Annotated in this window: 49 protein-coding genes and 1 tRNA gene (2 of these 50 cut by a window edge); 30 read left to right on the top strand and 20 right to left on the bottom strand. The window is 31.8% G+C overall.

All coding sequences use genetic code 11. From position 1 onward, the window contains the following. Positions 1–910: the end of an endonuclease MutS2 gene (locus ABD941_RS12045; protein ID WP_345274390.1), read on the top strand. 1259 nt of this gene lie to the left of the window's left edge; the window shows 910 of its 2169 coding nt (coding positions 1260–2169); the start codon falls outside the window, past its left edge; the stop codon is at positions 908–910. A gap of 609 nt (positions 911–1519) precedes the next feature. Here ABD941_RS12045 and ABD941_RS12040 read toward each other — a convergent pair. Continuing rightward, complete coding sequence (locus tag ABD941_RS12040) at positions 1520–3163, bottom strand: thiol-activated cytolysin family protein (RefSeq protein WP_345274389.1); 1644 nt, start codon at positions 3161–3163, stop codon at positions 1520–1522. A gap of 309 nt (positions 3164–3472) precedes the next feature. On the opposite strand from ABD941_RS12040, the gene ABD941_RS12035 reads away from it, so the two are divergent. The 6 genes from ABD941_RS12035 to ABD941_RS12010 all read left to right on the top strand — a co-directional run bounded on the left by ABD941_RS12035 (position 3473) and on the right by ABD941_RS12010 (position 9417). After that, entirely contained in the window at positions 3473–5353 is a 1881-nt protein-coding gene (locus ABD941_RS12035) for a tetratricopeptide repeat protein (protein ID WP_345274388.1), read from the top strand. A gap of 17 nt (positions 5354–5370) precedes the next feature. After that, positions 5371–5790 carry a thiol-disulfide oxidoreductase DCC family protein gene (locus ABD941_RS12030; RefSeq protein WP_345274387.1) on the top strand — a complete coding sequence of 140 codons (420 nt, stop codon included), beginning with the start codon at positions 5371–5373 and terminating at the stop codon, positions 5788–5790. 422 nt (positions 5791–6212) lie between these two features. Next, positions 6213–6779 carry a Crp/Fnr family transcriptional regulator gene (locus ABD941_RS12025; protein ID WP_345274386.1) on the top strand — a complete coding sequence of 189 codons (567 nt, stop codon included), beginning with the start codon at positions 6213–6215 and terminating at the stop codon, positions 6777–6779. 77 nt (positions 6780–6856) lie between these two features. Beyond that, a complete protein-coding gene (locus tag ABD941_RS12020; RefSeq protein ID WP_345274385.1) occupies positions 6857–7495 on the top strand; it encodes a hypothetical protein in 639 nt (212 codons plus the stop codon). 53 nt (positions 7496–7548) lie between these two features. Beyond that, positions 7549–8097: a GrpB family protein gene (locus tag ABD941_RS12015; RefSeq protein WP_345274384.1), complete on the top strand. Its 549-nt coding sequence runs from the start codon at positions 7549–7551 to the stop codon at positions 8095–8097. A 204-nt stretch (positions 8098–8301) separates the two neighbouring features. Continuing rightward, positions 8302–9417, top strand: coding sequence for an adenylate/guanylate cyclase domain-containing protein (locus ABD941_RS12010; RefSeq protein ID WP_345274383.1), 1116 nt, complete (start codon positions 8302–8304; stop codon positions 9415–9417). A gap of 13 nt (positions 9418–9430) precedes the next feature. On the opposite strand, the gene ABD941_RS12005 is transcribed toward ABD941_RS12010, so the two are convergent. Next, positions 9431–10102 (bottom strand): IS110 family transposase, encoded by a 672-nt coding sequence (locus ABD941_RS12005; RefSeq protein WP_345274382.1) that lies wholly within the window; start codon positions 10100–10102, stop codon positions 9431–9433. A 422-nt stretch (positions 10103–10524) separates the two neighbouring features. Here ABD941_RS12005 and ABD941_RS12000 point away from each other — a divergent pair, with 422 nt between their 5' ends. The 7 genes from ABD941_RS12000 (at position 10525) to ABD941_RS11970 (ending at position 17122) form a co-directional block, all read left to right on the top strand. Continuing rightward, positions 10525–11844 (top strand): serine hydrolase domain-containing protein, encoded by a 1320-nt coding sequence (locus ABD941_RS12000; protein WP_345274381.1) that lies wholly within the window; start codon positions 10525–10527, stop codon positions 11842–11844. 164 nt (positions 11845–12008) lie between these two features. After that, positions 12009–12587: a sigma-70 family RNA polymerase sigma factor gene (locus ABD941_RS11995; protein WP_345274380.1), complete on the top strand. Its 579-nt coding sequence runs from the start codon at positions 12009–12011 to the stop codon at positions 12585–12587. A 67-nt stretch (positions 12588–12654) separates the two neighbouring features. Continuing rightward, a complete protein-coding gene (locus ABD941_RS11990; protein ID WP_345274379.1) occupies positions 12655–13974 on the top strand; it encodes an NAD(P)-binding domain-containing protein in 1320 nt (439 codons plus the stop codon). Between the two features lie 233 nt (positions 13975–14207). Further along, positions 14208–14783, top strand: coding sequence for a Crp/Fnr family transcriptional regulator (locus ABD941_RS11985; protein WP_345274378.1), 576 nt, complete (start codon positions 14208–14210; stop codon positions 14781–14783). A 70-nt stretch (positions 14784–14853) separates the two neighbouring features. Then, on the top strand, positions 14854–15483 hold the full coding sequence (locus tag ABD941_RS11980; RefSeq protein WP_345274377.1) for a nitroreductase family protein: 630 nt from the start codon (positions 14854–14856) through the stop codon (positions 15481–15483). 8 nt (positions 15484–15491) lie between these two features. Next, on the top strand, positions 15492–16403 hold the full coding sequence (hchA, locus tag ABD941_RS11975; RefSeq protein ID WP_345274376.1) for a glyoxalase III HchA: 912 nt from the start codon (positions 15492–15494) through the stop codon (positions 16401–16403). Positions 16404–16825: 422 nt separating this feature from the next. After that, a complete protein-coding gene (locus ABD941_RS11970) occupies positions 16826–17122 on the top strand; it encodes a Bor family protein (protein WP_345274375.1) in 297 nt (98 codons plus the stop codon). A gap of 432 nt (positions 17123–17554) precedes the next feature. Here ABD941_RS11970 and ABD941_RS11965 read toward each other — a convergent pair whose 3' ends face one another. After that, positions 17555–17977, bottom strand: a complete 423-nt coding sequence (locus ABD941_RS11965) for a hypothetical protein (RefSeq protein ID WP_345274374.1) — start codon at positions 17975–17977, stop codon at positions 17555–17557. Between the two features lie 290 nt (positions 17978–18267). On the opposite strand from ABD941_RS11965, the gene ABD941_RS11960 reads away from it, so the two are divergent. Further along, positions 18268–20658 (top strand): heavy metal translocating P-type ATPase, encoded by a 2391-nt coding sequence (locus ABD941_RS11960; protein ID WP_345274373.1) that lies wholly within the window; start codon positions 18268–18270, stop codon positions 20656–20658. 169 nt (positions 20659–20827) lie between these two features. On the opposite strand, the gene ABD941_RS11955 is transcribed toward ABD941_RS11960, so the two are convergent. From ABD941_RS11955 to ychF, 6 genes are all read right to left on the bottom strand, one after another. Continuing rightward, positions 20828–21988 (bottom strand): peptidase MATCAP family protein, encoded by a 1161-nt coding sequence (locus tag ABD941_RS11955; protein WP_345274372.1) that lies wholly within the window; start codon positions 21986–21988, stop codon positions 20828–20830. Between the two features lie 4 nt (positions 21989–21992). After that, the gene (locus ABD941_RS11950; protein WP_345274371.1) at positions 21993–22823 is read right to left on the bottom strand and encodes an N-formylglutamate amidohydrolase; all 831 of its coding nucleotides are present in this window, start codon (positions 22821–22823) and stop codon (positions 21993–21995) included. Further along, on the bottom strand, positions 22816–23976 hold the full coding sequence (locus tag ABD941_RS11945; protein WP_345274370.1) for a sulfurtransferase: 1161 nt from the start codon (positions 23974–23976) through the stop codon (positions 22816–22818). The genes ABD941_RS11950 and ABD941_RS11945 overlap by 8 nt, the downstream gene beginning before the upstream one ends. Before the next feature lie 97 nt (positions 23977–24073). Beyond that, positions 24074–25111, bottom strand: a complete 1038-nt coding sequence (gene gshB, locus ABD941_RS11940) for a glutathione synthase (RefSeq protein ID WP_345274369.1) — start codon at positions 25109–25111, stop codon at positions 24074–24076. 170 nt (positions 25112–25281) lie between these two features. Further along, positions 25282–26607, bottom strand: a complete 1326-nt coding sequence (locus ABD941_RS11935; RefSeq protein WP_345274368.1) for a dicarboxylate/amino acid:cation symporter — start codon at positions 26605–26607, stop codon at positions 25282–25284. Between the two features lie 304 nt (positions 26608–26911). Further along, positions 26912–28006 carry a redox-regulated ATPase YchF gene (gene ychF, locus ABD941_RS11930; protein WP_345274367.1) on the bottom strand — a complete coding sequence of 365 codons (1095 nt, stop codon included), beginning with the start codon at positions 28004–28006 and terminating at the stop codon, positions 26912–26914. Between the two features lie 259 nt (positions 28007–28265). On the opposite strand from ychF, the gene ABD941_RS11925 reads away from it, so the two are divergent. After that, positions 28266–29738 carry a carboxypeptidase-like regulatory domain-containing protein gene (locus ABD941_RS11925; RefSeq protein ID WP_345274366.1) on the top strand — a complete coding sequence of 491 codons (1473 nt, stop codon included), beginning with the start codon at positions 28266–28268 and terminating at the stop codon, positions 29736–29738. A 158-nt stretch (positions 29739–29896) separates the two neighbouring features. Here the strand turns inward: ABD941_RS11925 and ABD941_RS11920 are convergent, their stop codons facing one another. From ABD941_RS11920 to ABD941_RS11910, 3 genes are all read right to left on the bottom strand, one after another. Beyond that, positions 29897–32437, bottom strand: a complete 2541-nt coding sequence (locus ABD941_RS11920) for an AAA-like domain-containing protein (protein ID WP_345274365.1) — start codon at positions 32435–32437, stop codon at positions 29897–29899. Position 32438: 1 nt separating this feature from the next. Next, positions 32439–33689 carry a P-loop NTPase family protein gene (locus tag ABD941_RS11915; RefSeq protein ID WP_345274364.1) on the bottom strand — a complete coding sequence of 417 codons (1251 nt, stop codon included), beginning with the start codon at positions 33687–33689 and terminating at the stop codon, positions 32439–32441. A 248-nt stretch (positions 33690–33937) separates the two neighbouring features. Further along, entirely contained in the window at positions 33938–34291 is a 354-nt protein-coding gene (locus ABD941_RS11910) for a 4Fe-4S dicluster domain-containing protein (protein WP_189362346.1), read from the bottom strand. A gap of 97 nt (positions 34292–34388) precedes the next feature. Between ABD941_RS11910 and ABD941_RS11905 the strand changes: the two genes are divergently transcribed. The 10 genes from ABD941_RS11905 (at position 34389) to ABD941_RS11860 (ending at position 45037) form a co-directional block, all read left to right on the top strand. Further along, positions 34389–35447 (top strand): acyl-CoA reductase, encoded by a 1059-nt coding sequence (locus tag ABD941_RS11905; protein WP_345274363.1) that lies wholly within the window; start codon positions 34389–34391, stop codon positions 35445–35447. Positions 35448–35524: 77 nt separating this feature from the next. Then, on the top strand, positions 35525–36589 hold the full coding sequence (gene serC, locus ABD941_RS11900) for a 3-phosphoserine/phosphohydroxythreonine transaminase (RefSeq protein WP_345274362.1): 1065 nt from the start codon (positions 35525–35527) through the stop codon (positions 36587–36589). A gap of 129 nt (positions 36590–36718) precedes the next feature. Further along, positions 36719–37669, top strand: coding sequence for a D-2-hydroxyacid dehydrogenase (locus ABD941_RS11895; protein WP_345274361.1), 951 nt, complete (start codon positions 36719–36721; stop codon positions 37667–37669). Positions 37670–37791: 122 nt separating this feature from the next. Then, positions 37792–38430 (top strand): DUF937 domain-containing protein, encoded by a 639-nt coding sequence (locus tag ABD941_RS11890; RefSeq protein ID WP_345274360.1) that lies wholly within the window; start codon positions 37792–37794, stop codon positions 38428–38430. A gap of 195 nt (positions 38431–38625) precedes the next feature. Beyond that, positions 38626–39063 (top strand): DUF6146 family protein, encoded by a 438-nt coding sequence (locus ABD941_RS11885; RefSeq protein ID WP_345274359.1) that lies wholly within the window; start codon positions 38626–38628, stop codon positions 39061–39063. 36 nt (positions 39064–39099) lie between these two features. After that, positions 39100–39402, top strand: coding sequence for a DUF6787 family protein (locus tag ABD941_RS11880; protein ID WP_345274358.1), 303 nt, complete (start codon positions 39100–39102; stop codon positions 39400–39402). Then, positions 39402–39734 (top strand): hypothetical protein, encoded by a 333-nt coding sequence (locus ABD941_RS11875; RefSeq protein WP_345274357.1) that lies wholly within the window; start codon positions 39402–39404, stop codon positions 39732–39734. Before ABD941_RS11880 ends, ABD941_RS11875 begins: the two co-directional genes overlap by 1 nt. Before the next feature lie 34 nt (positions 39735–39768). Further along, positions 39769–42168 (top strand): TonB-dependent receptor, encoded by a 2400-nt coding sequence (locus ABD941_RS11870; RefSeq protein WP_345274356.1) that lies wholly within the window; start codon positions 39769–39771, stop codon positions 42166–42168. A gap of 19 nt (positions 42169–42187) precedes the next feature. Beyond that, positions 42188–42760 carry a type 1 periplasmic binding fold superfamily protein gene (locus ABD941_RS11865; protein WP_345274355.1) on the top strand — a complete coding sequence of 191 codons (573 nt, stop codon included), beginning with the start codon at positions 42188–42190 and terminating at the stop codon, positions 42758–42760. A gap of 654 nt (positions 42761–43414) precedes the next feature. Beyond that, positions 43415–45037 (top strand): right-handed parallel beta-helix repeat-containing protein, encoded by a 1623-nt coding sequence (locus ABD941_RS11860; RefSeq protein WP_345274354.1) that lies wholly within the window; start codon positions 43415–43417, stop codon positions 45035–45037. A gap of 90 nt (positions 45038–45127) precedes the next feature. Here the strand turns inward: ABD941_RS11860 and guaB are convergent, their stop codons facing one another. The 5 genes from guaB to ABD941_RS11835 all read right to left on the bottom strand — a co-directional run bounded on the left by guaB (position 45128) and on the right by ABD941_RS11835 (position 50163). Next, positions 45128–46600, bottom strand: a complete 1473-nt coding sequence (gene guaB, locus ABD941_RS11855) for an IMP dehydrogenase (protein WP_345274353.1) — start codon at positions 46598–46600, stop codon at positions 45128–45130. A gap of 214 nt (positions 46601–46814) precedes the next feature. Continuing rightward, a complete protein-coding gene (locus tag ABD941_RS11850; protein WP_345274352.1) occupies positions 46815–47303 on the bottom strand; it encodes a hypothetical protein in 489 nt (162 codons plus the stop codon). Between the two features lies 1 nt (position 47304). Beyond that, on the bottom strand, positions 47305–47787 hold the full coding sequence (locus tag ABD941_RS11845) for an FMN-binding protein (protein WP_345274351.1): 483 nt from the start codon (positions 47785–47787) through the stop codon (positions 47305–47307). Between the two features lie 130 nt (positions 47788–47917). Further along, positions 47918–49096, bottom strand: a complete 1179-nt coding sequence (locus ABD941_RS11840) for a hypothetical protein (protein WP_345274350.1) — start codon at positions 49094–49096, stop codon at positions 47918–47920. 203 nt (positions 49097–49299) lie between these two features. Beyond that, entirely contained in the window at positions 49300–50163 is an 864-nt protein-coding gene (locus ABD941_RS11835; protein WP_345274349.1) for a hydroxymethylglutaryl-CoA lyase, read from the bottom strand. Positions 50164–50338: 175 nt separating this feature from the next. On the opposite strand from ABD941_RS11835, the gene ABD941_RS11830 reads away from it, so the two are divergent. Together ABD941_RS11830 and ABD941_RS11825 are read left to right on the top strand one after the other, a co-directional pair. Beyond that, positions 50339–51250, top strand: a complete 912-nt coding sequence (locus tag ABD941_RS11830; RefSeq protein WP_345274348.1) for a T9SS type A sorting domain-containing protein — start codon at positions 50339–50341, stop codon at positions 51248–51250. A 164-nt stretch (positions 51251–51414) separates the two neighbouring features. Further along, positions 51415–53343, top strand: a complete 1929-nt coding sequence (locus tag ABD941_RS11825; RefSeq protein WP_345274347.1) for a T9SS-dependent choice-of-anchor J family protein — start codon at positions 51415–51417, stop codon at positions 53341–53343. Between the two features lie 6 nt (positions 53344–53349). Here the strand turns inward: ABD941_RS11825 and ABD941_RS11820 are convergent, their stop codons facing one another. After that, positions 53350–54381 (bottom strand): quinone-dependent dihydroorotate dehydrogenase, encoded by a 1032-nt coding sequence (locus ABD941_RS11820; RefSeq protein WP_345274346.1) that lies wholly within the window; start codon positions 54379–54381, stop codon positions 53350–53352. Positions 54382–54538: 157 nt separating this feature from the next. On the opposite strand from ABD941_RS11820, the gene pepT reads away from it, so the two are divergent. Then, positions 54539–55777 (top strand): peptidase T, encoded by a 1239-nt coding sequence (gene pepT, locus ABD941_RS11815; protein ID WP_345274345.1) that lies wholly within the window; start codon positions 54539–54541, stop codon positions 55775–55777. Positions 55778–55850: 73 nt separating this feature from the next. On the opposite strand, the gene ABD941_RS11810 is transcribed toward pepT, so the two are convergent. Both ABD941_RS11810 and bshB1 read right to left on the bottom strand, forming a co-directional pair. Continuing rightward, a tRNA-His gene (locus ABD941_RS11810) sits at positions 55851–55926 on the bottom strand. A 114-nt stretch (positions 55927–56040) separates the two neighbouring features. Then, on the bottom strand, positions 56041–56757 hold the full coding sequence (gene bshB1, locus ABD941_RS11805; protein WP_345274344.1) for a bacillithiol biosynthesis deacetylase BshB1: 717 nt from the start codon (positions 56755–56757) through the stop codon (positions 56041–56043). Positions 56758–57044: 287 nt separating this feature from the next. Here bshB1 and ABD941_RS11800 point away from each other — a divergent pair, with 287 nt between their 5' ends. Next, positions 57045–57671 carry the beginning of an SLC13 family permease gene (locus tag ABD941_RS11800; RefSeq protein ID WP_345274343.1) on the top strand. 1203 nt of this gene lie beyond the right edge of the window, so 627 of the gene's 1830 nt are visible here — the first part of the coding sequence; its start codon is at positions 57045–57047; its stop codon lies off the right edge, out of view.

The following is a 57671-nucleotide window of genomic DNA, read 5'->3' as shown; positions in this document are numbered from 1 at the left end:
AATTGATGAATTTGGCACAGGAAGTGACCCCGAGCTTGGAGGTGCTTTGGCTGAAACTTTTTTAGAAGAGTTTTATCATCGAGAAGCTTTTGGGATTATTACAACCCATTATTCCAATCTAAAGATTCTGGCTAACGAGTTACCCAATATGCTCAATGCCAATATGTTGTTTGATGAGCGCACGCTAGAACCACTTTTTAAATTGGTTATCGGTCAAGCCGGAAGCAGCTTCACCTTTGAAGTCGCACAAAAAAATGGCATTCCGTATAGTTTAATCAACCGTGCAAAAAAGAAGATTGAACGTAGTAAAGTCCGTTTTGATGCCACCATTGCAAAACTCCAAAAAGAGCGCTCCAGGTTAGAAAAAACAGGACAGTCCTTAAAACTCAACGAAAAGAAAAAGATTGAAGAAGCTGATAAACTAGAAGGAATTAATGCAAAAATCCAAAAAAAACTAGAAAGCTATCAAGAATTGTATGACAGCAATCAGCGTTTAATTTATTTGGGGCAAAAAGTAAATGATATTGCCGAAAAGTATTTTGAAAATAAGCAAAAACGCGAATTAATGGCTGAGCTTTTTAAGGTTGTTCAAATAGAAAATTCTAAACGCAAAAAAGTTACAGCAAAACAAAAAAAGGCCATAAAAGCAAAAGAGACCCAAGTCAAACAAGAAGCTGAAAAGAAAGTAGCCGTAATTCGTAAAAAGAAAAAAGTCGAAAAACAAAAAGCCATTAAGGCTCCCAAACCAAAACCCATTTTAAAAATTGGTGACCGTGTACGCTTAGAAGACGGCCGTGCTATTGGAAGCATTGATAAAATCGAAAAAAACAAAGCCGTTGTAAATTACGGCATGTTTACGACCAATGTAAGTTTAGAGCAATTAGAATTGGTTGAAGCCGTTAAAAAATAAACCGTTTTCAGTCGCAGTCTCCTTTCAGTATCAAAAATATATTATTAAAACAGTTTAGAAAATAATTTTTGTTAATTACCTCATGTTAGCGATTTTAACTTACTTGGACGGATAAGTGCGTTAGACCTGCTTAGCTACGGTGTACTCACAAATATTGAGTGGTTTTTTTTCTCATGCAAAGGCGCAGAGGTGTAAAGCTATATCTACTACTGTGTAACATTGCCATCTTATAAATATAACTCATAAGACTGAATAATATTTATGTAAAAACTGGTATTGTAAATCAATAATAGGACTAAGAATGAGTTGTAAATCTATTTTAGGATTAAATATAAATATGTAAACTTTTTTAGGACGAGACATTATTCATATCTCTTCGCGCCTCTGCGCCTTTGTGCCTTTGCGCGAGAAAACAAAAAAAGATATGGGTACACTGTAGATTCTGTCGACAGACAGGGAATCTCATCATAATAAGATAATAGCTGCAGAATAAATTAATAAAACGAAAAGCCCGACCCTTTTGGGGAACGCCAAAAAATAACAATCGACACCAAGTTGTTGAATCTACAACTTTAGGTGCCGACTGTCTTACTAATTACTTAAAAAATATCATGGACACTTAAGAGCCCTTACAGTTACAGGTTTTAACCACTCCTTTTCAGCGATATAACATTTGTCATATAAACCACTACCACCGTTATGAATATAATTTCCTAATTCTTTTTTAAAATAACGTTGTTTATAATTTGTATCGACATTCCAATGTTTAATTTGATTACCTTCATCATCAGTTTCCTCTTCATCATCAATTTGCAATTCAATATAAATACGAATATCATAAGCACCAGGCGGTAATTGCATGCCTATGGTATTATCATAACTTTCATTTCGCTGCCATTTTTGGTTTCTTGTTACATCTGCATAGCTTTGAGAACTTTCTCCTGGGAGGTTATTTTTGTAGGTAAGACCAACTCTAAACCCATCATTTTTTGTATGATTATTAAACTCCATTCCAGGGTGTACTCTACCCGTTGTACTGCAAGTAACAGCTGAGTATTTTGTTGTGAAACCCATTTTAGCCAATGTATTATCTTTTAAATACCTGACTGTATATGAAATAGGAACCCCAGGGTTTTGTCTACTATACAATGCATTTTCTCCTTTAATTATTGGTTCTAAATCACCAAAATTTTCTGCCGACACCAATTCTGCTGCTACTGCAGCATTACCACCAATGGCAAAGGTTTTAATACTTGAATTTTTTAATATTTTATCTACTTTTATTTTAAGATCACCAGTAACATTGTTTTTACCTGCGGCATATTCAAAAGCCGATTTTAGTTCTGAATCTGATGCTTCTACAGTAGATTCCATTCTAAACATTATAATACGCCCGTAACTTACATTGTGTATATAAGCAGCTGGCTTATCATCGTTAAAAAAACCTTTTACTTCTTCTGTAGACACATTTTCACTAAACACATCGGATGGTTTAATTGGCTGATCCATAGAAATAGTATAAAACACTTGTTTATAAACCATCATAGCAACTCTTTTTTCAACGGTACTTTCGTAATCAAACTCTGCAGACACATCGCTCTTAGCCCATTGTGCATTTAAGCCTAACTCTAAACTCATCTGTTGTCTAGAATACATTGTAGTTGCTTCTGACGTAGAAAATGCAGCATTTCTATACCCAGCCTGATAAGCATTGGCATTCCACCACTCTAAAGCATCATCTATACCAGAATTAGTAGTAGTATTATTGGGTTTTTCAACATAAATATTACCGGCTTCACTAATTCCTGGTAAATCTAGACGTAATGTCATTGGCGCTCGGTTAATATTAATATTGGTTGGTGTGCCATTTTTTAATGATGCATCGCCATATACCAATGCTCCTGGCCAAATAACGCCTTTATTTGGATCTAAAATTGGGATATTACTAAAGTTGGTTTTTAAATCATAATTAGTGGTCGTACAAATAGTATTTGTATTTTCTCCATGTATATTTGTATCAGAATCAGATTCAGATTCCTTTTCTTTTTTTATAGGTTCAGAACCAGTATCTTCTACTCCCAACAATTCATCAGGATTGTAATTTAAAGATTTAAGATAAGCTTCTATATCTTCTGAAGTAGCAGCGCTACTTTCACCGACTTCATCTTTACTACATCCATTACTGGAAAGTAATATGATAATAAAAATTATACTGTAAAAAATACTTTTAATTGTTAATAGCTTTGTTTTCATGATTTCTATTTTTTTGTGATTCAACACTTCAAAACTAGATAGGAATACAACTTAAAACTAATTTTTAGCATAGACAAAGCATGGACAACCACATCAATAAAGATGATTAAACAACATGGACTACTCAAAAAGAAGACAAAAACAAATTAAATACAAGAAATTGATTTTCAATTTATTAACTAAAAAATAGAATTCAAATTTAGTAAAACAAGCATAGATTATTATGGACAAATCAATTTTCAAGTAATTAATAAAATATTCATCTGATTAATAAAAAATCTATCTTAGTAAAACCAAAACGACCTTTTCATGAAAAATGTATTAAAAATTATTTTTGTTCTATTTCTAGTTAGCAATTTCACAACTGCTCAAAATCAAAAATATATTGACAGTTTAAAAAATGAATACAATACAATGCCTGATACTTATAAAAAAGTACAAACATCAGCTAGATTATTTTACGCAGAAATCTATACTAATCCTAAAAAAGGGGCAATTCATGCAAAAAACTGTATTGACTTATCAAAGAAGATTAAATATGAATCTGGAGAAACAGTTGGTCATTTCCACTTAGGAGTATACTACGATTTAATTCATGATATTGACTCATCCGAATACCATTATAACAAAACCTCTGAGTTAGCAAAAAAGTATAATGATAGTGTAATGCTTCCAAAAGCGTTATCTGTTTTAGCAGGAATAGCTTTAGAAAAAGGAGATTTTAATAAAGCCATAGACTTACGTAATAAATCCTCCAAAAAATTTATTAAAAATAAAGACTATTTAAGCTATGGCGTTAATATTGGCAATAAAGCAATAATATACACTGAAAAAGGAGACTATAAAACTGCAATAAATGAGAGTTTATTAGCTTTAAGGGTTTTAGACACTATTCCAAGAGAAACATATAGAAAAGCAGATATAAATTCGCAGATAGGAGATATTGAAATACGAAGACAAAATTATAATGAAGCTTTAAAATATTATAATGAAGCATTAAAAGTTTATTTAGAATTAAATGACAATATATACGTGAGTAACTCATATATGAACATTGGGGATACTTACATTAAACTTAACAATAAAATTAAGGGTAAAGAATTTTTAGAAAAAGGACTAAAAATATCAAGAACTTATAATATAAAAGACAATATATATAAATCACTGACCGCTTTGTCTATACTATATAGTGATGAAAAGAAATTTGATAAAGCATTATCTTATTTAAAAGAGAGTGAGGAGCTTAGTAAAACTGAAAGTAATTCAACAGATTACTTATATGTTATTACAGAGACAGGAATAGTTTTAAGCAAAAAAGGAAATCATAATAAGGCATTAGAATACCTAAACCTTGCAGTAAAAAAAGCAGATTCATTAGATTCTAAATATCAATTAAAAACGGCATATTCAGCTAGAGCTGATGCTCAAGAAAGAGCTGGCTTCTTAAAAAATGCCCTAAAAGATATCAAAAGTTTTATTTCTGTTTCAGATGAAATAGACCATACTACAATATCAAAAGAAATAGAAGAACTAAAAACTATTTACAAAACCGAAAAAAAAGAAACTGAAATAGCTTTACAGGAAGCTGAAATAAAAACACTAAACACAAAAGCCAAAAATGATAAGTTAACTAAAACACTTTACGGTATTGGTATGTTTTCATTTATAGTTATAGCTGGGTTAATATATTTTGGTTTCAAACAACGTATCAAGAAAAACCAAATAGAACGCGAAAAACAAGAAGCTATATACAAACAAGAAATTGAATTTAAAAAGAAGGAACTTGCCACCCAAACACTGCATTTAGTCCAAAAAAACACATTTATACAAGAGTTAAAGGACAACTTGGTAAAAATTAAACAATCGCCTGAACTGTTTAAGGTTCAATTTAGACGCTTAGTTATGCTTCTTAAAAAAGAAAGTGCTGAGGATAAAGATTGGGAAGTTTTTAAATCTTACTTCTCCGAAGTGCATAATAACTTTGACCACAAACTAAAAGCTATTTATAAAGACATTAGCGAAAAAGAAATGCGCCTGGCTTCTTTTTTACGTATGAACCTATCTACTAAAGAAATAGCATCGATGCTTAACGTTTTGCCAGAGAGTGTTTTAAAATCGAAATACCGTCTTAAAAAGAAGCTTAAACTTGAAAAAAAGGTCGACTTAAACCAGTTCCTTAGTACATTGTAAAGTGGTATCTTTGCAATGTGCCTATAAATATCCCAAAACATAAAAAACTCATTCTTTTTGATGGTGTTTGCAACCTTTGCAACAGTTCTGTGCTGTATGTAATAAAGCGGGATAAAAAGAACCTATTTATGTTTGCAGCTTTACAAAGTGAAACAGGGAAACATATCATAGAAAAACACAATATAAACACCACTAAAGTCGATTCTATTATACTTTACAATCCAGAAAAAGGGATTGATTACAAATCTACAGCAGCTTTAAAAATAGCTTCAAAGCTAGGGTTTCCAACAAATATATTAGCTGTTTTTCTAATCGTTCCAAACTTTATAAGAAATTGGGTTTATGATTTTATTGCAAAAAATCGTTACAAATGGTATGGCAAAAAAGAGGCTTGTATGATTCCTACACCAGAATTAAGGAATAGGTTTTTAGAGTAATTGCTTCTGTTTTATAGTTCCAAAAATATTAGGATTCATTCCGTTTATTTTTATGATATTAATAACATTGTGTTTACCAAACACAAAATATAATAAAGTCACTTTTCTTTACTATGCATTTTGTATATAAACTAGTAAGCATATGTAATTTTAAGATAAAAAATACTCAAAAACCTACACAAAAATAAGATAAAACATAATATATTATATTATAATTCGGTCTTTTTTATATATTCGCATTAATTGCAATAGCTGGCACCATAGAAATCAACAATAAAACGATTATAAGTTCCTAAGATTATTTGTTGAAAAGTAATACATTGCATATATAAGCGATATAACAGCAACTTTATAGATAAAAAGTGCTGTTATACAATTGTTGCCATTAATTTTGAAGAAACATTTTGCTTAACATTAAACTTATGGATAAATCAATTTTGGAACTGCTTAAAAAGGCTGGGGAATTTTCCGAAAAAAATTCATTATTATTAACGAAAGAACTTCAATTCAAAAAGCTAAAGAAGGGTGAAATTTTATTAGAGAAAGGAAATGTTTGTTCATCTTTGTGTTTTGTTGTGTCTGGTAGCTTTTATCAATATAACATTGATTCAGAATTCAATAAAAATATCATCGACTTAAATATTGTCTATGATTGGGTAATAAATCATAAAAGCTTTACTACAAGAAAACCATCAGAATATTCGATTCAAGCTTTTGAGAACAGCACATTCTATGAAATTTCAATGGATGCTATTCATAAACTAATTGCTCAATCACAATCCTTTCTACAAATGGGCAAAATCTTAGAAGAATCTACCTCACGAATTGATTTTTTTGACAACAACAGTACACCTGACGAGAAGTATGACCACATATTAAAAAACAAACCCAATCTTATTCAATATTTCCCACAAACAATAATTGCTTCTTATCTCAAAATAACCCCAGAAACATTAAGTAGAGTCAGAAAAAGACTTTCCAAAGAGTAATTTATTTCTTGATTTCAATCAAGTGCTAGTTTTTCACAATCCTACGATATTTGTTCTTTAACCTAAAGAACAAAAAAATGGAAAACAATTTTTACAAAATCACAGGACTATCTCTAACAATAGGCTCATTTTTAGCCATTACTACAATGATAATACATCCTGCAGGAGGTAATATCGAGCATATTATTGAATTATCTAAGCCATTACAATTTACGCACTCATTAGCTATTTTTTGTTTACCATTTATTCTTTTTGGTTTTTATGGTTTGACTCATAAACTTTCAGATAAATGGAAAATATCAACTTTAGCTTTTATAATAATAGGATTTGGACTTGTAGCAGCTATGCTTGCAGCTTTATTTAATGGTTTAGCATTAACATTTTTTCTAAATCAATATTCTGATAATTTAGAACAAAATATTACTATTGTTAAACCTATTGTTAGTTATGGCTTTGCTATAAACAAAGGATTAGATTATATTTTTATTGTGTCTTTTTGTTTAGCAATTGCTATTTATTCTTTGATTATAATTTTTTCAAAAAAGCTTCCTAAATTAATTGGATACCTAGGGATTACAATTTTGATTTTTGCGGTAATTGGTGCGGCTACAAACTTTGTGTTTACAAGTCATACAGGCTTCAGAATATTTGTTTTTAGTATTGCAGGTTGGATTCTATATTCAGGAATATCGTTAATAAAACCTAAAAGGCAATAAAAAACAAAAGTAGGAATGTATGTTTTTAGATAAATATGTATATTAAAAAAACTATGTTAATTGAAAAATATACTACTGATTGGATTAAAGATTTTACAGATCTAAAAAGCGAATTAGATAAAGGTTTGTTCGGTCTTAAATATAATATTGAACACGTTGGTAGTACTTCTGTACAAAATCTTGATTCAAAACCGATTATTGATATTGATATTATTTATCAAAGCAAATCAGACTTTAAAAAAATAAAATCTAGATTAATGCAAATTGATTATTTTCATAATGGAAACCAAGGAATTGATAATAGAGATGTTTTCAAACGAAATAAAGGTTCTGTAAATAAAATTTTAGATAGTATTAATCATCATCTATATGTTTGCTTAAGTAATAGTCAAGCATTAGAAAGACATCTCTTATCAAGAGATTTTTTAAGAAAAAATGATTGGGCTAGATTAAAATATCAAAAAATGAAATATGAATTAGCAGAAAAGGCTAATCAGGACAAAAAAAAGTATGCTGAATTAAAAGAATTAAATGTCAATAAATTCATCGATAAAATAATAGATGCGGAAAAAACTAATGGCAACAACGTATATAGCTCATAGCTGGTCAGTTGCTTTGCCCAAAGTTTCTGGCGTATTTGGAAAGTCGCCAAATTTTTAAATTTGACGATTTCCAAGAAAAAAATAAATAGTAAAATTTAAAAATCTGGCTTGTTCTTAAACCGAAAATTATAGTTTAATTTACACGCTACGACCCATATACAAAACCGTTAGCAACAAGTTGAATCAAAATCTGTTAGAATTTAATTGATTATTCCAAAACTTAAAAGAAATATTAAACGAATTATTCCATTTGGATTCATCTGGTTGATGTTTGGTCTAATCTTTTTATTTATTGAGCATTCTGCAACAAAAGACTTCGATTACACAGTGAATGGAGTAATAAAATTGGACTATCGAGTTGTTTTATTTGCTTTACCTGTTGTAACTATCGTTGGACTAATAATTGGAATTATTGAACTTCTTTTTATAAATCGATTATTTTCAAAAAATAGTTTCTTATTTAAAATAATTGGAAAACTAATAATATACTCTTTGTTTCTGTTCATTATAATTTGCTTTACTTATCCAGTAGCAGCTAGCATTGAATTAAAAACAAATATCTTCGACAAAAAAGTTTGGAGTAAGTTTACAGAATTCTTAAATAGTATTAGCTTTTTAAGTACTAGCTTTCAAATGACTGTATCATTAATTTTTGCACTTTTTTATAATGAAATTAGTGAAAAAGTTGGAAGCAATGCATTTTTGAATTTTATTGTTGGAAAATATCATAAACCAAAATTAGAAAGTAGAATTTTCATGTTTCTTGATATGAAATCCTCAACAACAATAGCAGAAAAAATTGGACATCTCGAATATTTCAATCTTCTTAAAGACTATTACAATATAATATCAGACGCAGTAATAAATTATTCAGGAGAAATATATCAATATGTCGGAGATGAAATGGTAGTTTCTTGGAAAACTTCTAATAGTAAAACAGACAACAACTGTATTCATTGTTTTTTTAAAATGAAACATGATTTACAAAAGCAAAAAAAGAAATTTATTGATAAGTTTAATGAACATCCAACTTTCAAAGCTGGAATTCACTTTGGAGAGGTCACAACTGGTGAAATTGGAAAAATAAAAAAAGATATTGTTTTTACAGGAGATACCTTAAACACAACTGCAAGAATTCAAAGCTTATGTAATGAATTTTCTGCGGATCTTTTAATCTCTGAGAATTTATTAAACATATTAGATTTGGATACTGATTTTTCAGCTATATTTCTAGTTAACCAAAAATTAAGAGGCAAAGAAAAATCTATAGATTTATATACTATTGAAAAAAAACCAGTTGCTAACAAAGAACTGAGTTAAAAAACAAGCAATATTAAGCTAATCTAGAAACAAAGTTTTCATCATAAGGTCTTCCAGATTTTGCAATAGCAAATGCCTGCTTTAATAACTTATTTGCCACTGCAATTAACGCTAATTGATGTTGCTGGTCTTGTTTCACTAAATCTAATAGACGCCCCTCTATGGCTGCAATCTCTTTTTGTAAATGCTTGACATTACGCTTTAACGAACGATACACAAACTTTGAAGGTATTCCTAAGGTTTCTTCGCCATGTAGTTTATTCTTTGATGCCGTACGCTGTTTTAGGTAACTGTCCAGTAATCTAAAGAGTTGCAAGCATTCACTCTGCACTTCATTTAAGGCTGTGTAAAGTGGAACATCATTCATTTGTCCATACTCACAAATAGCTTTAGCATCACTCTTATCTGTCTTTACTTTGGCCAACTTCATCTGGATAAAGCGTTTTACTGATAACGGATTTACTACCGATACTAAAACACTTGATTTAAATAAAAACTGAGCCAAACGATAATGATAATATCCTGTGGCTTCCATGACTACTAAAGCTTCTTTTGGTAAGCTTTTTAAGAAAACATTAAAGCCTTTTTCATCATTTTTAAATTGATTATGTCCAGACTCTGAACCATAAACATCAAAGACATCTTTACTTATGTCTAATCCATAAATTTCACTATATTTATTCATAAGAATTGAATTTTGGAAAGAACGAGCTACTGACGTTTCAACAACTTGAAATCGAGATCTAAAGTCTCACAGAACTGAACGAAATCTTAGTAGTAAAAGAGAGAGGGTTATCAATGTTGTCGAAGTCTAAAGCTTCACCGTATATACTAATCTTATTTCTCTCTTTTGTTCTTTCTATTAGTTATATAATTTAATGAAAGACAAACTTAAGCCGTATATAACTCATAGCTAGTTAGTTGCTTAAGCGAAGTTAAGACATGTTTGGGAAGTCGCCAATTTTTTAAATTTAACGATTTCCAATAAAAAAGATAAATAATAAAATTTAAAAATCTGGCTTGTGCTCAACCGAATAAATATCGCTAATTTGCACGCTACAAGCCATATACAAGACCGTGAGTCATTAAACTAAAAGAAGACATGGAATGAAATTATCTTTGATTTTACCTGTAATAATTATCACGTTTATATTTCAATCATGTAAGAATGAGAAAAGAGAAATTAGCTTTGAAAAATTTAAATTCTCGTTACCCGAGGTAGTAGGAATGAATTCGGATTCACTAGCCAAAATTGAATCTATGGTTTTGGAATTTACTAAAGCAGATAAATTTCCTGGAGCTGTCACATTAATTGCTAAAAACGGAAGGATAATTTACGAATCAGAGGTTGGTTGGTCTGATTCTGCAAAAACAAAGCCTTACAGAAAAAATAATCTGTTTAGACTAGCCTCAATGACCAAGCCTATAACATGTGTAGCTACTATGCAGCTAATAGAAAAAGGTTTAATTAAATTAAGTGACCCTGTTAGCAAATACATTCCTGCATTTAAAGAAACAGGCGTTTTAGACTCATTTAATAGTATAGATACAACATGGACTATTAAACAACCTAAAAACCCCATAACTATCCACCATCTTCTAACTCATACTTCTGGAATTCCTTATTTCTGGAGTCCTACAAGTTATTCTTTTGGTCCACCAAATTACATGGGTATCTTTAAAAAGTTAGGAAATATTCCAGCATTAACGCCTTCTGACACTGCTCGTAACTTAACTGAATCAATGAATAAACTAGCAAAAGTACCACTTGCATTTGAACCAGGTACGAGATGGGAATATGGATTAAATATGGATGTACTTGGAAAGGTTATTGAGGTTGTTTCAGGAATGGAACTTGATGACTATGTTAGAGAGAATATATCAAATCCTTTAGGAATAGAAAAATTGGAATACTTTTTCCCTGATTCATTAGCTAAAGACTTGGTTCCGCTGTTCTGGGCTGATGCTAATGGCAAGATGCAACCAGCTGTGCCAAATCCAGTGTTTAATTTAAATTATCCTATACAAAACACTCAAAAATACTTCGCTGGCGGTACTGGAATGAGTGGAACTGCTAGGGATTACTATCTTTTTTGTCAGGCAATGCTTAATGATGGTATGCTAGGGGAAGCTAAAATTCTTGAATCTGAAACTGCCAAAATGATACATCAAAACCAAATTGATACTATCAACTACCCTTGGGGGCCATACAAGTTTGGGTATGGTGTTGATATAGCCGATAATCACCCTATTAAGCCCGACGGTGTATATCATTGGGATGGCACATTTGGCACAACCTTCTGGATTGACCCAAACAATGATTTAATAGTTATTCAATTGAGACAAACTGGTGGAAACATCCCTGCTATTGGTGAAATGAATGAGAGTCTGGAAAGGATTGTTTACGGAGCGTTGAAAAAAAATTAAATTTTCACTGGCAAAACGCCTCACAACAAAGGCTATAGGTCATTACTTCTCACTTTCCTCTCAGAAAGTCTTCGCAAATTTGCTATCTTCGGTTTACGGTGGAAAATCCTTGCGGATTTTCACGCAACGAAACCATAGCCAAACCGTTGTAGCTAATTAATATAATGATGAATATTAAAAATTATAAAGAAGTCTCATCTCTTTGGATAGAATATAAAAGTGGATTAAAATATTATATTTTAAAAAAGATTAAAAATGAAGATCTAGCTGATGAATTATCCCATGAGGTATTAATGAAAATTTACAAATCCTGCTGTTCTGGGAATGAAATAAAAAATATTAGATCATGGATGTATCAAATTGCCCACAATACAGTGATCGATCATTTAAAGAAGGAAAATAAATTCGCAGATGAAGTCACAGAAATACTTGGAGTAGATAAAAATAACACCTATGAAGATGTTGAAGAATTCGTAGAGCCACTAATAAAATTATTACCTGAAAAATATTCTGCGCCACTTATATTATCAGATATAAAAGGAATTAATCAGATCGAAGTTTCAAAAAAAATGAATCTGAGTTTAACGGCCACTAAAAGTAGAATTCAACGTGCAAGAAAATTATTGAAAGAGAAAATTATTGAATGCAGTAACTTGGAAATAAATGCCAAGGGAAACCCTATTTCCATTGAGATTAAAGCAGATTGTGAACCCCTGCAAAAAAATTCGAGAAAAAATAATTGATGAATTTTGCGTCTTTTTATATGTGAATTAGTCTTGGTTATGATATTAAATCTAAAACTAAGAAATAATGAATAATCACGATTTACCAGTAGCAATAATTGGAGGAGGTCCAGTAGGTTTGTCCGCAGCCGCACATCTTAAAAAAAGCAATCAACCATTTATTCTTTTTGAAACAGGAAGTCAAATTGGCGCCAATATTTTAAAATGGGGACACGTAAGGTTGTTTTCACCTTGGGAATATAATATTGACAAGGCAGCAGAAACCTTATTACTAGAAGCGCAATTACCAATTCCAAACAAAGCAGATGTCCCTTATGGAAAGGAACTCATTGAAGATTATTTAAAGCCACTTGCAAATTTACCAGAAATTAAAAAAAATATTCATTTGAATTCGAAGGTAATCGCCATTGGAAGAAGCGGTTTAGATAAAATGAAAGATGCCAAGAGAGAAGAACTTCCATTTTCTATTCAAGTTATTGAAAATGGCAAGTATAAGCTGTATGAAGCTAAAGCAGTAATTGATGCTTCGGGTACTTGGCAAAGTCCAAATCCAGTAGGATCTGGTGGAATATTTGCCCTTGGTGAAGTGGATATTAGATCCCAAATATATTATGGTATGCCCGATATCAATGAAGCAGATGAGGATAAATATGCCAATAAAACTACTTTAGTCGTGGGCGGAGGACATTCGGCTATTGGGACTATTTTAGCATTAAATGATCTTATCCATAAATATCCAAATACAAAAATTCATTGGGTATTGCGAAAAAGGCAAGTTAGTGATGTGTATGGTGGTCAAGAGGCTGATAAGTTTAAGGCAAGAGGTGCTTTAGGTATTCAAATTGAAAAATTGGTGAATTCAGGAGCTATTGAGATTCATACGCCTGTGCATATTCATGAAATTGAAAAAAATAAGGACCAATTAGTAATTAAAGGCTTAAAACACAAAGACACTTTTGTTTTGGAGGGTATAGATGAAATAATTAGTAATACAGGCTCTCGTCCCGATTTTAATTTCTTAAGAGAAATTCGCTTTGACTCAGATGCAGCTCTTGAAAGCGTTCCTAAGCTGGCTAATTTAATTGATCCAAATATTCATAGCTGTGGTACTGTAAGACCACATGGAGAAGCAGAATTAAGGCAAAAGGAAAAGGATTTTTATATCGTTGGGATGAAAAGCTATGGACGTGCTCCCACCTTTTTAATGACTACAGGTTATGAGCAAATAAGATCAATAGTCGCTTTCATGAACGGTGATTTTGAAAGTGCAAAACGAGTAGAATTAAATTTACCAGAAACTGGTGTTTGCAGCTCAGGAATCAGTACGGCAATTAAAGAAACTGAGGTCAAAGTAAAAAACAGCTGCGCTGCTACTTGTGGTGTATAAATTAATAGTTATCCTAATATTCTATTTAGTTACCAGCAATTTACTTAATAAAAGATATCAAACGGAGTGGAAGTATTAATGAAAGACAAACTTAAGACGTGTATAATTCATTGCTAGTACAAGCGTACTTACGAAAATCCTTGCGGATTTTCTATTCGGTTTGTATTTACTAAATTAGTTGCTTAAAACGCGCAACAAACCATATACAACAACGTTGGCGGTAATTTGAAAATATGAAAGAACTTTTAGATTATTTTAAAAATACGGTTTCAGTTTCACCTGAAATAGAAAATAAACTAAACGAAATAATAAAAGAGAAAAACTTAGTTAAAGGAGAACAAATCCTAACTGACAACTCATTAAAAAAGGAACATGTTTTTGTTGTAAGTGGTTGTTTACGTTCTTTTTTCAAAACGGAAGACGGAAAAGAACACACAATACAGTTTGCCATTAAGAACTGGTGGATAAGTGATTACATAACACTTTATACAGATAGCAAATCTGTTGTCTCCATCGAAAGCCTAACACATTCTAAGGTTTTAATAATCGATAATTCTAAAGTTGAAAAATTTTATCAAGAATTCCCTCAATTTGAAATCATTCAGCGTAAGAATCTTGAAAAACGGATTTCTGCTCTTCAAAAACGAATTTTAAGTTTATTAGCACTATCTGCTGCTGAAAAATACAATCAGTTTATTGAAGATTATACTGAATTCGAAAAAATAATCCCTAACTATCAAATTGCCTCATATCTAGGTATTACTCCTCAGAGTCTAAGCAGAATTAGAAAAGAAAGAATCAAAAACTAATTTATTACCATAGATTCATATTTACGTTTTAATTATCATTTACTTTTGTACGATAATTAAAAATATGACAATGAGTTTTTTAGACAAATTAAATGAACGATACGCTACTAAAGCTATGAATGGCGAAGTAGTTCCTCAAGAAAAAATAGATAACATTTTAGAGGCCATTAGGTTAGCACCAACATCGAGTGGATTACAACCTTTTGAAGTTTTTGTAGTTACAAATGATGATACTAAATCTAGTATCAAAGAAATTGCTTGGAATCAATCACAAGTTACAGATTGCTCCCATTTATTGGTATTTGCAGCTTGGGATAATTATACGGTATATCGTATTAATTATATGTTCGATTTAACAAACGAAATAAGAGGATTTAAAAATGAAGGTTGGGAAAACTATCGTCAAATGTTGTTAGATGGTTATCCTAAACGTGATCCTGAAACGAACTTTGAACATGCTGCAAGACAAACCTATATTGCATTTATGGCTGCCATTACCCAAGCTGCATACGAAGGTTTAGATAGTACACCAATGGAAGGATTTGATTCTAAAGCATTAGATAAAATTCTAGGATTGCGCGAAAAAGGATTACGAAGTACACTTCTATTACCAATAGGCTATAAAGACGCAGATAAAGATTGGTTAGTCAACCTTGTAAAGGTTAGAAAACCAATGGAGAAATTAGTAACATTTATATAAATCAAACCATGAAGAGAAAAATAATATTAATAATTGTAAGCATCATCATACTAGCTTTTATTGTCTTATACTTTACATCGAGACCAACAGAAACTGAAGACGGATCTTATATTCCATCACCATTAGCATTAAAATTAGCAACATCTCCAACTACGGATTTTGATAATACTGTTTATGAAAATAAGTACACTGGAAATAAAAAGGTGTTAATGATTTGCACAGAGCAGAAAAACATGACCATGGCTAATGGTAAAAAGTTCTCAACTGGAAATCATCCTGTCGAAATACTTTTACCTGTGCTACATTTAAGAAATGCTGGCTTTGAAGTAGATGTTGTAACACCTAATGGCAAACCAGTAGTTATAGAACAATGGGCAATGCCAGAAAATGATGAACATGTAAAAGCAATATATGTTGAATTCAAAAGTAAATTTGAAAATCCAGGAAGCTTATCAGATTTTGTTTCAAACACAATGAGTGAAAGTACAGATTATGCTGCCATATTTATTCCTGGAGGTCATGGAGCAATGCTAGGACTACCAGAAAACAATGATGTGAATAAACTAATAAACTGGTCGTACAATAATGATATGTTTACTCTTGCTATTTGTCATGGTCCAGCAACATTATTAGCAGCTGGCTTAAACAGCAACAAAGATGATTATGTATATAAAGGTTATAAAATTGCTTCATTTCCAGATGCTGTGGATGAGCAAGGACCAATGATTGGTTATACACCTGGTCATATGCCATACAAGTATGGAGAAAAGCTAAACAACTTGGGAGTTACAATCATCAACGAAGAAGCTGACAATACAGTTCATAAAGACCGAAAATTAATTACAGGAGCTAGTCCTTTAGCTGCTAATGATTTTGGGAAATTAGCCGCAACCGAATTACTTAAAGAAGTAAATAAATAAAAACTACCGCCAACAAGTGTATAAGTAATAGCAACTTGAGTTTTAATTCAAGTCGCTATTACTTTTTATTTTGTAAATTACTTTCCGAAAAAGTAGTGTTTTTAATTCGCTACTACTCATACACAAATACGTTAACAATTATGACCATGTACTGAAATAAGGCTCATAATTTCAAATAATTATATATAAAAACTTACTTTTCTCGAGATATTGTGTTTTAATATTGTAACTATGTACTTTTTGTAATCGGCTTGATTTAGCAATTTTACATAATTCAATAAATAATCATATCTATTTAAGTTTAAAATTTATAATCTATCGACATAACATTAGATAATAATTTCTAGGTATAAAAATAGGCATTGTAAAAAATACCCACACGCGACTCAAAGAGAGTATTATATAAATTTAAAATATAAAAAATGATTAAAAAAACAATGAAAATGATGTCAGTTGTATTTGCAGCATCAATGTTATTAACTTCTTGCTATTCGTACACAAGTGTTGTCGGTAGTGGATCTCAAGGAAACAATCAAACAACTAAATGGAATCATTACGTGATTTATGGTTTAGCACCAGTTGGCGTTTCTGATTCAAAACAAATGGCTGATGGAGCGAAAAATTATACTGTCCACACTAGACAATCTTTTGTAAATGGATTAGTTTCCGCAATAACTTTTGGGATTTACACACCAACGGTTACTACCGTTACAAAATAATCACTTTGAAAAGAAGAAGGTCTTGTCTTTAGACCTTCTTCTTAACTAAAGAACACATATGAAAAAGATTTTTTTTTACATCTCAATAATCATTTCTCTAGTCTTACTAATTAATATAATTTCAATTATTGTCACTGATATGCAGAGATTAACTGAATATGGCTTTGGGTATTTAACAGGGAAGATTATATTGTTTTTTATATTTATTTCTGTTGGTTTTTTAACTAGAGAAAACATTTTCAATAAGAAAACTGAATAAATTTAAAAAAGTACTGTTTACAACACCGGCTATAGTTCAGCGTGGCGACGGTGTAAAAAACGAAAGTAAAACCTATATTTAACCTGATTTCTCTGCGGAATAGTCCTGCGGACGATTCCACGCCGAAACCATAGCCAAACCGTTGTTGTAGTACATTTAAAAAAAAGCGAAGTCTAAAATGAAAACACTATAGAAAAGCCTGTATAGTTTACCTTATTATCAAATCCAACTGCCCCATTTTGTAATTGAATTTTTGCCTTTTCTTTGTGTTTACCTTTTGCAATAAATAGAGGAATACTGCTCAGAGTAGTAGCTGCTCCTAAATAAGATAACCAAAGACCTTTGTTATTATTTGTGTTGTCATCACTAAAAATATTATTCAAATCCTCGCTCACATTAATTCCAATTCCTGCAACAATCATAGCTATTCCTCCACTTAAAGTTATCCATGCAGCTGTATTGTTTGCTTTCTTTTTACTAATATGAAAATCATATATTTCTTGAGGAGATTGATCTTTTTCCTCTGTCAAAACTTGTCCTAGGGAAATGTTAAAAAACCATAAACAAAAAATCAAAATAATTAGCCTTGTTTTCATAGTTATATTGTTTTAATATTAAGATTACAACTAAATATAGGTTACAACTAAATATCGTTTAAGGCAATGATATTTATCATTATAGTCAATTCATAGAACGAAACAGAAGCCTTTAATGAAAAATTATTTTAGAAAAAACGTACTACAACAAAGCACTGAGTTAAAAAAACAGCAGTTAAGAGCTAAATCTAAAATTAGTTCTTTTCTGCTATCTTTGTTTTAAACGGATAAATAGCAACAATAATCTGTTACTTTTCATACACAAAACCGCAAGCTAAAATAATACATAAATGAAACACACGTATCACATTCACGGAATGACATGCAGCAGTTGTTGTAGTCACGTAGAAAAAGTGCTTTCTGAAGTGAAAGGTGTTTCAAATGTAACAATTCATTTAAAACAAGCAGTAGCTACAATTGAAATGGAGTCATATATTCCAATCGAAACCTTTCAAGAAGCATTAAAAAATGATGGAGCCAGATACGGTATTGATAGACAAGGTGAACATCATCATTTAGAAACTAAAAAAGAAAAACAACCAAAAGTAAAAGGCACAGGTACGTTTTATTGTCCTATGCATTGCGAAGGGTATAAAACTTATGCCAAAGCAGGAGATTGTCCTGTTTGCGGAATGAACTTAGTGCCAATGCAACCAGATGTTTCAGTAGAGGAAAAAAACTATAAAAAGCTATTAAATAAGTTTTGGATTGCAACTGCATTTACATTGCCTATTTTCTTAATTGCTATGAGCGAAATGCTCACGAACAATCCATTGTATGATATATTAGATCAAAAAAGTTGGAATTGGGTTCAGTTTGGCCTATCCATTCCAGTTCTTTTTTATGCCACTTGGATGTTCTTTGAAAGAACTTTTAAAAGTATCAGAACCTGGAATCTCAATATGTTTACGCTTATTGGAATAGGTTCAGGTGTGGCTTGGCTATTTAGTGTATTTGGAATGTTTTTTCCTGATTTTTTTCCCGCACAATTCAAAACAGAATCGGGAGTAGTACACGTTTATTTTGAAGCTGCAACTGTTATTTTAACATTGGTTTTAATGGGGCAATTGTTAGAAGCACGTGCACATAGTGAGACCAATTCTGCAGTAAAAAAATTATTAAAATTAGCACCTAACAAAGCCATAAAAATAATAGATGGCAAAGAAGTTGAAGTCAGTATTGATAGGATAGTGTTAAATGATATTCTAAAAGTAAAACCAGGCGATAAAATCCCTGTAGATGGTTCAATAATAGAAGGCGTAACAACCATTGACGAATCTATGATTACAGGTGAACCTATTCCAGTAAATAAATCTAAAGATAGTAAGGTAAGTAGTGGTACTATAAATGGAAATAAATCCTTTTTAATGAAAGCTGAAAAGGTAGGAAGTGATACACTATTATCACAAATCATTCATATGGTTAACGATGCAAGTCGTAGTCGTGCACCCATTCAAAATTTAGCAGATAAAGTTTCGAGGTACTTCGTGCCAGTTGTAGTAATCATATCAATAATTACATGCATTGCATGGTCTGTTTGGGGACCAGAACCCGCTTATGTGTATGCGTTTGTAAATGCAATTGCAGTTCTTATCATTGCGTGTCCTTGTGCATTAGGCTTAGCAACACCAATGTCTGTAATGGTTGGTGTGGGCAAAGGTGCTCAAAATGGAGTACTAATCAAAAATGCGGAAGCTCTTGAAAAAATGAACAAGGTAAATACCCTAATAGTTGACAAAACTGGAACCATTACTGAAGGTAAACCAACCGTGGAAACAATAGGTGCTTTTAGTCATACTTTAAATAAAAAAGAGCTACTTCAATACATCGTGTCATTAAATACCAATAGCGAGCATCCATTAGCTGAAGCCACTGTAAAATATGGAAAAAAACACAAGATTGAAATGTTAAAGTCTACAGGTTTTAGTGCAGTTACAGGAAAAGGTGTTGAAGCAACAATAGATGGTAAAAAAGTATCATTAGGTAATCCTGGAATGATGATCTATGCAAATGCAGACATGACATCTACAATGAAAACGGAAGCTAAAACTTACCAAAAGCAAGGCAAAACAGTTTCCTTTTTGTCAATAGAAGAAACCGTTGTTGGTTATGTAGTTATTGGCGATAAGATAAAAGAAACAAGTGCTAAAGCTATTAAAACACTTCAGGATAAAGGGATTGATATTATAATGCTAACAGGCGACAATCACGATACAGCACAAGCAGTAGCATCAGAACTTAATCTGTCAGATTTTAAAGCCAGTATGTTACCAGAAGATAAGCTCAAAGAAGTAGAGCAACTGCAAGAAAAAGGAAAAGTTGTAGCAATGGCGGGTGATGGCATTAATGATGCACCAGCATTGGCAAAAAGTGATGTAGGTATTGCAATGGGCACAGGAACAGATGTAGCGATAGAAAGTTCAATGATAACTTTAGTAAAAGGCGATTTACAGGGTATTGCAAAAGCAAGAAATTTAAGTACTGTAGTGATGAAAAACATTAAGCAGAATCTGTTTTTTGCACTTATCTATAACACATTGGGTGTGCCCATAGCAGCAGGTATTTTGTTTCCATTCTTTGGAATACTACTCTCGCCAATGATAGCAGCGTTAGCAATGAGTTTTAGCTCGGTATCTGTAATAGCAAACGCATTAAGATTAAGAACGATAAAAATAGAGTGATACATAGCTAACAGAGAACAATGTGTATCATTAATTGCCTTGGTGTTAGGACATTTGAAAAATTAATTCGGAATTTTCTCTAACAAGTTTTTGTTTACCAAATTAGTAGCGTGTTGAATCACGCAACCAATCATACTCAAAACCACAAGCTCACCCCACAATATAACAACTACTTCAAACTCCGTAAAATAAAATCCACCTTTTTATTGGTGTTCTTATTTTCAGCATAAGAATCTGTAATGTGTTTTGCAGGAACGGCGAGTCCTTTTTTAATAAGCGATTTGATATCATCCACATATTCAAGAGTCACTTTGCCAGTTAGTAGTAAACTTAAATCTTTCCCATCATGGTAATAATCATAAACCTTTTTAAGTCCTGTTAAGTATAAATAATCTTTAGTAAATCCACCGCCTCGATGTGCTCTAACGGTAATATAAAAAGCTTCTTCGCGCTCTAAATCGTATTGGTTATGCAACAATCTAAAAGTTCTGGAAAAAGAATACCCTTTAGCCAAGCTATCTACAGCTATAACACGATAGGCTAATTCTTTTAAACGCGTTATGGTTAAATTATTACTCATATATTCTGAAAAAACTGCCAAACCTTCTTGGGTTTCTTCGTTATTAGGAAAACCATGCGAAAATATTTTTAACGGATGCAACAAGCCGTTCATAGTCGTTACCATGTGCACACCAATTTCATGATTGGTAAGCACCGCAATTTCGTTATCAGAATAGGTATGGTTGCTGTTTAAAACCAAAGTTTTGATATTATTCAACACCATGGCTATGGCCGAAATTTTATCAGAATGCTTGATGTTATAACTAAAATCGTATTTCTCTGAAAATGTTTTAAAAAACACTTCAGATTCAGTAGCAGTATACTTTGGTTGAAACGCTGAAATATCTTTATTTTCATCTTTAAAATGAAGAATAAATTTAGCATTTTCAACGTCTTTTTCTGTGGGTGTTCCAAAACAATGCAAACAGTTATAATAGAATTTTTTACCGCTCCCAATAGTCTCAATACATTGTATTAATCCTGAATAGGCATAAATAATATCTTCATATAAATTTTTAACTTCAGCATCTTCAATAAGCTCTAATGCTTGTGTAAACAACTCTCTGTGCAACTTGAATCTATCAAAATTTATAGCTGGATATTTAAAAACAGGATCTGTTAAATATTTAGATGAAAAAAAATGCGTTTTCTCTTCTTCAATATTTATAGGATTCACATAACTAAGCAATTCAATTTGCTTAACTAAGGCATCAATATTATTATCTATTTCTAAAAGCACTGTAGTTACAGCCGTATTATCAATCTTCATTAAACTATCTTTTAAAACTTTTATGTAGGCTTAAAGCATGCTCTGGTATACGCTTTGCTAATGCTACCTCAACGGCACTTACAACTTCAGGGTAAATAATTTGCTCATATTCATCGCAATACACCTTAGCAATTTCGGTTGCCAAAACTAATGTGTTTTTAAAATTATTTGTAATAAATTTTAAGAAATACCCATTACCTTGGAATGTATCGTTAATTAAGGACGTCGATTTTATATGATTTGGAAATTCTATTTCTGATAGACTTTGTCGCCACTGTTCTATAACATCACCAAAACGCGCATGGTCCAGGTTACTCGTCCCTAAATTCCAAGTGGGCACTTCCCTATCCCAACGTTTCCAATTATAACTATGCATGTCGTATACGGTACAAAATCCAAATTTAGACTCCAACGTTTCTATTAAAGCATGAACAACTTTATAAAAACAAGCATGTTTTTGAAGACTTTTTGCTTTCATATGTTCAGAAAGTGGTTCACGCCATAATTGTTTTCCCCAAGCGGTTTCAAAAACGGCATCCTCTGGCGCGCGATTTAAATCGTATTCAAACCTTGAATCGCATCCAGCAATGACTATGGGATGCGATTTAACCATATGTTTAGTTTCAGGGTCTTCTTCATACCAACGCTCATATTCTGTGTGGATACAGTTATTCCAAAGCTCTTTTCTAAACTGGTGTCCGTCATGAATGGCGGCACAGGCATAAGGCACATACGCATCAATTTTTATAGTAAATGAATAATCTGATGATACGGCTTCAAAAGTATCTCTAGATTCAATTTTAGAAATGATTTCTGAAACACTTAACCTATCCATTTTTTAAAATTTTTTTAAGTTGCATATAGACCATTTGCTCCATAACATCATATTCGCCATCAGCAAAAGCCATTAATTTAATATCAGCAAACAAATCTGCCAAATCATTTCTGTAGTAATCATGTGTTTTTACAGCTTCAATTATATTTTGAATACTCTGATAATCGCTATCCTTTTCAAATTGATCTGTTACCCGTTTGTATACGTTTTTATCTACACGATTTAAAATGTATTGGGTTTCTGTTCTAGACTGATTTAAATCTGCATTGGAAACATATATTAAAATATAAGCCAGCAATTCGTCTTTTGTCCAAGTACTTGGCATTTTCATATCTCCAGTTGTTAAGGTTCCCCATTCGGTCCATGAACCATCATAAACAGATATGTTTTTATATCCAGAAATTTCGGCACCTAAAGCCAAAACACATGCGGTAAGTCCTGAACCGCACGAAAAAATAATATTGTCGCTTTTATTGGCAACCATATAAAAAGTCTTTGCTAAATCTTTTTTGGATTTTAGAAGCCCATTTTCCAATAAATCTGTATAAGGTAGATTAACAGAATTGGGAATTGTACCCATCCGTAATCCTTCCCTAGGTTCTGGTTCCGTGCAATTAAAACGTCCTGCTGAACGTGCATCGATAATATTATGGGTTTTGTTTTTTGAAGCCTTTTGAATATCATCAAAAAACTGCATATATCCTGGTTGAAGATGCGCCTCAAAATCTCCTACTACACCATCAAAATTCTGCATTAACGCTGTATTGTAATTGGCTTTTTTCCATGCTGGAAAGCCACCATTTAAAACAGCAACATTTTGAAAACCAAAAGCTTTAAATAGCCACCATACTCGAGCACTAGAATAAATACCTTTATCGTCATAAACTACAATAACGCTATCCTTATTTATACCCAAGGCTCTAGCTTCTTTTTGAAATTGTTCTACCGAAGGAAACGCACTCGGAAACGGATTTGAGGTATCGCTAAACTTCTTCTTAATATCAAAAAATCTAGCCTTTGGAATTTGCTCTAATGTAATATCAAAAACCTTGTTAATCGTTCCATCTAATATAACAAGATTATTAGCGTGACTATGCTCATGAAGCCATTCTACTGAAACGATTGGTGATGTTAATGTTATTTTGGAACTCATTATTCTACTAAAAAATTAAACACAAACACTAAATATTATGAGATGTCTCATTCATACCTCATTTCGACATGACACAAAAATTAATTAGCATATTTTATTAAGCGTCTTGAACTGTTTTACGAAGTCTGGTACGTCTATCAAAAGCTTGAAGTTTATCTAAAACCTTCATTTCTAAAAAGTCAATAACCTTTTCTTCAATTTTCACTTTTAGTTTATATACTTTATTGATATAGGTAATACCGCCTGGCGACATAACATTAACTTCTACTAATTTACCACCAATAACATCAATCCCTACAAAAAAGAGCCCATCGTTGACTAGTTTAGGGCCTATCTGCTTACATAATGCCTTTTCTGTTTTTGTTAAAGCATGCCTTTGTACGCTTCCTCCTGCTGATACATTCGATCGGTGGTCATCATTTCCTGGAACACGTTTCATAGCGCCTACAGGTTCGCCATTTAAAATTAAAATACGGACATCGCCTTGATCTGCGCCTTCAATATAATCTTGAAGAATAACATAATTAGAAGATCCATCACCACTGGTAATATAAAAATCAAGTAGGGAATTAATATTGCTCATGGCCGATTTTTCGATAAGAATTACCCCCGAACCTCCAAAACCATTTAATGGTTTCAAAATCATTTTATCAGATTTTGACTCTTTAATCTGTTTAATTAAATAACGTTTACTTTTTGATACGTGCGTTGCAGGTATAATATTACTGTGTGCATCACCAAAGGCCGCTGTATACAATTTATTGTTTGCTTCGCGCATGCCCTCAAGAGAGTTCATAATAAAAACATCATCTTTCACAGAATCTAAGAAATTAAGCATGATAGGGTCTAAAGGTGGATTAGCTCTAAAGAAAATAACATCAAAACCTGCTAGCGGAAGCATTTCTTCTCGCAATTCGGCTTTTTTATAAAATGATTTTAAAGAACCTGGTGTTTTTTCCATTCGCCCAATAACTCTACAATTAGCTGTCGTTACACTATTTCTAATCGTTAAATCGGCAGGAACACACATGGCAACGCCATGTTTACGTTTAACACATTCTTTTATCAAGGCAAGAGTTGTATCGTTATCAGGGTCAATTTCTTCCCAAGGATACATTATAAAACAAACATTCATTTTTTATTTTTTTGGTTGATTATAAAGTTAAAGGATTTTTAGTTTATCCCAAAATTCTATTAAAGGTTCTTTTTTGGCGTTACCACAAGGGTCGGGCTTTCCGTTACAAGTCCTCGTGCCTGTGGGCTTTCCTCTACAATCCCTAACGCACCTGTCCGCCAAGTAACGTTTTATTTTACCTCATCATAATGGTCATCCCACTCTTTGGGTTTTGGCTCATGCAATTTGTTTAGAGACTTAGCTACTATCATAGACACTGTGGCATCACCAGTAACATTTACAACGGTCCTACACATATCCAAAGGTCGGTCTACTGCAAAAATAAGCGCAAGCCCAATAGGCAATAACTCAGCCGGAAAACCAATAGACTCCAATACAATAACAAGCATAACCATACCTGCACTTGGCACGGCAGCACTACCAATAGACGCTAATAATGCTGTAGCCACAATAACAAGTTGGTTGGTAAACGTTAAGCCTTCTGGCCAAATAACTTGCATAATAAATACAGCCGCTATTCCCTGATACAGACTCGTTCCGTCCATATTTACAGTAGCACCAACAGGTAATACAAAACCTGATACTTCTTTATCCACACCTAAATGCTCTTCAACACGTTCCATAGTTACAGGCAAGGTTGCTGCACTACTACTAGTTGAAAACGCCAATAATTGTGCTGGACTTATCTGCTTTAAAAACCACAACGGTGATTTTTTTGTGTAAACGCTTACTAAAATAAGGTAGAAACCAATCATTAAAATAAGACCTCCAATAACACAGAAGGCATAAAAAAGCAGTTTAATTAAAATCTCTACATCATCAAAAGCAATAATAACATTTGCTAATAATGCAAACACCGCATAAGGCGCAAAAAGCATGATTAAATCTACCATTTTCATAACCACTTCATTAAGCGAGTCGAAAAAATCAACCAAAGGCTTTGCTTTCTTTTCACCTATTAATAGCAAGCAGATACCAACAAACAATGCAAAAAAGATAACTTGTAGCATAGAGGCTTCTACAAAAGATTTAAAAATATTACTCGGAAAAATATCAACTAAAGCCTGCAATGGCCCAGCTTCTTTTTGAGCTGAGGCTTTCATTAACTTATCGGTTACACCAGCATCGTTTTCGTATTTTAGTTTAATTTTTTCAATGGTCTCTTGTGGCATACCATCTCCTGGTTTAATAATATTTACAATACTCAAACCAATAACTATAGCAACCAAAGTCGTTGCAATATAAATACCAATAGTTCGTAAACCCATGGATTTAATTTTAGATATATCCTTTAAATCTGAAATCCCTTTAATTAAAGAGGCCAGAATTAAAGGCACAGCAATAAGTTTTAAAAGATTAATAAATATGGTTCCAAAAGGCGCTATCCAATCGGAGACGATGTTTTTTCCACCATCAACAGTATTCATAATAAACCCAAAAATGATTCCGAGAACCATTCCTATAATAATCTTCCAATGTAATGCTAGTTTTTTCATAAAGCCTCTCATAAGCTCTCCAAAGGAGAGAAATTTGTTAGTTTAAATGTTGCAGTATTATTTATTATCAAAAATAATTTGAGACAAGATAAGTATTTTTAATGTGTTTAGAATATAGCTTTAATCTTCATTTTAGATTATAGAAGTTTGATCTAAAAAAAGATATCATCATAGGAATTGCTATGTAATTAGGAATTAGGACTCTACAAATTACACATCCTTAGGCTTCTATAATAATTATATTTACAAACCTTTAAAAGTAAAGCGTTTTAAAAATCTAAGTATCCAAACACTAACAACTAATTTACACATTAAACAAGAAGTGCATTACATCGCCATCTTTAACAATGTAATTTTTCCCTTCAACACGCATTTTACCAGCTTCTTTTACTTTGGCTTCACTGCCATATTGCACATAATCATCATAACCAATAACTTCGGCACGAATAAAGCCTTTTTCAAAATCGGTATGAATTACGCCTGCTGCTTGAGGTCCAGTGGCCCCTATATCAACAGTCCAAGCACGAACTTCTTTTACACCAGCCGTAAAATACGTTTGTTGGTTTAGTAATTTATAGGCAGAACGAATTAATTTTGCCGCTCCAGCTTCTTCCAAACCTATATCTTGAAGAAACATTTGGCGCTCTTCGTAGTCATCTAACTCATTAATATCGGCTTCTGTTCCAACAGCTAGAACTAAAACTTCGGCATTTTCATCTTTAACAGCTTGCTTAACTTGCTCAACATAGGCATTTCCGGAAACTGCAGAACCTTCATCCACATTACAAACATACATAACAGGTTTATCTGTAATAAACTGCGACGGCTTAACATAATCGTTAGCATCATCTTCACTAAATTCTATAGCTCTAACCGATATTCCTGATTCTAGTCCCGCTTTTATTTTTAATAAAACAGCTTCTTCTTTTTGAGCTTCTTTATTTCCTGTTTTAGCAGCACGTTTTACTTTATCCAGCTTTTTTTCAACCGTTTCTAAATCTTTTAACTGCAATTCCATATCGATGGTTTCCTTATCGCGAATAGGGTTTACATTACCATCAACATGCACAATATTGTCATTATCAAAACAGCGTAAAACGTGCAAAATAGCATCGGTTTCACGGATATTAGCTAAAAACTGATTTCCTAAACCCTCACCTTTACTGGCACCTTTTACCAATCCTGCAATATCAACAATTTCTACTGTTGCTGGCATAACACGTTCCGGACTTACCAAAGACTCTAATTTTTCTAAACGTGGGTCTGGCACATTTACGACCCCAATATTGGGTTCTATAGTACAAAACGGAAAGTTAGCACTTTGCGCTTTTGCATTTGACAAACAATTAAATAAAGTCGATTTCCCGACGTTTGGTAATCCTACGATGCCTGCTTTCATTAATTCTGTATTTATTCCATTCCCGCTTTCGCTGGAATCAATATGTTATTAGTTCAAATTTTAAGACTGCAAATGTAGTTAATAAAATAGAATTCCACGATTTAAAAGTCGAGGTTACGACTGAAATTGGCTTTCTTGTAAAGACGAGAATGGTATTGGCACATGCTAACGATTTAAAACAAACCCTGAATAGAATTATATACAGAAAACTTGTAACATTACCCTGCTTTAATCGTTTAGTTGTTATACTATATCTTACATGAAACCTATTATTACATCTATTGCTTTTATTCTCTGTACTAGTTTTTTGTTTTCGCAGAATATAACGGCTAAACTAATTTCAAAAGAAAGTAAAAAACCCGTTCAGTATGCCAATATAAAAACAGGGCAATACAGTGGCGCTATTTCAAACGAAGAAGGTTTTTTTACCATCCGATCAAGAGATAAAACAAAAACCATTGAGATTAGCTGCATGGGCTTTAAAAACAAAACGCTGAGTATTCAAGAGATTAAAGCCCTGGGATTTGTAATTAAACTAGACGAAGCCATTAATCAACTTAGTGAGGTTTTAATAACCAATAAAAACCCCAATGCGATAAGCATTTTAGAAAAGGTAAGGTCTAAAATTTCTGAGAATTACGATAACAACCTAAACAAATACCAAATTTTCCATAGAAATACTGATCGCGTGGATTTTAAAAGTCTAACGTTTGAAATTGATAAAGCATCGCATGTGAGTTTTAAAGGCATTGATGAAGCCAATACGGCATTAATAAAAATGTCGGAAGACATTAAAACCAGTGATATGGTTCATTTCAAAGATTTTAAAGGCACCTTATATAACCTGAATCCTGATAGTAGTAAAATAGCCGTGAGCAAAGCCACAAAATTGTTTGATTATAAAAACAATTTTTCGATTGAAGACATTCAGAAAAAATCGCAAAGCATTATTTTAAAGTATTTGGACACTACCAAAACCTACAAGTTAAAAACGGGGTTGTTCAAAATTGAAGATTCCCTATCCTTGAAAGATGACCAGTTTAAAGAACTTGAGAAAAAGGAATACGACATACCTTATTTAAACACAGAGTCTAGAGCTTTGCTACAGAAAGCACAATTTTATGACACCTCTTTTTTAGATAATGTTATAAATCCTAAGTTATACGAATACATTTTTGAGGAGTCCACTTTAAATAATGGTGAGCTCACCTATATTATTCGTTTTATTCCAAGGAAAAGCAAATCCAAATACGCTGGTAAATTATACGTAAGTGAGGACACCTATGCCATTACCCGTGTAGATTACAGCTATTATAAAGGCAGGCACGGTGAGAAGCTGAACCTTAAATTGATTTTAGGCGTAAAATTTATAGCCAATGTTAGTGAAGGGATGCTTTTGTTTGAAAAAAACAGCAGAGGTAAATACCATCCTAAATATTTAAAACAAACAGTAGGTGCTTATTTTTATGTTAATAGATCTTTAAAGTTTATTGAAAATAGTCGCGCTAAAAACAAAACAAATTTTGATTTTAAAATTGAAGGAACCAACCGTAACAAAGAAGAACTATTATTTACTTCTAATGAAAAAATAACGATTGATGGGTTTAAGGCTATCCAGCAAGACGAAATTGTGCCTTATACCCTATTGAGTACTTTTAAAAACACCATTTGGGACGATGAAGACATTTTAGAGCCGTTACTGGAAATGAAGCGTTTTGGGGGTGCTGAGTAATGAATACTTGAGAATTGATTGAGCTGCGGTCTAGTATAAGAATAGTAGCGGATTTTTATGCACTAACTTTTCGGTTAAACAAAGACCTTCTTTATATTTACTAATTTCGTTTTAGCGATTAAACCGCTATTATTTTTATACATTGTTAGGTGCAGTTTTTATATTATTACACAATTTCCAGATGTAATATCTTTTTCCAGCTTTTTAAATTTATCCTCAATTACTTTTCCGTTGTTATAGCGAACTTTTATTCTTTCATTTCGCCCATATTTTTTATTAGAAATAAAAGGCAGTATTTGTTGAGTTGGTTTTGGATAAACAATATCGTTCATCTGCTCTTGAATTAATTTAAGAGCTTTTTCATCAATCATTGATGTCTTAGTTTCAAGACTTGAAAGTTTAATAACTTCAATAGTTTTGGTTGCAGTTAATTTAGCATTTACAACATCATTTTTAGTGTCATAAAAGATAGATAACCAATAATAAATTATTATGGATTCATAATTTAAAACTTCGTCATCAATTTGTTCAATTTGTTTTATAGTCTCAACACAAAGTTTAATTCCATCTTCGATTTTCTTTTCATCAAATAATTTTCTTATTGCTATTGCATAAATGTATAGATCATTAGCACTTATTCTATTAACTATAGTCTTGAATTTTTTAAAGTATTCAAAGAATATAATCGAATTCTCATTTTCAATAATTGCTAAATCATAATAAACTAGTTTTAGTACATCTTTTTCTTTTATATCTAAAAGAGATTCTAAAATTTGTTTAGAGTTATTAGATATTTTACTAGCTCTATACGCAATAAATGATTTATTAACTTCTTTATTGTATATGTATTTGTAGGAATATTTTAAAAGTTTTTTATATAAAGTATTATCATCTTTATCAAATAAATAACCTAAATAGTTTAATAAATGCCTTTCATTAAAACTCGTAGGATAAGTATTCTGATTTTCAAAAATTAAGTTATTTGAAATAATAGAATTAACTAACTCATTCTTATAATTTGTGTTTTCATTAGGTTTTAAATTATGTAATAAATGTTTTATGTATATCGAGTTTTGTGTATTTGCTAAATCATATGAAGATTGAAGTAACTTTATTCCTTCTAAATCATTTTCTTTTTCTTCTAATCTAATAACTGCTCTATGATATAGGCATATCGCCTTAAAGTTGTCTATTTCATCTGTTGTTCTATTTTCTTCAGCTTCGCTTTCGATTTCAATAGCAGATTCAATTAAATCATTAAAAAGTGAATCAGCTTTTTTTGAATCAGAATTTAATGTATTTATGGCAATGTTGTAAAGTGCATTTTGATAATAAAAATCATTTGTCTTAGTTTCTATAACTGTCTCTAAATCTTTATATCCTTCAGATGGGTTTCCAGATGCAATTTTACAAACACCTACCATAGATAATGCCTTTCTTTTATCCTCGGTGTCTGAAAAATCATAGACTAGATGTTTCAAAGTTTTTTCGTAATTTCTTATGTTATAATATGAAGCTCCAAGAAAATATTTAATTGTTTCTAAATCTTTATTAGAGGGAGAGTTATTCAATAGTGTTTCAAAAATTTCAATAGCTTCTTTGTATTCTTTTGAAACATATTTTGCAAGACCAAATGTGACTGTAATATCTTTTGATGATTTTTCAACACTATTAATCCAATCAATTGTCAAACTTTCTTTAATTATACGGTTCTTTATTTTTGTAGTTTTATTAAACTGTGAATTAATTATACCAAATAAGTAGAGTTTCTTTTTTAATTCGTCTGAAATATCATTTGTATTATTCTGTAATTGAATTATAGCCTGTCTAACGTCTTTATTAGATTTTACAAGTTCTCTTATGTGGTCAATAGGAGCAATGTCATATAGTGTTAAGTATTTCCCTTTTATTATTAGGCTAATGGATTCTTTTGTAATAGGTTTCTTTGATATTATTTGGTCTTCAATTTCAGAACAAATGTCAAATGTCAGCCTTGGATTACCATTAGTCCATTTGTAAATTTCATTTGAAATTGAGTTATCAATCTTTAATTTACTTTTTTTTATGAACGTATTGTGTTCTTCTAATGTAAAATCATCTAGATATATTTTATCCCCAATATTGAATGGAGATTTATTTCTATCCTTTATTAATTCTGTGGGTTCAATTACACCAGATAGAATATAAGTTAACCTTTCAAATTCTTCAAAGTTTGTTCTAGAAAAATAATTGCTTCTAATTTGAGCAAAAATATTATCTGAATAATCAGCAGTTCTTAGAGCATCTATCTCATCTAGTATGATAACAATATCTCCTTTGAAATGATTTAAAATAATTCGTAACGATTTTGAGTATTCTTTATGAGGAGGAAGAGAGTTTTTTCGTAATGAATATATTTCAGAAACTATAGGTTCGAAAATATCTTCAAATGTTTCTATAATAACATCTATAATATTTAAATAACATTCTCTTTCATATTTAAATGAGTTTGATAAATCAACATATGCAAATATTCTGTTGTCACTTTCTAACGTTCGTTTAGCGTTAATTAGCAAGTTCGTTTTTCCCATTTGCCTTGCTACCAATACGTAACCAGGTCTTTGCATCTCATCAACAATCCTTTTTAATTGTAAATCAGCATCTCTTTCAACGTATAAATGAGGAGGAATAGAAGTGTATTTTTTTAATATTTTCGTCATTTTAAACTATTTCTGAAATAACTTTTTCAACTACTTTTTTGATTGAGCTACTATCTAATTTTTTTCCAATAATAATTTTTTTAATTATTGCTTTTAATAATCTAGGAGAGTTTTTGGATTTACTAATTATATAATCTTTAGATGAATCTAAATTTATTTTTAAAGCGTTGCTTATTATCTCCAGAAGTAATACATTGTCCTCTTTCCACTCATCACAGCATATAAATTGAAAGTAATTACCTGCTTTAGAAATGTTCTTAATAATAGTTTTTGGGTTTGAAATAGTTGATACGACAAACTTTAATTCATTATTGTTTTTATTAGAGTAAAAAACAACAAGATTAATTAAAGATTCTGAAATGTCTTGGAGCAATTTATTTTCCTCAATAGCTAATTCGTCAATTACAATTACTATACTTTTTGAAGGGACTTTACATAATATATTTGCAATGTTTTTTATTATATTGTTTTCATTAGCCTGTCTGTCAATATTGAATTTATCTTCTATTGTACATAGAATATCATTTAAAACATCTTCAGGTGAATTTATTTTAGTAGGACTTAAATCACAATAGCAATACTCAACTTCATTAATTCTTAAATTTCTATTTACTAGAGTTGTTTTTCCTGAGCCAGATTTTCCAAAAACCCAAACATTTTCAATGTTAAGGGAATCATTAAAAGTTAAATCAATTGACCTTTCGAAATAGTAAGGTTCAACATCTTTGGAATAGTTATTAAATAATACTTTATTATAATCTACCTCAGTTATGCTTGTTTCAGCAGAACCTATATTTGAGATATATAAATCAATTTCAAAATTCAATTGATTCCATAGACTTTCAATATTGGTATAAGGTGCATAGAAGTGTTTTAAATCATTTAACTTGTTTTTAAATTTATTTATAGTTGGGTCTACTTTAGTTTTTATTTCTTTAAAGTATGTATGAATTTGTGGAGAAGAAATATTCTTAAAAGATTCCAAAGCAACATCGAATTCTTCTTCGGTATACATACCAATTTTACTATAACCCAATAAAACAAAAATATTACAAGACCTTATTTTTTCATTGTACTCGTCTTGTGACCTAGTTTTTGACATTTTTGTAGAAAGGTCTTCCCAGTTTTCTAAATGAATAAAATATCCAGAGTCAGAAATTATTTTGTTTTTTCGATTAATTCTTATTTCAAATTCCTTTCTGTCTTCTAACAATTCATTTGAAGAGGCTAAAAATATTTTTATTTTATTCATTCGTTTTTCTTGTATTCTCTATGTTTCTTCAAATTGCACCTAACAATAGTATAACCACAAGTTTATTTATTCATACTTCGTTAAAATACATACCTTTTAATATTTTACAACTAAGGATACGATACTAAAACAAATTTAATACAAATCCTACATTATTGAAAGTGAAGTTATAAACAGTTGTAAACAAAAAAATCCCAAGCCAAAGCTCAGGATTTAATTATCAATTTTAAATTGTAAATGCTCAATGCTTAGCCATCAGGATGCATAAATTTTTGTTTAGCCAAAAGTTCTTCTTCTGTTTCCACAACATCTTCATCAGGCACACAACAATCAACCGGGCAAACCGCGGCGCATTGTGGCTCATCATGAAACCCTTTACACTCCGTACACTTGTCTGGTACAATATAGTAAAGTTCATCGCTTACTGGTTCTTGAGCTTCATCAGCATCAACCTCATTACCGTTTGTTAAAACCACGGTCCCTTCTAAACTGGTACCGTCTTTATAGCGCCAATCGTCGGCACCTTCATATATTGCAGTATTAGGGCACTCAGGTTCGCAAGCACCACAATTTATACATTCGTCTGTTATTATAATTGCCATAGTAATTTTTATCTTTTAAAATTTAAGAACTCTGTAGAGATTCCTTAAATTTGCAGTTGCAAAAATAAAGCCAAAACCATTCATAACCAAATTAAGGATGCAATTACAAGAAAGAATTAATGCTTTTGTAAAATTAGGAGATTTTTTAAGGCAATTTTCTAATGAAGTAATCCAAAAAGCCGATAATGTTGAACACAACGACTTGTTTTTTGATGGCTTTAAACATCAGCTAAAATTAACCGAAGAGCACAACGGCTGGTTTACAAAAGAAAATATTCGGTTTGCTTTAGCCTCATGGTCAGAAGCCCTGAGCTCTAAAAATTTAAACACTTGGTTAAAACCTTATAACATAACAGAAGTAAACCCTAAGCAAGTCGCTATTATTATGGCAGGAAACATTCCGCTTGTAGGGTTTCATGATTTTTTATCGGTGCTTATTTCTGGTCATAACGTATTGGTAAAACAATCTTCGAACGATAAACACCTACTCCCCTTTTTAGCAAAATACTTAGAGTTGGTAGAACCACAATTTAAAGGCAACATGACCTTTACCGAAGCTAAAGTTGAAAATTTTGATGCTGTAATTGCTACAGGAAGCAATAATACTGCACGTTATTTTGAATACTATTTTAAAGACAAACCTTCTATTATTAGAAACAACAGAAACTCGGTTGCGGTTTTAACAGGTAATGAAACTAATGAAGCCTTAAAAAACCTATCAGAAGACATTTTTAGATATTACGGGTTAGGATGCAGAAATGTTTCCAAGCTATTTGTGCCAAAAGGCTATAAATTTGATGCGTTTTTTGAAGCCATATACCATTGGAACCCCATTATAAACAAAGCTAAATATGCCAATAATTACGATTATAATAAAGCCGTATATTTAATGAGCGAATTTGATATGCTAGAAAATGGGTTCTTTATGATTAAAGAAGATGAAAGCTATGCATCGCCAATAGCTACGCTTTTTTATGAATATTATGACAACAGTGAGCATTTAAAAACAAAATTAGCAGCTGATAAAGACCAAATTCAATGTATCGTTTCCAATGGATTTACAGAAAATGAAATTGCATTTGGAGCTACTCAAAAACCGCAACTTTGGGATTATGCGGATGATGAAGATTCTATTGAATTTTTGTTAGCAATTTGATGAAAAAATTATTGAATATTTAATATAAATTCCCCAATTAATTAGCAACTTTGCATCTTTAAATTTTACTACAAAAAATGAAAAAACATAACTTTAGTGCAGGACCAAGTATTTTACCACCAGAAGTTTTATTAAAAGCTTCGCAAGCCGTAGTTGATTATAATGGTAGTGGCTTATCATTAATAGAAATATCCCATAGAAGCAAAGACTTTGTTGATATTATGGAAAACGCTAGAGCTCTAGCATTAGAGTTACTTGGTTTGGAAGGCAAAGGTTATAAAGCATTGTTTTTACAAGGTGGAGCAAGCACACAATTTTTAATGGTTGCCCTTAACCTTTTAGAAAAAAGAGCAGGATATCTAAATTCTGGATCTTGGGCTGAAAAAGCCATCAAAGAAGCTAAAATTTATGATGATATCTATGAAGTTGGTTCCTCAAAAAGTGCTAACTATAATTATATTCCTAAAGGTTATGAAATCCCTGAGGATTATGATTATTTCCATTGTACATCAAACAACACCATTTTTGGTACTCAAATGAAATCATTTCCAAGAACCAATATCCCATTGGTTTGCGATATGAGTAGTGATATTTTTTCACGTACTTTAGATTTCTCACAATTTGACTTAATATATGCTGGAGCTCAGAAAAACATGGGACCTGCAGGAACAACCTTAGTTGTAGTTAAAGAAGATGTTTTAGGAAAAGTATCTCGTAAAATCCCTTCAATGATGGACTATAAAGTACATATTGATAAAGGAAGTATGTTTAATACCCCACCAGTATTTCCAGTGTACACATCAATGTTAACCTTAGAATGGTTAAAAGGACTTGGTGGTATAGCTGCTATTGAAAAGGAAAATGAAAAGAAATCACGTTTAATGTATTCTGAAATTGACTTAAATCCATTATTTAAAGGATTTGCAGCAAAAGAAGATCGATCAGACATGAATGCAACATTCACTTTAGAAAACGATAACCTTAAAGATACATTTGAAACCATGCTTAAAGAAGCAGGAATTAGCGCTGTAAACGGGCACCGTAGTGTTGGTGGTTATAGAGCATCAATGTATAACGCTTTACCACTAGATAGTGTAAAAGTGTTGGTAGAAGTCATGAGTGAATTAGAAAGCAAAGCTTAAAATAGTTTGCAGGATTCAGTCACAGTTGACCGTATTCACACAAACGTAAAAAATAAATTTAATTAAAAAGTATAAAGTCAATGAGTTGTTCAACTTAAAACTTTTAACTTTTAACTTTTAACTAGAAAAATGAAAGTATTAGCAAACGACGGTATTTCACAAAGCGGTATTGATGCCTTAGAAAAAGCAGGTTACGAAGTAATTACTACAACAGTGGCCCAAGAGCAATTAATAAACTACATTAACGAAAAAGACATTGCTGTTTTATTAGTACGTAGTGCAACAACAGTACGTAAAGATTTAATTGATGCCTGCCCAGGATTACAGATTATTGGTCGTGGTGGTGTTGGTATGGATAACATTGATGTAGAGTATGCAAGATCGCAAGGACGCAGTGTCATTAATACGCCTGCAGCATCTTCGCACTCTGTTGCCGAATTAGTATTTGGACATCTTTACGGATTATCTCGTTTTTTACATAATGCTAATAGAGAAATGCCTCTAGAAGGTGATAGTAATTTTAAAGGTTTAAAGAAAGCCTATGCAAAAGGCACCGAATTAAAAGGAAAAACCTTAGGTGTTTTAGGATTTGGTCGTATTGGTCAAGCTACAGCTAAAGTAGCCTTAGGTGCTGGAATGAAGGTTGTTGCTTTTGATCCGTTTTTAGAGCATGCTAATTTAGAATTAGACTTTTTTGATGGTCAAACTGTAAACTTCGATATAAAAACCATTTCTAAAGAAGATGTTTTAAAGCAAGCTGATTTTATTACATTACATGTTCCTGCTCAAAAAGATTATGTTATTGATGAAGCAGAATTTAACATGATGAAAGATGGTGTTATTATTGCAAATGCAGCACGCGGGGGTGTTCTTAATGAAGTAGCACTCGTAAAAGCTATTGAAAGTGGTAAAGTGGCTAGAGCGGCTTTAGATGTTTTTGAAAAAGAGCCAAAACCAGAAATGCAATTATTAATGAATCCTGCATTATCATTAACACCACATACTGGAGCTGCAACAAACGAAGCTCAAGATAGAATTGGTACAGAATTAGCGTCACAAATAATTAATATTCTTGGATAGATAAAAACAAATTGTGACCAAAATAGAATTATTGAGTCCTAACTCTAGAAGTTGGGACTTTTTTTGTACTTTAATCGTCCTCTTTTTAGGAAACTTTATTAATTAACACTTACAAAATAATCATGGCAGGAATTTTAGATTTATTAAACAGCGACTTAGGAAAAACTATAATTAACGGCGTAGCTGGTTCAACAGGAAACGATACCGATAAAACAAGTAGCGTATTAACAATGGCTTTACCAGTTTTAATGAAAGCTATGCAACGAAATGCTGCAACACCCCAAGGAGCAGAAGGCCTTATGGGCGCTATTCAAGGTAAGCACAATGGTAGCATTTTAGATAATCTAGGTGGATTATTTAGTGGTGGTGTTGATAATGATGTAAAACAAGATGGCGAAAAAATATTAGGGCATGTTCTAGGCGCTAAACAATTGGGTGTAGAAAAAGTATTAGGAGAAAAATCTGGATTAGATGCGGGTTCTGTTGCTAATATATTAAAAGTTGCAGCACCAATTTTAATGGGTGTTTTAGGAAACCAAGCCAAACAACAAAACGTAAGTTCCTCCAATGGTATAGGAGATTTGTTAGGTGGTCTTCTTGGTGGAAGTTCGTCACAAAATGAACAAAGTTTTTTAGAATCTGTTTTAGATGCCGATGGTGACGGAAGTGTTGTTGATGATGTCGCAGGAATGGTTCTTGGAAATGCGAGCAAAAAAGGCGGACTTGGTAGTCTACTAGGTGGTCTTTTTGGAGGAAAATAATATTTCCAATATATAAATGTATAAGAGCTGAACAGAATGTTCAGCTCTTTTTTTTTGTTAAAAACACTTAAAAACAAGTGTTTAAGAAACAGTTTTTGTAAATTTATTAAAAAGATAAAGGTGTTTAACTTACCGTAAAAGTCCGTTAACTCACAAGCAATACTTTTAAAAACTAAATTAAACACATTGAAAGCTATGAAAAAACTTTTCTATATATTACTTATTCCTGTGTTTGTTTTTAGTTGCAATACACCAAAAACAACTACAGAAAAAAAAGATGAACGCTTAGCAAATGTTAAACAGAATGATACGGTTACCATTGTTAATGACGAATTAGAATACCAAATCATCATTATAGAACCTGGTTTTAACACTTGGCTAATAAGCAGAGCGCAACCTGAGGGCTACTATTCCCAACAGTTTTTAGAGAATAGAAATTCTATTTATGTTACCGAATGGAACCAAAGAGTACAGCAACCACTAAGATTTGACCCTAGTTTGTATGAACTACCTATTGATTATCAATATGGTATAGATTACGGCTATGAAGTAAACTACAAACTTTATAATTATTTTATATATTTTCAAATAACATATAAGCAAAGATTAGGGCCTTTTGTTCCTAGAATTTAATTTCATTTTTGCTACTTTTGCATTCAAATTGCGATTGTGGAAAAATTAAAGAAACGTTGGGGCATAGAAAACAATTGGCAAATCATTGTCATTTTAATTGTTTTTGCAGTAACAGGTTCTACAGCCTCATATATTGGCAAACCTATATTAAACTACTTAAATATTACACAAGAAACGTTTTCAACGTTTGGGTATTGGGTTTTACGTATTGTTTTGCTATTCATTATGTATCAGTTTATGTTAGTCTTTTTTGGTTGGGTATTTGGTCAATATCAATTTTTTTGGAACTTTGAAAAGAAAATGCTTCGCAGAATAGGCTTTAAACGTTTTTTAGATTAATGAAATTATTAAAAGAACATATTGCTTTTAAAATTTTTACCCTTGTATTAACGGTTACATTACTGGTACCATCTGCTGTGAAATTCGCTCATATCTTTTCACATCATGAGCATGAAGTTTGTAATGGTAACCCAAAAACCCACTTTCATAAGTTAGATGTAGATTGTGAGTTCTATAAATTCAAACTTAATTCCCAATTTTACACAGCTAATGAGTATGTTGAATTTACTGTTTACAACTCATATTATAAAATAAATAAATTAACCTATAATTTCCTTAATAATCATCGGCAATTATCTTTTTCGTTAAGAGGCCCTCCTTGTTTAGTTTAAATCCACGCCCTTTTTTAAACTAAAAATATTAACAATGAAATATTACGCATTGATAGTAAGCTGCCTTGTATTTAGTATAGCTTATAGTCAAAAATGCATCTCTGAATTTTCAGGAAAGGTTGAAGATTTTCATGATGGTTCTGCTATTGTTGGAGCAACAATTTACATTGAGACACTGGACATTTATACGACAACAGATCTAAATGGTAATTTTACCATTAAAAATCTTTGTGATGAAAAAATAATGGTAACCGTATCTCATGTTGGATGTGAAACCAAACGATTGGATATTACCATTCAAGGAAACACTTTTTCTAAAATAAATTTAGAACATCATATTGAAGAACTCAATGAAATTACAGTACAGGGCCATTTAGATAAAAAGCAAACTAAAACAAGTCAGGAAACATTATTAAAAACTGAAGATTTAGAAAACTATAGTGCTTCTAGTTTAGGTGATGCCATAAAACAAATTAGTGGTGTATCATCATTAAACACAGGTAATACCATTGTAAAACCTGTAATAAACGGTTTGCATAGTAGTCGGGTTCTTATTGTAACTAATGGTGTGCGTTTACAAGATCAAGAATGGGGTGTAGAACATGCTCCAAACATTGATATTAATGCTTCAGGAAGTGTATCTGTCATAAAAGGTTCTGGGGCTTTGGCATTTGGTGGCGATGCTATTGGTGGTGTGGTGGTTTTAAACCCAAATCACATCGTTTTAAAGGATTCGTTATATGGAAAAACTATTGTTAGTGGACAAACCAACGGAAGAGGTTATAGTATAAATTCATCATTATCTAAAACTTATACTAAAGGTTGGTATATCAATGGACAAGCCAGTACAAAACGTTATGGCGATTTTAAAGCTCCAGATTACAACTTAACCAATTCAGGTTTAAAATCCTTAGGGTTTTCAATGAACACCGGTTTTAAAACTTTTGAAAAAGGGTTTAACATCTATTACAGTTATTTAAATAACGATATTGCTATTTTAGAATCGTCCCATATTGGAAATATTGAAGATTTGGTAAATGCCATTAATAGTCCACAGCCTCTTGTAATTAAAGACTTTAGTTATGACATTGGTTTGCCAAAACAAGATGTTACCCATCATTTAATTAAAGCAGGTTTTTATAAACGATTTAAAAAATTTGGGAAATTAGAAGTGCAATACGATTTTCAAAATAATAACCGTTTGGAATACGACCTCCGTATTGGAGATGATAGGTTTAAACCTGCTATAGATTTAACTTTAAAAACACATAGTATCAAGACCAGTTTAAAATTAGATACAAACATTGGGAACACTTATGAGTTTGGTATCTCAGCAAATTATCAAAATAATTTTGCAAATCCAGATACGGGCATTAGACGATTGATTCCTGATTATGATAAATACGATATAGGTGTATATGCAGTTTCAGATTTTATTTTGAATGATAAAACACATTTAGATTTTGGTATTCGTTATGATTTTAATCAATATGATACCAAAAAGTTTTATCTAAAAAGCAGATGGGATGAACGTGGTTATGATGCTGATTTCAGTAATATCATTATTGATGATTTACCCACACAGTGGCTTACCAATCCTAAGTTTGAGTATCATAACTTTTCCGCTTCAGCAGGAATAGCGTATAACTTAAACGATAGCAATACACTTATAGCAAACTATAGTTTATCAAATAGAGCACCAAATCCTTCAGAATTATTTAGTGACGGTTTACATCATTCAGCAGCACGAATTGAATTAGGCGATTTACGTATTACACAAGAAACTTCCAATAGAATTTCGGCTACTTACAAGTATCAAAAAAAACTACTACGTATACATCTTGATGCATTTTATAACTACATAAACAATTATATAGTTATAGAGCCAACTGGGACCCAGCAAACCATAAGAGGTGCCTTTCCTGTTTGGGAATATAAACAAACCAATGCGTCATTATTTGGTGTGGATTTAGATGTTAGTTATCAATTAAATGAGCATTGGGGTATTAGCAATAAATCATCTATAATAAAAGGGAATGATATTTCTAGAGATAGACCTTTAATAGATATACCTGCATTTAAAACCGTTAATACACTTAACTATACCAATAAAAAATGGTTGGATTTTAATACCGAATTACAAAGCGTATGGGTTTTAAGGCAAAACGAATTCCCAAATACTAATTTTGAAGCCTTTATACCTACAACAAATAATATGGTATTGGTAGATATTAGTACACCGCCATCTGCCTACAACATATTTCATTTAAAAAGTGACATAACCTTAAGTATGTCGCAAAAAACAAACTTAAACATTGCATTAAGCATTAATAACATTTTAAATACCTCTTACAGAGAATATCTTAACAGATTAAGATATTTTGCCGATGATTTAGGAAGGAATATTATGTTACAATTAAAATTAAATTATTAATAATTAATAAACAAAAAACATGAAAGTATTAAAAAAAATATTCGTTTTACCTCTAGTATTTACCGCATTAATTTTTAGCAGTTGTTCAAGTGATGATGACAATCCAGTACCTGTTGTTGAAGAAGAAGTGATTACTACTGTAAAGGTAACTTTAACCAATGGAAACGATGTGGTTATACTACAATCTACAGATTTAGATGGAGATGAAGGTCCTAATGCACCAATATTTAGTATTTCTGGACCATTAACCAAAGGAACTACTTATACAGGAAGAATCGAAGTTTTAAACGAAACAGAATCTCCTGCAGAGAACATTACTGAAGAAATTGAAGAATTAGATGAAGAACACCAATTTTTCTTCGCTACAGAAAATAACGTTGCAACATTTGCTTACAATGATTCTGATGGTAATGGTAACCCTGTTGGTTTAAACTTTACGTTAACAACTAATGCATCTGCAACAACAGGCACTATAACAGTAATATTACGCCATGAACCAAATAAAACGGCTAGTGGTGTTAGTGAAGGGGATATTACAAATGCTGGTGGATCTACCGATGTAGCTCCTACATTTAATGTAAGCGTGGAATAACACCATGTAGTGAAATTAGAAAAAAGAGACTGCTTTGACTCATAAAGCAGTCTCTTTTTTTATATCAAACATCATTAAACAACAAGACAGACAACCCTATAAACACTCTTCTTTTCTTATTATCAGTTTCTATATAAATTTCCTATTTCAATAACTTTAGCATAAATAATTTTTTAGAAATTATATTTATTGTTTTCTAGACTCCAATTTAATCTTGAAAATAGTATTTTTTACGAACATCTTTCACCACACAAAAAAGAACATTCATCACGATATAATTTATACGCGCTTACTTATAGTATTCTCTACCAATAATTTAACAAATTAAGCTTACATAAATCACTTATCGCTAATAAAATCAGAAAACCCTATTTAGCTAACATTTTAAAAAAACATGCATTTAATCGGATTTATTTGATTTTCACAGAGTAAAATTATATATTTGTAATCAATTACATAGCCCCAAGCTATCTTTATTTAACATATTATGGTAAAAACTACTTATTTATTTAGGTCAGCATTATTTGCTGCCAATTATCTGTTTTCATTTTTTTTATGTTCACTAAAAGCCCAAAAAGTATAATCTTTTTGTGCCATTTAATGCTATGATAAAAAAAGGATTGTTTTTTTTATCGTACCTCAAATCATACCTTTATGAAAACAGTTATAAAACCTATGCTACTAACATTTTTTTTAATGATATCTATGATATCATGCAATAATGAAGATACATTTATTGAACCCTATGGAGAAAATGATACTGAAGGTGTTGGAAGCGTAGAAGATGATGAAAATAATACTGAAGATTCAAACAATACAGACGATCGAACAGAAATATTTATAGATAGCGGTTCATCAACTACGGTGCAAAGCGCTATAGACGACTTAAGTGGCGATGGTATTATAACCGTGACAGGTTGGGTAACTATAGATTTAAATATTACGATTCCAAGCGGCATCTTATTAAGAGTCAATAATGGTGGAGGATTCAATATTAAAAGTGGTTCCACATTAACACTTCAAGGTCCTGTAAATGCTGGACTTTATAAGATTTTTGATAGTACTGTTAACTTTGTTAATGGTAGTGTTTCAGAAGTAAAATCTGAATGGTTTGGCACCGATGATATTGCTGTGAATTTTGCCTTATTGTCAGCAGTTACTATTCCTGTAAAAATCACCAATAACATTACTGTAAGTAGTGTTATTTTAATGAGCGACAATCAAACATTACGAATGTACGACGCCACTATATTTCCAGTTTCACCAGTAACAGGAGGTGCTGTAATAAAGAATAGAGAAGCATCAAACTCTAACATTAGTATTGAAGGCGGTTATATTAATGGCGAAAGCCTTACCGACGTGGCCTATGATGCTATATTATTTGAAAATGTAGATAATGCCTTAATAAAAGATCTGACTTGCTATAAAGTCCATATTAGATCCAGTCATGATACTGGGAATATTACATTAAATCATTGTACCTATTCTACCGTACAAAATTTTAAATCTTATGATACCTGGAAAGCAGGTATATATATAAGGTATGGACACCATAACCAAATTTTAGATTCTGAGATGAAAGGATGCCATGATTCTGGTATAGCACTTGTAAATAGTCATGATTCTATTATAGATGGAAATTATGTTGATAATTGTGGAACATCTAATGCTTCAAATATAGCTAGTGGAGCGGAAAGAATAATTGTGACAAACAATATTAGCGTCAATAGTTTAGGGGATGTTAATGGAAATGGAATTACTATGGGACATGCTGGTTTTCCTTCAACAGATGCCACCTGTTCAAATAATATTATAGTAAACAATACTGCAAAAGGTATTTTTTTACAAGCTGGCAATAATATGATCGTTAAAAACAATATTGTTATTAATAACGGTATTGATAACAATGGTACCAACTCAGGAGGTATTGCCAATTACTCCAAATCTAATTTAATAGAAGGCAACTACGTCATAGGAAATAGATTGGGTATTAGTTTACATAACGGATCGTTTAATATGGTTATTAAAAATAACAGTATTTTATCCAGTATTATTTATGGGATTAGAAATGATGGTGTAAATACAACAGTTCAAAACAATAGTTTAGGAAACACTACAAACATTTTTAATAACCCTGAAAAAAATAGCATAGCCAATTTAACATTCTCAAATAATAATGAAATGCCGCCAGTATTTCCTGTGGATTATTCATTTATATCCGATTTAAATCTTACCGATTTTCAAAATGAAATCTTAAGAAAACTCCTTAAGTTTTAACCAAATGACATTTTAAAAAAGTCTCATGTTTTATACTAAATCCATAAAACATTGAAACAATTAAGCATGAGCTTAATACCTAGTTAAGCTTTATCTAGAATAATTGGGCGATTCCTTAGTAATAGTTACATCATGCGGATGACTTTCGTTAATACCACTTGATGTAATTTTAACAAACTGTCCCGTTTCTTTTAAAGTTTGGATATCTTTTGCACCACAATACCCCATACCAGCGCGTAAACCACCTATAAATTGGTGAATACTTTCATATAAATCACCTTTATAAGGTACACGTCCTACAATACCTTCTGGCACTAATTTTTTAATATCGTCTTCCACATCCTGGAAATAACGGTCTTTACTACCTTCTTTCATGGCTTCGACAGAACCCATACCTCTATAAGACTTAAACTTTCTACCTTCGTAAATAATAGTTTCTCCTGGAGACTCTTTAGTTCCAGCTAAAAGTGAACCTAACATTACGGTATCTGCTCCTGCTGCAATAGCTTTAGGGATATCGCCAGTATAACGTATGCCGCCATCTGCAATTACAGGAACATCTGTACCTTTAAGCGCTGCAGCGACTTCCAATACAGCTGAGAATTGTGGAAACCCAACACCTGCAACAACACGAGTGGTACAAATAGAACCCGGTCCAATACCTACTTTAACCGCATCGGCTCCAGCTTCTACTAAATATTTAGCGGCTGCTCCTGTTGCTATATTACCAACAATAACATCTAATTCTGAAAATTTTAATTTAATTTCTTTTAAAACCCCAACAACACCTTTGGTATGACCATGTGCGGTATCAATAATTACAGCATCAACACCAGCATTAACTAAAGCTTCTGCCCTTTCAACAGCATCGCTTGTTACTCCAATGGCAGCGGCAACTCTTAAGCGTCCGTACTTATCTTTATTCGCATTTGGTTTTTGACTAAGCTTAGTAATATCTCTAAACGTTATTAAACCCGATAATTTAAAGTTATCATCAACAATTAATAATTTTTCAATTTTATGTTGTTGAAGAATTTCCTCCGCATCATGCAAAGACGTTCCAACTGCAGCCGTTACTAAGTTCTCACTCGTCATAACCTCTGTAATTGGTCTTTTATTATTGTGCTCAAAACGCAAATCTCTATTAGTTACAATACCTTTTAACGTTCCAGCTTCATCAACAATAGGAATTCCACCAATACCATATTCAGCCATGTATTTTTTTGCATGCTTTACTTTAGCTGTAAGCGGTAAAGTAACGGGATCAATAATCATCCCACTTTCTGCGCGCTTTACTTTTCTAACCTTTGCAGCTTGCGCTTCAATGGACATGTTTTTATGCAAGACGCCAATACCACCTTCTTGTGCCATAGCTATTGCCATTTTACTTTCGGTAACCGTATCCATAGCTGCCGAAATAATCGGTACATTAATAGTAATATTTCTTGTAAACTTTGTTTGAATATTTACTTCGCGAGGAAGTACTTCAGAAAATGCCGGGACTAATAGAACGTCATCATAGGTTAAACCTTCTCCGACTATTTTGTTTTCGTGTGCAGTCATGTTGCAATTACAGTTATAATTGCGTGCAAATATACAACTAAAATCTAAGTTTATATGTTAACTTATATCTGTTTTTAAAATAGGGTTTTAATATGGCTATCGTGTAGTTATATTTAGCTTCTAGATTAGATAACTCAGCATTAAATTTAGTTTATTGAAATTCCTTATTTTAGAATTCCCTCTTAGAATTTATAAGGGTTTACCGGAATGCCAATTACTTTTTTTGAAATAACTGCTTTAAGATAATTATTGTTGAAACCGTAAAAGTAAGTGTCATTAATATGCCTGAAAACATAACAATATATTTCATCCAAAGCATTCCTGTCCAAAGCAAATATAGTCCACCAAAGGTTAGAATTACTGAAACGAATGGTTCAACTATTAAAAATGTTTTAAGTTTTTTAGAGAGCTTGGTTATAGAAACCAACAATCCTACTAAAAAGAAAATAATAGACATTGAAAGTATATGGTTATGCACTAAAGTAAGCATTTCTTGTGGGCTTTTTTTAAAGCGCATAACTGTAGCATCCTCATCGTCTTCATTTCCTAAATACTGTTCTTCTATGCCGTTCGGGTTTGCTGAAGACGTTTCGCCAACAAATAGCAAACCTGTATAAAAACCAATACTTAATACAATAATAAATGCACCGATTAATAGTTTAATTTCTTTGGGAAGCGTAATTATTAATCCGTTTAACTGCATTCTAAAGAACATTTTTAGTTTGAAGGATTTTTAAAGATTCTAACAAATTATTCATGGCATTTGTCATAGAGCGTACAGAAATGGTTGCTCCAGAAATAGCTATAATGTTGTCACCATATTTAAGCGCATCACCACCTTTTTTTCCAATAAATTGCTTTAGCCAACGAGTACTACCAATTTCTCCACCATATTCCTCTCTGTAAATTAAAACTTTTGATTTTAAAACTATCAATTCCTTATCTAATAATACTAAATAATCAAATAAAGCCGTTTTACTAGGTGCATTGGAAAGGTAGGCATACCCTAAAAGTGTATTGTTTGCTTCTATTTTAAAAAGATTATTAGTTTCGAATTTTGAAGGTAAATCTTTAGCCGTTTCAGTAGGGATAGTAACCTCCGTAAAATTAAACGTTTCTATATTAAAACTTTTTTTAATTTCTTTATCTACTTTTTTCTGAATGTTTTTTGGCAAGCCGAAAGACATCAAGATTAAAGTTATAAGAAATATTGAAAGGTGTTTAAAATACATAATGCAAAAGTATTGTTTTTTATTGTTCTTACAAGTAAAATGCCTTTATGAGATTGGAGGTTTTATTAGTAACTTTATAATTATATTAGAACCAAACGCCTATACCAAAATTAAGTCTGTTTGCTACATCGCCTCCAGAAACGGCATTATCTCTAAATTGGTAATCACCTTTTAATACTACTCCAGGCGCAATATGATAACTAATCCCAGTTGTTAAATCATTTCGGTTGTATGCATCGTTTTGTTGTAAATCGCCATCAGTATCTGCGTGCGTATCGTACTGTTCATATCTAGCAAAAGCAAACAAACGTTGAGATTTTTCTTGAGGTAACAAATTATAAGCCGCCTCTAAATACCAACCTTGCAAGCCGCTACCTAAATCTTTTCCTGTTAAATTGTTATAAGCTTCAGTACCTGATAATGAACCATGTACATACTGACCACGTGCTGTAAAACGTTGAAATGCATAACGGGCATCTAACCCTATCATTGAAATACCAATATTAGCACCATCTATGGTTTCCACATCATCTTCAGCCTGTGTATCACCAAAATATCCTGAAAGCCCTAAACGCAATCCTGGAATTCCATAATAATCAAATTTCATAGACAATGTTGGACTATCAACAGTAGATTGAATGGCTTTTTGACGACCTCCACGTAAACCATTTGAACCTTTTAAATAACCATTTACACCACCTTCGCCATCAAAAGAAGTAGATTTAAAACCATTGAATACGTAAGCTTGGTATCCTAAAGAGATTTCATTAAACCGACCTGTTACACCAAAACCAATTTCTCTCCAAGTTGTTGGAATAATAACATTGTCTATAGCTGGCCTTTCTACACCGTTAAATGTTGTTGGTTCGTGGAACTCATTTATAATTCCAAAAGGCACCAGCATTAAACCACCACGTAAGCTAACATTAGGTGCAATACTATAATTTATAAAGGCTTGTTCTATAAATACTTCTTCTACATGCTCAAATTCAACTTCCGTTACAAACTGGGTTTTATCGTTAAATTTATAACCAAAAAGTAATACTAAACGTTGCACGTCTAACTCACCATTTAAAGCTTCTGGTTGATTATACGTTAATTCACCATAAGCACCAACTGTAACAGATTTTCCATAATTACCAGAAAGAATACGTTGAGCAGCATTTAATTGTTTTTGAGGATCAAAAGTGATTGAGTCCTGTACCGTTTGTGCATCTAACATCGATGCGACTAAGATTGAAAAAAGTAAAGTTAATTTTCTCATTTTAAAATTGATTTGCTGTTTTTATTTAGACTTATTATAAATAGTATCTCAAATGAAGTTGCAAATATAAAATCCATTTTTACTTATTCAAATTTTATTTAGAATAAATTTAAATAAAGATTTCAACAAGAAATTAAACCGTTTATTTTCAGGTATTTAATTATTTAAAAAATAAAAATTTAACATTTGGATAAAGTAAATGATCAATGATAATGATTAAAAATTTTGGATGCTTCATTATAAGCACTCTCAAAACTTAGAGCATTTAAATTATTATTTCCTTTTGCAGTAAAATAGGAAAGTAGTTTTTCAGTAGGCATATTTCCTGTAAGCTCGTCTTTTGCCATAGGACAGCCACCAAAGCCTTGAATGGCACCATCAAAACGATTACACCCTGCTTTATATGCAGCTTCAACTTTATCAAACCAAGAGGTTGGTGTAGTATGCAGATGTGCACCGAATTCTATATTGGGATATTTGGGAATTAAATTTGAAAACAAATAATCAATACTTTCTGGGTTTGAAGTTCCTACAGTATCACTGAGTGATAAAATCTTAACGCCCATATTGGCAAGTTTTTCTGTCCACTCCCCTACAATATCAACATTCCAAGGGTCACCATATGGATTTCCAAACCCCATAGAAATATAAACTACAACATCCTTATTGGATTTGTTAGCAATATTCAATATTTCAGAAAGAGTAATTACAGATTGTGCAATAGTTTTATGCGTATTACGCATTTGAAAATTCTCTGATATGGAGAACGGATAACCTAAATAATCAATTTCTGAATGTTTACATGCTGCTTCCGCACCACGTAAATTAGCTACAATAGCTAAAAGTTTACTTGTTGTTTTACTTAAATCCAATTGCGATAAAACTTCTGCAGTATCTACCATTTGTGGAATGGCTTTAGGCGATACAAAACTGCCAAAATCAATAGTATCAAAACCAACCCGTAATAAAGACTGTATATATTGTACTTTTTGCTCTGTTGGAATAAATTGCTTTATTCCTTGCATAGCATCACGTGGGCATTCAATTATTTTTATTGGATTAGGCATTTTATCTAAAAATATAGAACGATAAAAATACTATTATTTTTTTGAAAATTTAGTGCCTAAAATCCAATAAGACATTAATTGCTATTTAAGTTATTAAGCACATCATTTATTAATTTTATTGTAAGTGTTTTAAATAAATAACGACACAGTAAAAAACCTTAACCTTATTACTACAATGAAAAACTTTACATGTCTTTTTTCTTTATTAGTATGTGCTTTTGCTTTTGGCCAAAGTACTGCAAATTATAATATTGAATTTGAAAGCTTTTGGAATGCCACAGACCATGGTACGTTACCTAGTAACCCCCATTGGTCTCCTTTAGTTGGAGCAAATCATAAAAGTAGTATTACCTATTTTGAAATGGGCGGTATTGCAACTCAAGGTATTGAAAATATTGCTGAAACAGGTAATATAACTGAGTTTAGGAATAATGAAGTCAATCCAAGTATAACCAATGGCAATGCAGAACAGTTTATAAATGGTGGTGGTTTAGGAAGTGCCACTGGAAAAATAAATATTGATGGATTAGAAGTCAACGAAGATTTTCCGTTGTTAACATTAGTTTCTATGATTGCACCAAGTCCAGATTGGATTATTGGCATAAACGGTATTAACTTGAGAAATGCTAGTAATACAGATTGGAAAAGCTTAATTGAAATTGATTTATATATTTATGACGCAGGTACAGATAGTGGTACGAATTACAGTGATACAGATGCAGATATAACACCTCATATCCCCATTAATAGCCTAAAAGGTATTGCTCCATTTAATAATACTAGAATTGGTACGTTTAAAATTACGCTTCAATCTGTTTTAGGGGTTAATAACCTTACTAAATTCAGCAATACCAAAATTTATCCAAATCCTACAAATGGTTTGGCTACTATTTCAAATATTAAAAACAATGAATTAAACACTATTGAAATTTTTAATATTTTAGGACGATTGGTAAAAGAAATCCCCGTTAAACAAGGATTGACTAAAATAGATATGGATTTAACCAGCTTAAACAAAGGCGTGTATTTAGTAAATCTTAAAGCTTTTGATGGCGCTAGCAAAACCCAAAAACTAGTAATTAAGTAAGCTGAAATAACTATTGATAAAAAGGTTAACAAAACTTTTGTTTATAATTATTTAAAAATAACCATCAAATTGTTAAATAATCGAAAAAATTAACATTATAACGGCTTTATTATAGCTAATATTCAATTAGGTATACATTTGACATGCAAAATGTTTTACCCCAAATGAATATTTTAACCTCAAGACTTAACCTAACCGTCTTTTCAATATTTTTATTGTTAAGTGCTTTCACATTTTCTCAGAACAAGATTGAACCGAGTTGTGGTACTATCAGTTCTACTGAAACCATTGCCTATTACAAAAGTATTTCTGCTGAGTTAAAAAAACACGAACAAGATTTTTTAAGTTCTAAATATAACAAAGGTCCTGTGCCAACTACAAGTATAAACTCCATACCTGTTAAAGCACACGTTATTAGAAGATCGGATGGCTCTGGTGGACTTAGTCAATCTAGCTTAAATAATGCTATTACAAACCTAAACAATCAATACGCTGATGCTTATTTAGAGTTTTTCTTATGCGATGGTATTAATTACATAGACGATGATAGTTTATATCATTTTAAAAAAGAAAATGAAAACACATTAACAGAAACACATTATGTTTCTGGTTTAATAAACATTTACTTTACGGATTATATTGAAAATGATTCTGAACAAAGTATTTGTGGTTATAGTGATAATATGGGACGAAACGACCTTGTTGTAATAAACAATAGTTGTGCACTTAATAATTCTTCATTAGCACATGAATTAGGCCATTTTTTCTCTTTATTACATACACATGGTCCTAATAATGATACATTAACGACCGAGTTAGTTAATGGAAGTAATTGTGATACTGATGGCGATGGCATTTGCGATACACCTGCAGATCCAAAATTAACGAATTCGAATGTTGATGAGTTTTGTAATTACATAGGTTCTGAAACCGATGCAAACGGAGAGACTTTCAAACCAGATACCAACAACATTATGTCGTATGCTGATAAAAACTGTAGAACACAATTTTCGCCACAGCAATTAGCACGTATGTATGCGTTTTATATGACAACAAAAAATTATTTGGCCTGCTCTACCTTTAATGCTAATATTTCAGTAAATGAAAGTGAAACCTGTGAAGAATCACTAACTGTAAATTTTGAAAGTTTAAGTGAAAATATTACACAATGGGAATGGGATATTGATGCTGATGGTGTTGTTGACTATACTTCAAAAAATCCATCACACACTTATGAATCAGGTATTTATAGTGTCATTCTTAAAGTTTCAAATAAATCGAAAACCATTAAAAAAACGTTTACCAATTTTATTAAAGTAGGAACTCAAACGACTCTTTTTGATGAAAATTTTGAAGATTTTGATATGTTAGGAAACCATGGCTGGACAAATAACGATGTTTCTGGAAGTGGTTACCTTTGGTATACCAATGTTGGTGATACACAATCTAAAACTACAGGACCTACAAATTACAAAAAGGCTGAGGGCGGATTAAACACCTATATTTATGCAGAAGCCACTGGTGTAAACCCTGGTGATATAGCAGAATTTATTTCACCTTGTTTTACTGTTAATAATGAGAATAGTGAATTAGAGTTTTCATACCATATGTTTGGTAAACATATAGGAGAATTACACATAGATCTTAAAACTGAAGATGGTTATATTAATGATATAATTCCAGCACTTTATGGAAGTCAGCAGAATAATCAAGAGGATGCTTTTTTAACTAAATCCATTAATTTATCTGCATATACAAACCAAACTATTAAAGTTAGATTTAGAGCAGTAAGAGGTTCTAGTTGGGACGGTGATATTGCTATCGATAATATTTTTATTAAAACCATTGATGTTGCCATAACGGATGAATTTTATAAAGTATACCCTAACCCTGTTCGAGATGGAATTATTTTTATTAAAAGTAACGACCCAAAAAGAATTTCAACTTTTGAAGTTTCCAATTTAGTTGGTCAAACATTTTTGTCAGGAACAGTTACAAATCAACCTATTGATGTAAGTACTCTATCTTCAGGAACATATTTACTTATTTTAACCAATGGGGATTCCAGAGTCTTAAAAAGAATTATAAAATAATCACGATTATTTTTTAAGCAAAGCTTTATTAATACGCTTAATAAGACTTGGCCCTTCATAAATAAACCCTGTATAAATCTGAACTAAATCAGCACCAGCATCTATTTTTTCTAGAGCATCTTTAGCAGAATGAACGCCCCCTACGCCTATTATAGGAAACGCTTTTTTACTTTTATCAGAAAGGTATTTAATAACTTGAGTGCTCTTATCTTTTATAGGTTGTCCACTCAAACCACCATTACCAATACTTTCAAGTAAAGCATCAGAGGCTTTTAAACCAGTTCTGTCCGTAGAGGTATTACTAGCAATAACACCATCAAGTTTTGTAGTGGCAACCAGTTCAATAATTTCATCTAACTGATTGTTATTTAAATCTGGTGCAATTTTTAACAGGATAGGTTTTTGTTTTTCAAAAGTATGATTTGCTTTTTGTACGGCTCCTATAAGTTCTTCTAAATAATCCTTATCATTTAGTTTAGCATGACTGCCAACATTAGGACAGCTTACATTAAGCACAAAATAATCAACATAAGGGTGCAAGGCATTAAAACACTCTAAATAATCTTTAGTATAACCTTCTGGTTTCGTACTGGTGTTTTTTCCTATATTTCCACCAATAATCAGTTTGCCTTTATTCTTTTTAAGTTGTGTTATTGCAGCATCTAAACCTTCATTATTAAAGCCCATTCTATTAATAATGCCTTGGTCGTCTTTTAGCCTAAAAAGTCTTTTCTTAGGGTTTCCTTTTTGTGCTTTAGGGGTTACGGTCCCAATTTCAATAAAACCAAATCCAAAATTTGCCAATTCATTATACAACACTGCATTTTTATCAAAACCTGCGGCTAAACCTACGGGATTTTTAAATGTTAATCCCAATAATTTACGTTCTAACCGTGAATCATCAATAACATACAAACTTCTAAATATAGATGGCAATCCAGGGAATTTAGAGGTGATTTTTATTAATGAAAATGTAAAATGATGAATCTTTTCAGGGTCGAATGAAAAAAATAGAGGACGAAGTAAGCGTTTGTACATCAGTATTATTTATGCAAAAATAAGTCTAAATAAAAAATCAACCAATTCCAAAGACAAAAAAATTAATAATCGTAAATTTAGAGCCACAAAACTGTCTTTAATTGTTTTAATTAAGCAAAATATAATTAAAGCAAAATAATGCTAAACCTCATCTAAAATGATTTCAAAAGAATTTCTCATAAAACGCTTTGTAAGTTATGTAACTATTGATACAGAATCTGACCCAACATCAGATACCACACCTAGCACAAAAAAGCAATGGGACTTAGCAAATAAACTAGCAGAGGAACTCAAAAGTATTGGTATGAAAGATGTTGATATTGATGAAAACGCATACATCATGGCAACTTTACCAAGTAATGTTGACCATGATGTACCAACTATTGGATTTATATCGCATTTTGATACTTCCCCCGACTTTACAGGAGCTAACGTAAACCCTCAAATTATTAAAAATTATGATGGAGAAGATATTATTCTAAATGAAACAGAAAACATCATACTATCACCAGAGTATTTTGATGACTTATTACTATACAAAGGTCAGACATTAATTACTACAGATGGCACCACGCTATTAGGAGCTGATGATAAAGCTGGAATTTGCGAAATCGTTTCAGCTATGGAGTACCTCATCAATCACCCTGAAATTAAACATGGAAAAATTCGAGTTGGTTTTACACCCGACGAAGAAATTGGTAGAGGCGCTCACAAATTCGATGTTGAAAAGTTTGGAGCAGATTGGGCATATACTATGGACGGTAGCCAAATAGGTGAACTAGAATACGAAAACTTTAATGCAGCCAGTGCTGTTATTAAAGTAAAAGGAAAAATTGTTCATCCTGGATATGCCAAAGGAAAAATGATAAACTCCATGTACATTGCAACCGAATTTATAAACTCTATTCCTCGAATGGAAACCCCAGAACATACTGAGGGTTACCAAGGTTTTTTCCATTTGCATAATATGAAAGGTGATGTTGAAGAAACCATATTACAATATATTATCCGCGATCATGATAAAGGGCATTTTGAAGCGAGAAAAGAGGTTATGGTAAAATTGACCAACGAGCTTAATTCGCAATACGGTAGAGAGGTCATTACTACCGAAATTAAAGATCAGTATTTCAATATGAAAGAAAAAGTGGAACCCGTAATGCATATTGTCAATATTGCGGAAGAGGCCATGAAACAACTCAATATAGAACCGTTAATTAAAGCCATTCGTGGTGGAACAGACGGCTCTCAATTAAGTTATATGGGATTGCCTTGTCCTAATATTTTTGCTGGCGGACATAATTTTCATGGACGCTACGAATATGTCCCAGTAGAAAGTATGATTAAAGCCACTGAGGTTATTTGTAAGATAGCTGAATTAACAGCACGAAAAAATTAAAGTTTATTTAAGCCTGCGAGACAAGACTCCACAAAAAAAGCCTTTCATAAAAAATGAAAGGCTTTTACTTTTTGGGTGGAAGACCGGATTCGAACCGGCGACCCTTGGTACCACAAACCAATGCTCTAACCAACTGAGCTACAACCACCGTGTAACTGCATTTTGTAATGCGTGTGCAAATGTAATTGTTTTCAATCTTTTCTACAAAGACTTTTTTTAATATTTTCTAGAGAAAATGAAAATAAAATAGCCCCTAAAGCTAACTACTTTAAATCGAATAAACTATCTACTGCAACATAGCGTTCAACTGTAAAACCTTCAGCATGCTCCACGCCTACTAATCGTCCTAAGTCTCTAGATCTATATATAATACTATCCGTAAAATTTTTACTAGATATAGGCGTTTCTGGCTCTTTACTATTGGCATCATAAAACTGGGTTTTATAAGCCAATACAGATTCCATTTTTTTATCTAAAAACCCAGAAACATCAACTGCTAAATCTGGATCTAAACTTTTCCATTGTATGTAATGGTATACTTGTTTTGGTCGCCATCGGTTTTGTAATGTGCCTTCTAGGGTTGTTTCAATTTTAACCAATCCACTTAAAAAACAGGCATCGCTTACTAATTTACTCCCTTTTCCATGATCTATATGCCTGTCTTCAATGGCATTACAAATTACAATTTCTGGTTTGTACTTTCGTATCATTTTAATAACAGCTAGTTGGTGTTCTTTATCATTCACAAAAAACCCATCAGCAAACCCAAGATTTTCCCTAACCGAAACACCTAATATTTTAGCGGCATTAGTAGCTTCATCATCTCTTGTTTTTGCAGTGCCGCGTGTTCCTAGTTCACCTCTGGTTAAATCTATTATACCAACTTTTTTTCCATTTGCAACTTCTTTTGCTATAGTACCACCACAACCTAATTCTACATCATCTGGATGTGCGCCAATAGCAAGAATATCTAATTTCATATGTGTTTTTTTAATTTTTTTTCAAGTTTTTTACTTAATCAAATCATTTTTTTCAATAAAAAATCTATAGAATCGTAAAATTCACTACAACGAAAACGTATTCGTTAATGGTTTCTTCACTTTATCTACTATAAATATAACAATAATTAAAAAATCAGCATGTAGCCCAAAAGCATGATATTCGTCATAATTCTGAGGGGACATCTATCGTAATTTTACACTATATTTATTAAGCAGCATAATAAAGTGCTAAAGCTAATAAAGAATTACAATATATGATCTATTTAATGCTCACGATTTTAATTATAACCATTGGTCTCTTTGTTTGGGGAAAGTTTACACCAGATATTGTAGCCTTAATTTCTATGCTAAGTTTGTTTTTAACTGGTATTTTAGATTCAAAAGAAACATTAAGCGGCTTTAGTAACCCAACGGTTATTATGATTGCTGCACTCTTTATAATAGGCGAAGGCATTGCACAAACAGGATGGACCGCCTTAGCTGGTAAGAAATTTGTTGAATGGGCAGGGAAAAGTGTTCCTAAATTATTAGTCATCATAACCCTTGGCGGCGGAATTTTATCTGGATTTGTTAGCAATACTGGTACTGTAGCAACCTTAATGCCTTTAACCATTTCTTCAGCTTGGAGTATTGGCACATTACCATCAAAAATGTTGATGCCCGTTGCATTTGGGTCTAACACTGGTGGATTATTAACTTTAACTGGTACACCGCCAAACATTATAGCAAGTAATGCTTTAGTTGAAGCTGGTTTTGAAGGCTTCTCATTCTTTGAATTTGCATTAATAGGCTTACCATTACTCCTTATTGCCTTATTATACTTTAGATATATAGGCTATAAACTGTTGCCTAAAAACAAAACCAATAATAAGCCCGTAAATATTGAATCTACA

Origin of the sequence: Flaviramulus aquimarinus (assembly GCF_039543205.1) — a bacterium.
Lineage (GTDB): Bacteria > Bacteroidota > Bacteroidia > Flavobacteriales > Flavobacteriaceae > Flaviramulus_B > Flaviramulus_B aquimarinus.
The sequence above is the reverse complement of the archived record's forward strand: the minus strand, read 5'-3'. Positions and strand labels throughout refer to the sequence as shown.

Excerpts from the sequence above, each read along its gene's own strand:
- ABD941_RS12040 (WP_345274389.1), bottom strand. The coding sequence starts at position 3,163 with ATGAAAACAAAGCTATTAACAATTAAAAGTATTTTTTACAGTATAATT.
- ABD941_RS12035 (WP_345274388.1), top strand. The coding sequence starts at position 3,473 with ATGAAAAATGTATTAAAAATTATTTTTGTTCTATTTCTAGTTAGCAAT.
- ABD941_RS12025 (WP_345274386.1), top strand. The coding sequence starts at position 6,213 with ATGGATAAATCAATTTTGGAACTGCTTAAAAAGGCTGGGGAATTTTCC.
- ABD941_RS12020 (WP_345274385.1), top strand. The coding sequence starts at position 6,857 with ATGGAAAACAATTTTTACAAAATCACAGGACTATCTCTAACAATAGGC.
- ABD941_RS12015 (WP_345274384.1), top strand. The coding sequence starts at position 7,549 with ATGTTAATTGAAAAATATACTACTGATTGGATTAAAGATTTTACAGAT.
- ABD941_RS12005 (WP_345274382.1), bottom strand. The coding sequence starts at position 10,102 with ATGAATAAATATAGTGAAATTTATGGATTAGACATAAGTAAAGATGTC.
- ABD941_RS12000 (WP_345274381.1), top strand. The coding sequence starts at position 10,525 with ATGAAATTATCTTTGATTTTACCTGTAATAATTATCACGTTTATATTT.
- ABD941_RS11995 (WP_345274380.1), top strand. The coding sequence starts at position 12,009 with ATGATGAATATTAAAAATTATAAAGAAGTCTCATCTCTTTGGATAGAA.
- ABD941_RS11990 (WP_345274379.1), top strand. The coding sequence starts at position 12,655 with ATGAATAATCACGATTTACCAGTAGCAATAATTGGAGGAGGTCCAGTA.
- ABD941_RS11985 (WP_345274378.1), top strand. The coding sequence starts at position 14,208 with ATGAAAGAACTTTTAGATTATTTTAAAAATACGGTTTCAGTTTCACCT.
- ABD941_RS11980 (WP_345274377.1), top strand. The coding sequence starts at position 14,854 with ATGAGTTTTTTAGACAAATTAAATGAACGATACGCTACTAAAGCTATG.
- hchA (WP_345274376.1), top strand. The coding sequence starts at position 15,492 with ATGAAGAGAAAAATAATATTAATAATTGTAAGCATCATCATACTAGCT.
- ABD941_RS11970 (WP_345274375.1), top strand. The coding sequence starts at position 16,826 with ATGATTAAAAAAACAATGAAAATGATGTCAGTTGTATTTGCAGCATCA.
- ABD941_RS11965 (WP_345274374.1), bottom strand. The coding sequence starts at position 17,977 with ATGAAAACAAGGCTAATTATTTTGATTTTTTGTTTATGGTTTTTTAAC.
- ABD941_RS11960 (WP_345274373.1), top strand. The coding sequence starts at position 18,268 with ATGAAACACACGTATCACATTCACGGAATGACATGCAGCAGTTGTTGT.
- ABD941_RS11955 (WP_345274372.1), bottom strand. The coding sequence starts at position 21,988 with ATGAAGATTGATAATACGGCTGTAACTACAGTGCTTTTAGAAATAGAT.
- ABD941_RS11950 (WP_345274371.1), bottom strand. The coding sequence starts at position 22,823 with ATGGATAGGTTAAGTGTTTCAGAAATCATTTCTAAAATTGAATCTAGA.
- ABD941_RS11945 (WP_345274370.1), bottom strand. The coding sequence starts at position 23,976 with ATGAGTTCCAAAATAACATTAACATCACCAATCGTTTCAGTAGAATGG.
- gshB (WP_345274369.1), bottom strand. The coding sequence starts at position 25,111 with ATGAATGTTTGTTTTATAATGTATCCTTGGGAAGAAATTGACCCTGAT.
- ABD941_RS11935 (WP_345274368.1), bottom strand. The coding sequence starts at position 26,607 with ATGAAAAAACTAGCATTACATTGGAAGATTATTATAGGAATGGTTCTC.
- ychF (WP_345274367.1), bottom strand. The coding sequence starts at position 28,006 with ATGAAAGCAGGCATCGTAGGATTACCAAACGTCGGGAAATCGACTTTA.
- ABD941_RS11925 (WP_345274366.1), top strand. The coding sequence starts at position 28,266 with ATGAAACCTATTATTACATCTATTGCTTTTATTCTCTGTACTAGTTTT.
- ABD941_RS11920 (WP_345274365.1), bottom strand. The coding sequence starts at position 32,437 with ATGACGAAAATATTAAAAAAATACACTTCTATTCCTCCTCATTTATAC.
- ABD941_RS11915 (WP_345274364.1), bottom strand. The coding sequence starts at position 33,689 with ATGAATAAAATAAAAATATTTTTAGCCTCTTCAAATGAATTGTTAGAA.
- ABD941_RS11910 (WP_189362346.1), bottom strand. The coding sequence starts at position 34,291 with ATGGCAATTATAATAACAGACGAATGTATAAATTGTGGTGCTTGCGAA.
- ABD941_RS11905 (WP_345274363.1), top strand. The coding sequence starts at position 34,389 with ATGCAATTACAAGAAAGAATTAATGCTTTTGTAAAATTAGGAGATTTT.
- serC (WP_345274362.1), top strand. The coding sequence starts at position 35,525 with ATGAAAAAACATAACTTTAGTGCAGGACCAAGTATTTTACCACCAGAA.
- ABD941_RS11895 (WP_345274361.1), top strand. The coding sequence starts at position 36,719 with ATGAAAGTATTAGCAAACGACGGTATTTCACAAAGCGGTATTGATGCC.
- ABD941_RS11890 (WP_345274360.1), top strand. The coding sequence starts at position 37,792 with ATGGCAGGAATTTTAGATTTATTAAACAGCGACTTAGGAAAAACTATA.
- ABD941_RS11885 (WP_345274359.1), top strand. The coding sequence starts at position 38,626 with ATGAAAAAACTTTTCTATATATTACTTATTCCTGTGTTTGTTTTTAGT.
- ABD941_RS11875 (WP_345274357.1), top strand. The coding sequence starts at position 39,402 with ATGAAATTATTAAAAGAACATATTGCTTTTAAAATTTTTACCCTTGTA.
- ABD941_RS11870 (WP_345274356.1), top strand. The coding sequence starts at position 39,769 with ATGAAATATTACGCATTGATAGTAAGCTGCCTTGTATTTAGTATAGCT.
- ABD941_RS11865 (WP_345274355.1), top strand. The coding sequence starts at position 42,188 with ATGAAAGTATTAAAAAAAATATTCGTTTTACCTCTAGTATTTACCGCA.
- ABD941_RS11860 (WP_345274354.1), top strand. The coding sequence starts at position 43,415 with ATGAAAACAGTTATAAAACCTATGCTACTAACATTTTTTTTAATGATA.
- guaB (WP_345274353.1), bottom strand. The coding sequence starts at position 46,600 with ATGACTGCACACGAAAACAAAATAGTCGGAGAAGGTTTAACCTATGAT.
- ABD941_RS11850 (WP_345274352.1), bottom strand. The coding sequence starts at position 47,303 with ATGCAGTTAAACGGATTAATAATTACGCTTCCCAAAGAAATTAAACTA.
- ABD941_RS11845 (WP_345274351.1), bottom strand. The coding sequence starts at position 47,787 with ATGTCTTTCGGCTTGCCAAAAAACATTCAGAAAAAAGTAGATAAAGAA.
- ABD941_RS11840 (WP_345274350.1), bottom strand. The coding sequence starts at position 49,096 with ATGAGAAAATTAACTTTACTTTTTTCAATCTTAGTCGCATCGATGTTA.
- ABD941_RS11835 (WP_345274349.1), bottom strand. The coding sequence starts at position 50,163 with ATGCCTAATCCAATAAAAATAATTGAATGCCCACGTGATGCTATGCAA.
- ABD941_RS11830 (WP_345274348.1), top strand. The coding sequence starts at position 50,339 with ATGAAAAACTTTACATGTCTTTTTTCTTTATTAGTATGTGCTTTTGCT.
- ABD941_RS11825 (WP_345274347.1), top strand. The coding sequence starts at position 51,415 with ATGAATATTTTAACCTCAAGACTTAACCTAACCGTCTTTTCAATATTT.
- ABD941_RS11820 (WP_345274346.1), bottom strand. The coding sequence starts at position 54,381 with ATGTACAAACGCTTACTTCGTCCTCTATTTTTTTCATTCGACCCTGAA.
- pepT (WP_345274345.1), top strand. The coding sequence starts at position 54,539 with ATGATTTCAAAAGAATTTCTCATAAAACGCTTTGTAAGTTATGTAACT.
- bshB1 (WP_345274344.1), bottom strand. The coding sequence starts at position 56,757 with ATGAAATTAGATATTCTTGCTATTGGCGCACATCCAGATGATGTAGAA.